The organism is Neisseria mucosa (genome assembly GCA_003028315.1).
GTDB classification, from domain to species: domain Bacteria; phylum Pseudomonadota; class Gammaproteobacteria; order Burkholderiales; family Neisseriaceae; genus Neisseria; species Neisseria mucosa.
In genome coordinates this window covers 57,672-115,342 of record CP028150.1, presented here as the reverse complement: position 1 = coordinate 115,342, position 57,671 = coordinate 57,672, and the positions used below count along the sequence as shown (strand labels likewise).

Sequence of the window (57,671 nt, the reverse complement as noted above, 5' to 3'; positions counted from 1 at the left end):
ACTGCCGCCGTCCGCGCGAAATACGGCTTTCGGGACGACGAAACCGTGTTCCTGTTCCCCTCGACCGGCCACAAGCGCAAAGGACTCGATTTGCTGGCGGACTTTTTCGAACACACCGACCTGCCCGTCAAACTCGCCGTCGCCGGTTCGCCGCTGCCGCGTCCCATGAAAAACGTCGTCGAACTGGGTTTCTGCAAAAACATGCCCGAACTCTACCGCGCCGCCGACTTCACCATCATGGCGTCCCTGTATGAGCCTTTCGGACTGGTCGGCGTCGAATCCGTCTTGTGCGGCACGCGCGTCGTCCTCTCCGACAACATGGCATGTACCGAAGTCATGAACGATGAAGCAGGCTTTTTCTTCTCGCGCAGCCGCCCCGAAACACTGGCCCAGGCCGTCGTCCAAGCGGCCGCCCTCAAACAACAAGGCAAACATAAACTTACCGACCCGATGCAGGCATTAAACTACAACCCGACATTAGAACACCACATCAGCCAAACCATAGATATGTTGGAGACCGTCCGAATAAACAAACCACCCGTTTTCAGACGACCTTAATATCTAAACCGACCCCAAACTTCTGACAGGAACATCCGTGAAACTCATCATCCTCGACCGCGACGGCGTCATCAACCAAGACCGCGACGACTTCGTCAAATCCGTAGACGAATGGATACCCATCGAAGGCAGTATGGACGCCATCGCCTTCCTGACGCAGGCAGGCTACAACATCGCCGTCGCCACCAACCAATCCGGCATCGGCCGCAAATACTTCACCGTCCAAGACCTGACCGAAATGCACGCCAAAATGCACCGCCTCGTCCGTCAGGCGGGCGGCGAAATCGACGGCATCTGGTTCTGCCCACACACTGCTGCCTACAACTGCGACTGCCGCAAACCCAAGCCCGGCATGATTTACGACATCCTCGAACGCTTCAAAGCCGACCCCGCCGAAACCTGGCTGGTCGGCGACAGCCTGCGCGATCTGCAAGCCATGCACGAGGCTGGAGGAAAAACCGCGCTCGTCATGACCGGCAAAGGCAAGAAAACCCTGTCGCAACAGGAAAAAGAATTACCCGAAAACACCCAAATCTTCGACAGCCTGCTCGCCTTCTCCCAATACATCATGCACGAGTCCGCACAAGACCTTACAGACGGACAGGCAAACCCGTAAATACACGAGGTCGTCTGAAACCCTGTTTCGCCCCGTTTCAAGCACAAACAAGATTTCAGACGACCCATCCGACAGGTAAAAACATGCTCCTCATCCGCAATCTGACCTACTGGTTCATCCTCAGCACCAGCCTGATTTTACTTTTCCCCTTCATGCTCCTCGCCCTGCCCGTCCAAGGCGGTGCGCACAAAATGGCGCAAATTTGGGTACGCATCCTCAACTGGTCGCTCAAACACATCATCGGACTCAAATACCGCCTCATCGGTGCCGAAAACATCCCCGACCGCCCCTCCATCATCTGCGCCAAACACCAAAGCGGCTGGGAAACCCTCGCCCTGCAAGAAATCTTCCCGCCGCAGGTTTACGTCGCCAAACGCGAATTGTTCAAAATCCCCTTTTTCGGCTGGGGACTGAAACTCGTCAAAACCATAGGCATAGACCGCAGCAACAGCCGCGAAGCCAACAAACAGCTGATGGAACAAGGCATGGCGCGTAAAAACGAAGGCTACTGGATTACTATCTTCCCCGAAGGCACACGCCTGCCGCCCGGCGAAAAAGGCCGCTACAAACTCGGCGGCGCGCGCATGGCGAAAATGTTTGAAATGGACATCGTCCCCGTCTCCCTCAACAGCGGCGAATTTTGGCCGAAAAATTCCTTTCTCAAACACCCCGGCACCATCACCGTCGTCATCAACCCCGTCATCCCACACAGCAGCGGCACGGAAGCCGAATTGATGGCGGAATGCGAAAAACGGATTGAAACGCAACAACCCCTTATCGAAGGAAAAGGACCGTTTGCCGCAAAAAATAAGAAAACAACAGCATCGCCATCATGATAAAAGGTCGTCTGAAAATCAGTTTTCAGACGACCTTTAGCTTACATGAGAGTGTAGGAAATCGTCGAATTGTTTACACCACAGATTGAGAGAAATAAGCCTGCAAGGCCTCAAACGGCGTATCGCCGTTCAAACTTCGATACGGCTTCACCGTGTTATAGAAATTATAGTGGATTAAATTTAAATCAGGACAAGGCGACGAAGCCGCAGACAGTACAGATAGTACGGCAAGGCGAGGCAACGCCGTACTGGTTTAAAGTTAATCCACTATACTGTAAACAACGCTACTAGTTTCTAAAGGTCAAAATTAGAAAAAGGTTGTCTGAAAAAACAAATTTTGTTTTTTCAGACAACCTTTTCACTTTAGAAACAGTTAGAAAACCACCTGCAACACCAAATAAGAGATCACAGACAAAACTGCGGCTGCGGGCAAGGTAATTACCCATGCCAAACCGATGGGTTTCATCAGTTTCCAGTTGGCATTGCGGTTAACCAAGCCGATCCCCAAAACCGCTCCGACCAGGATATGGGTACTCGATACAGGCAACCCCATGAATGATGCACCCATCACAACGGCGGCAGCGGAAAGTTCGGCCGCAAAACCCGAAGCGGGATGCATTTCCGCCAGACTGGTTCCGACGGTCTTGATAACCTCTTTACCGACAAACCATAACCCGACAATCAATGCGATACCAAAGGTCAACATAGCGATAGGAGGGACGGCATTTTGCGCGGTAATGCTGTTGGTACGCAATGCATCCATAATGGCGGCAAACGGTCCGATGGCATTGGCAATATCATTTGCTCCGTGGCTGAATGCAAAGCCGCATGCGGTAAAAACCTGCATCCAAGAAAACATTTGAAAGGTTGATTTGCCAAGGTCTTTGCGTTTGAGACTTTTGGCGAATACGAATGTCGCCATCCAAATCGCCGCGCCGACCATGAAGATAATCAGGAAACTGTTGACATTGCTCATGCCCAAATGCAAGTTGTTCAATCCTTTGAAAATCAGCATTGCAGCAATCATCATACCGCCTATCGAGCCGATAAAGGGAACCCAGGAATGAAGGGCTTTATAGGAATCGACATTGTTTTTCCGGTTATCCAATTCATACAGCCCGCGATAATAGTCAGACTGTAATTCGGAAGGTTCGAAATCGGGTTCGTCGTAAATTTGCGCATCGTGCGCTACTTTGGTTGCATATTCGACTTTTTCAGTTTCACTAAGGGCTTCAAAGAAAAGACGGTGCTGCTCTTTGTATGACTTCTTTTCCTGCTTGATGGTTTTAAGCGTTCCTTCTGCCCAGTCGTTGTAGTCTAATACGTTTTTCTTAATACGGGAGAAAACGAGGTAGGAAACCAACCCACCCAACATCGGGGATAATACCCATGAAAGGGCAATCTCTCCAAGCTTACCCCATTGGATAAGCGTACCCGCATCAATTTTGTGCATAAACGCCATACACAACGCACTGCCGACAATACCGCCGATAATGGCGTGGGTAGTCGACACCGGCAGCCCCTTACGCGAAGCAAACAAAAGCCATAATGCCGCTGCCAAAAGGGCTGACATCATAATGAAGACGAATTGCATGGGTTGCAAATCCAACCCGTTCAAATCGACAATACCTTTACGGATGGTATCTGTAACCTCGCCACCCGCTATAACGGCTCCGCTGACTTCAAATACAGCGGCAATCAAGAGTGCCTGCGGGATGGTCAACGTGCCGGAGCCGACACTGGTTCCGAACGAGTTGGCAATATCGTTGCCACCGACATTAAATGCCATAAATACGCCGAACATCGTGGCAATGATGAAAAGTATAGGATTGTTGTAATGGGTATATCCCAGACCCCAATAAATAAAATAGCCGACCATGCCCACCAGCATAGCGGCAAAAGCGGCGTTAATAAGCTTCAAGTTCGCACTCGGTTGAGTTTGAGCCATGGAAGTTTTCCTTTGGAAATACGAAAGTTGGCAGATTCGGAATCTCGACCTAATTGTAACCTTTTTACAATCTTTCTTGAAATATTTCTTTATCTTCTCCAATCCTGAATCCAAATAAAATCTGAAACAGCGTTACAATGTTTCTTTTTGCCTACTTCAAAATCACAATTTTATGAATATCCGAAACTATATCGGCATTATGTCCGGCACCAGCATGGACGGTGCGGACGCAGTTTTAATCCGCATGGAAGGCGATCAATGGCGTGAAGCTGTCTCCCACGCATTCATCCCCTATTCAGACGACCTTAGGCATGAATTGCTGGATTTGCAAAATATCGGCAATAACGAACTGCATCTCAGTATGCTGCTATCTCAAAAACTAAGCTGCCTTTACGCAGATACGGTTTCTTTACTGCTCAAACAAACCAACCTGCAAGCCCACGATATTGCCGCCGTTGGCTGCCACGGACAGACTGTCCGCCATGCCCCCGAAGCAGGATACAGCATACAACTCGCCGATCTACCGCTTTTGGCACATCTGACCGGTATCTTTACCATCGGCGATTTCCGCAGCAGGGATTTAGCGGCAGGCGGACAAGGCGCCCCTCTTGTCCCCGCATTCCATCAAGCCTTGTTCCAAAGCGACTCCGAGACACGCGTTGTTTTGAATATCGGCGGTATTTCCAACATCAGCGTCCTACCAAATTCCTCTCCGGCATTCGGCTTTGATACCGGCCCGGGCAATATGCTGTCTGACGCATGGATGCAAGCCATTTGGCAACGTCCTTATGACAAAGACGGCTTGATTGCGGCAACAGGAACCGTTTTACCCGATCTACTAACCCGCCTGCTCGACCACCCATATTTTTCCTCCACATACCCCAAAAGTACCGGGCGTGAATTATTTTCATTGGATTGGTTGAAAGGTCGTCTGAAAGGTGGTGAAAAACCGGAAGACATTTTGCGAACGCTACTCAGGTTTACTGCCCAAACGATTTATGATGCAACCATCTCTGCTGCTCCTGATGTTTGCAATCTTTATATTTGTGGAGGCGGTATCCGCAATCCCGTTTTAATGGAAGATTTGCACCAACTTTTTTCCTCTACCACGAAATTACATAGTACAGCAGCACTCAATCTTGATCCGCAATGGGTCGAAGCCGCTGCCTTCGGCTGGCTTGCGGCCTGTTGGATGAATAAAATTCCAAGCAGTCCGCACCATGCGACAGGGGCAGAAAAATCCTGTATTTTGGGTGCAGGACATTATCCCTAATATGTCTCACTAGTTTCATTAGTTACTTTGCGACCCATAGCAAACCATAAGCTGTTCCCTGTATTTCATACACATTTAAGATAAAGACAGAAATTAAATTGCTCTATGAAGACAGATGGCTTGACCATAAAAAAACGCACCTTATGAAAAGGTGCGTTTTAATTTCTACGGTTTAGAATTTAGCGCCGGATTGGTTGGCCATATAGTCAACCGCTGCTTTGACTTCGTCATCACTCAGGCTTGTGTTACCGCCTTTGGCAGGCATGGAGTTAAAGCCTTCGAGCGCGTGTTTGTGCAGGGTATCTTTACCTTGCTTGATGCGCGGGGCCCACTCGTCTTTCTTGCCTATGCCTGGAGCACCAGGGATGGTACCGCCGTGACACATTTTACAGTTAGCTTCAAAAACGGCTTTACCGTCCACTTTGGCAGAAGAAGCATCTGCTTTTTCCACCGGCTTGGCTTCGGCAGGAGCGGCCGCTTTTGCATCAGCTGCTGAAGCTGCTTTTTCAGCTTGTGCAGGTGCGGACGCAGATGAAGCGTCAGCGGATGATGCAGCAGCAGAAGCAGGTGCCGGTGCGGGAGCAGGTTCGGCTTTTTTCACGGGCGCTTTGCCGTCTTTGTTGGACAGACCCCATACATACGCAGTCATAATGTGGAGTTTGTCTTTATCCAAGAAACGACCCCAAGCCGGCATTTGACTGTGTCGGCCGTTGGTGATGGTTTCGATAATCGATTTTTGAGTACCGCCCCACAACCATACGTTATCGGTCAGGTTCGGACCCAGTCCTTGGATACCTTGACCTTTGTCGCCGTGACAGGTAAAGCAGTTTGCCGGTGGACCACTGAACAATACTTTACCGCGTGCGGCACGTTCTTCATCGTATTGGTCTTTGGATTTGGATAAGGACATGACATAGTTTGCCACATCTTTTACCCGCTCTTCACCCAATGCAGGACCCCATGCCGCCATCGTCGCCGTACGGCCTTTTTCAATGGTCTCGTGGATTTTCTCAGGTTCGCCGCCCCACAACCAATCGTTGTCGGTCAAATTCGGGAAGCCTTTGGAACCTTTGGCATCAGAACCGTGACATTGGATACAGTAGGTATTGAAGAGGTTTTGACCGATGGCGCGTGCTTCAGGATTTTTTGCCACTTGCTCAATCGGCATATTGGCAAACTTGGCATAAACTTTGCCGTACTTCTGATCTGCTTTAGCCATTTCCTGATCATATTGTCCGTGGCTGCTCCATTTCCACTGTCCTTTATAATCGCCCAAACCCGGATACATGACCAGGTAGCCGATACCGAACAACCAAGTGCAGACATACAGCCAAAACCACCAGCGTGGCAACGGGTTGTTGTATTCTTCGATACCGTCCCATTGATGGCCTGTCGTTTTGACCTCTTCGCCCTTTTTAGGACGCTTCACAACGTTTTGGGAAAGCAGCAGCCATGCCAAGCCGATAAAGCTGAGCACGACGATGACTGCAATGTATATATTCCAGAAATTGCTGGTAAATTGGGTTGCTGTGTTCATTATTTTGCTCCGTGATCACGGACTAAACTGTTATCGCCCGTCTTTTTCAGACGACTCTTTATCCTCATCATTTTCGAAAATACTGTTGGCGGCATCATCGTAGTTCTTTTTATTGCGTCGGTTGAAAACGATATAAAGCACTAAGATAAAGCTGATAAAAACCCAAACAGTAAAGAGCGAGCGGGCCCAGTTTACGTCCATGATGTTACCTTACGTTTTTCAATGCCAAGCCTAAGCCTTGCAGGTATGCAATCACCGCATCCAGCTCCGATTTGTTTTCCAAGGCTTCAGGTGCTTTGGCAATCTCTTCATCGCTGTAAGGCGTACCGACTTTACGCAGGGCTTTCATATGCGCCACGGTTGCTTCGGCATCGACTTTGTTGCGGGCAAGCCATGGGAAAGCGGGCATATTGGACTCCGGCACAACGTCGCGCGGATTCAGCAGGTGGATACGGTGCCATTCGTCGGAATAGCGGCCGCCGACACGTGCCAAGTCCGGACCGGTACGTTTGGAACCCCATTGGAACGGATGGTCATAAACAGACTCGCCGGCAACGGAGTAGTGGCCGTAACGTTCGGTTTCCGCACGGAACGGACGGATCATTTGAGAGTGACAGTTGTAACAACCCTCGCGGATATAGATGTCGCGACCAGCCACTTGCAAAGCGTTATAAGGTTTCACACCTTCAATAGGCTGGGTGACTGCCTTAGTAAAGAACAGCGGCACGGCTTCAATCAACAGGCCTACGCTGACTACAAGCAGGGTAAATACAATCAGGACGCCGACTTTTTCTTCAGCTAATTGTTGTAATTTCATTTTGGTAGCCTTTTCTTATGTTTTTAGTGGTGCTGGGTTTGAGACACCGCGGGAATCTCGGCATCAACCGCTTTGCCACTGATGGCCGTACGGTAAACGTTGTATGCCATGATACACATACCGCTCAGGTACAGCAGGCCGCCGGTGAAACGAATCATGTAGAAAGGCATGGTGCGTTTAACTGACTCTACAAACGAGTAGGTCAAAGTACCGTCCGCATTCAAAGAACCCCACATCAGACCTTGCAATACCCCTGCAATCCACATGGAGGCGATATACAGAACCACGCCGATGGTCGCAATCCAGAAATGCGCTTCCACCAATTTGGTGCTGTACATTTCATTTTTACCGAACAGGCGGGGAATCATGTAGTACACGGAACCAATGGTCACGAAGCCCACCCAGCCCAATGCGCCGGCATGAACGTGTGCAACGGTCCAGTCAGTGTAGTGGCTCAAAGCGTTGACGGATTTGATGGACATCATCGGACCTTCGAAGGTGGACATACCGTAGAAGGACAGAGAAACGATCAAGAATTTCAAGATAGGGTCGGTACGCAGTTTGTCCCATGCGCCGGACAAGGTCATGATACCGTTAATCATACCGCCCCAAGAAGGTGCGAACAGAATCAGGGACAACACCATACCCAAGGACTGAGTCCAGTCAGGCAGCGCGGTATAGTGCAAGTGGTGGGAACCTGCCCACATGTAGGTGAAAATCAAAGCCCAGAAGTGGACGACGGACAGGCGGTAAGAGTAAACAGGACGACCTGCCTGTTTCGGCACGAAGTAGTACATCATGCCCAAGAAGCCTGCGGTCAGGAAGAAACCTACGGCATTGTGGCCATACCACCATTGAACCATAGCATCGATTGCGCCCGCATAAACCGGATAGGATTTCATGAAGCCCGCAGGAATGCTCAGGTTATTGACGATGTGCAACAGGGCAACGGCCAAAATGAAACCGCCGTAGAACCAGTTGGCAACGTAGATATGTTTGATTTTACGTTTGGCAATCGTACCGAAGAATACGATGGCGTAAGCAATCCAAACCAAAGCGATCAGGATGTCGATAGGCCATTCCAATTCGGCATACTCTTTAGCTTGGGTATAACCCAAAGGCAGGCTGACGATTGCCGCAACGATAACTGCCTGCCAGCCCCAGAAGGTAAATGCCGGCAGCCAACCGCCGAACAGGCGTGCATTACAGGTACGTTGAACAACGTAGTATGATGTACCCATCAGACCGCAACCGCCGAACGCAAAAATCACCGCATTGGTGTGCAACGGACGCAGGCGGCCGAAGTGGAACCAAGGGCCGACATCTGATAAATCAAGGGACGGGGCAAACAATTGGGCGGCAACGATGACACCGACCAACATGCCCACAATACCCCAAACTACGGTCATGATGGCGAACTGACGCACCACTTTGTAGTTATAAGTTTGTGTGTCCATGAGAGTCTCCATGAATTATGGGAATAAAAATTTTTTATCTCACTTTGCCGTATGCGTTTTGAACAAACGCAATAAGGGCTAGGTTTAAATTTTTCTAAATTTAACATATAAGACAAGCCTAGCCAAGCGGAATTACATTTCACTCCATCTGGCGACTTTATCGATTTTTTATATTTTTTACTTTATAATCATATTATTATTTAACAACCTCCCCTACAGCGCCACTTTATTTTTTCAAGCCTCCCTTTTGAAGGGGACTTTATCGATATAAATCAAACTGCATAATTCGACCTTTTTATTCATAAAATTTAACAAATGTATTAATAGTCATGATTAATTACGAAATCACCCCCAACCCGATCGCCCACGAGTGGCATATCCGCCTAACCTTCCGACAAGAACATGATTTGGAAACAGAAATCAGCCTGCCGAACTGGGTTCCCGGCAGCTATCTGATACGCGATTTCTCGCGCCACATCACCACCATCCGCGCCTTTTGCAATGGAGAATATGCCCATCTGACCCAAGTCAAAAAAAACCGGTGGCGCACTGCCCCGCAGTCCGGCGAGTGGGAAATTTACTACACCGTTTACGCCTACGACCTGTCCGTCCGCGGCTCGTTTCTGACTGCCGAACGCGGATTCTTTGACGGCGCGTGCCTGTTTTTGCAGGTAAACGGACAAGAAAACAGCGCGCACCAAATCGAATTCCCCATCCTGCCGAAAACATGGCGGATTGCCACCACCCTGCCCCAAACCGACGTCCACAGCTTTCAGACGACCTCCTACCACGACTTAATCGACCACCCTGTCGAACTGGGCAACATCGAATTTCTCGATTTCGAAGCCGGCGGCATCCCGCACCGCATCGCCTTGAGCGGCCACTACCCCGATTTCGACCGCGACCGCCTCGTGTCAGACATCCGCACAATCTGCGAAACCGAACTGGCCATGTTCCCCTCCCCTGCACCGTTCACCCATTACCTCTTCCTGCTCCACGTCGGCGACAACATCTATGGAGGACTGGAACACATCAGCAGCACCGCCCTGCTCGCCGACCGCCACAGCCTGCCGCCGCACGGCATGACCGACGCCAACGATGCCTACACCCAACTACTCGGACTGTTCTCACACGAATACTTCCACGCCTGGAACGTCAAATCCATCAAACCCGCCGCCTTCACCCCCTACGACCTCGACCGCGAAAACTACACCGAGCAGCTTTGGGCATTTGAAGGCATCACCTCATACTACGACGACCTTTTCCTCGCCCGAAGCCGTACCATCGCCCCCGAAGCCTACCTGCGCCTGCTCGCCCAAAGCATCACCCGCGTGCAGCAAACCAAAGGTCGTCTGAAACAAAGCCTTGCCGAATCCAGCTTCACCGCTTGGAACAAATTCTACAAACAAGACGAAAACAGCCCCAACGCCATCGTCAGCTACTACCAAAAAGGCGCACTCGCCGCCCTCTGCCTCGACCTCGCCATCCGCAGCAAAAGCAGCGGACGACACACCCTCGACAGCGTCATGCAGCAACACTACCGCGATTGGCTGGAGACCCGGCAAGGCATCCCAGAAAAACAATGGCAAGCCCGTTGCCAAGCGTTTACCGGTCTAGACCTCGAAGACTTTTTTCAGACAACCCTCTACTCCACCGCCGACCTGCCCCTTGCCGAACTCCTCGCCACCATAGGCATCGGACTGCAATGGCAGGCACAGCCGCGCAGCCACGGCGGCGCATTCCTGTCCGAACCGCCAACCGAAACGCCCGCTCCCGCGTCCGACTTCGGCGCAAGGTTCAAACAAAGCAGCGACCACGCCACCTTGACCCACGTCTTCAACGGCGGCAGCGCAGAAAACGCCGCCCTCTGCCCGCAGGACAAAATCATCGCCATCGACGGCTACGCCTGCACCGACCTTGCCGCACAGTGGGCGCAACTCCCCATCGGCACCACCGCCCGCCTCCACTACTTCCGTACCGGCATCCTGTACGTCGCCGACATTACCGTCCAAGCCGCCGAAGCCGATACCGCCGTCCTCTACATTACCGACCGCGAATTATTTGAAAACTGGCTTTATAATGACCGAGCCTAATTTTCAGACGACCTCAAGTGCCGGATCGAGGTCGTCTGAAAACCACTTACAGAAAGGAAAACCCATGTCTATCCAAAAACTTGCCGACAACCTCTACATCGCCCCGCAACTGACCGAAGCAGACGTACAAGAAGCCGCCAAACTCGGCATCCAAACCGTCATCTGCAACCGTCCCGACGGCGAAGAAGAAAACCAAGTTACGTTCAAACAAGTCAAAAGCTGGCTTGAAGCCGCAGGCATCCGCGAACACCACCATCAGCCCGTCGTCGCACCCGCCATCAACGCCGCCGATGTCGCCGCTTTCCAAAACCTGCTTAAAAGCGTTCCCCAACCCGTTCTCGCCTACTGCCGCACCGGCACCCGCTGCTCCCTGCTTTGGGGCTATCATCAAGTGCAAAACGGCGCAAGCGTCGCCGACGTCGTCGCTGCCGCACAACAAGCAGGCGTCAATCTAAGCAACTTCGAAGCCCGCCTGCAAGACGCGCAACAAAACGGTCTGGCATAACACATTCTCCGTTTACCCAAACGCAAAGGTCGTCTGAAAATACCGTTTCAACGAATGGAAACCGTTTTCAGACGACCTTTTTTATAGTGGATTAAATTTAAATCAGGACAAGACGACGAAGCCGCAGACAGTACAGATAGTACGGAACCGACTCACTTGGTGCTTCAGCACCTTAGAGAATCGTTCTCTTTGAGCTAAGAGCGTGTTCATAGTCTTCGTAGCAGGACTCCCAAGAAAGCCAAAGCTACCATTTGCAGACTGGTACTCAACTTACGCTCGCAGTTTTTCCAAAGCCGCCTGTTCTTTTCCAACCAGGAAAAGCTGCGCTCTACTACCCATCGCTTCGGCAATACTGCAAAACGGTGCAATTCGTCTCGTTTGGCAATCTCTACCTCCGCACCAATCAACTCCTGTACCGACGAAGCAAATGCCTTACCCGTGTAACCACCGTCAGCAAGGATTTTTTGTATCGCACCAAGATTATCCCGCCCACGTTCCAATGCCACCAGGCAGCCTTTTCTATCCGTAACATCCGCCGTCGTTACCGCAAGGGCATGCGGCAAACCTTGCGTGTCAACCGCTATATGCCGCTTGATACCGCTAACCTTCTTGCCCGCATCGTAGCCTTTTTCCATGGCGGTATCCGTGTTCTTCACACTCTGCGCATCAATAATCAGGAAAGTAGTTGCTTCATGGCGCCCCTGCTTGCGGCGCTCCGCAACTACCTGATTTTTTTAATGCTTCCTCAAGGATGCTGATGCCACTCTCGCGTGGTTCGGTCCATCTCTGGAAGTAGGAATGCACGGTGCGCCATTTGGGGAAGTCGCCCGGCAAAGCGCGCCAGGAGCAGCCAGTGCGTTGCAGGTAGAGAATGGCACAAAAGACATCGTACAAGTCCACCTGGCGTGGCGCTGTGCGTTTACGGGCACTTTCCAGCAGGGGAAGGAGAGGCGCAAATTGCTCGCGACTGATATCGCTTGGGTAGGTTTTTCTGTTCATGCCGATAGTTTACAGCAGAGGCTGAGACAATGAACACGTTCTAAGGCGAGGCAACGCCGTACTGGTTTAAAGGTAATCCACTATACTGTTCCATCAAACACATTCATGCCTATTCTACAAGCCCGAATCACGTTTTAATCATCTTCACAACAACCTGTGCTTCAAAGCGGGCAGTCTGGTGCGTACACTTTGCAGCCTCGCAGCGTCCAAATCGGCGATGACGATGCCCTCGCCTTCGGGCAATACGTCCAAGATTTCGCCCCACGGGTCGATAATCATGCTATGACCGAACGTGCGCCTGCCGCTTTCGTGTTCGCCGCCTTGCGCCGAGGCGATGACGTAGCATTGGTTTTCCACCGCGCGGGCGCGCAGCAGCAATTCCCAATGCGCTTTGCCTGTCGTGTAAGTGAAGGCGGCGGGCAGCAGCAAAACGTCAAACGGCTGCTGGGCGCGAAAAAACTCGGGAAAGCGCAAGTCGTAGCACACGCCCGCGGCAAGCGGCACGCCGTCGGCAGCCAATTTCGGCACATCGCCGCCTGCGCTGATGGTGTCCGCCTCGGCATAGCGTTCGCCCAAGCCTGAAAAACCGAACAGGTGCATTTTGTGATACAGCCCGATTTGCGTGCCGTCGCGGTCGTACACCAACATAGTGTTCATCACTTTGCCCGCATCGGGGCTTTGCAGCGGAATCGTGCCGCCGAACAGCACCACGCCGCATTCCGCCGCCGTCTCGCTCAAGGTCGTCTGAAAACGAGCGTAGCGAGTTTCGCCAAAACGAGCGCAGCGGGTTTCGCCAAAACCAGTGTGGCAGGTTTCGCTAAAATTACTACCGACTAAAGGTTCGGCAAAAGCCAGTTTGTCAGTATCCTTGCACCCCATCAGCGGCCAATATTCGGGCAACAGCACCCAATCCGCGCCTTGCTCGGCAGCTTGGCGAACGAGGCATTTCATGGTGTCGATATTGGCATCGGGATCGGTGGACGAAATCATTTGTACGGCGGCTGCGCGGATGTTTTTTTGCATGTCAGTCCCTATTTGTGTGTTCAGACGGCCTGCCGACAGGTCGTCTGAACAAAGATTCACGGTATGTCCAAAGAAAAATACCTGTACCAATTTATCTCTGTAATTTGAAACAACGGCATAGGCTTTTTTGATACGGCACACATCATCAGCCGTCATTTCCGTCCACACGCAATACGCCGATAAATAAACCGTATCGAAAACAGGACAAAGGTCGTCTGAAAATCAGTTTTCAGACGACCTTTATTCATTGCTTGCAACGGCGCGGCGTTATTTGCTAGCAGCTTTAATTCAAGCCGCCGGCAGCCATCCGCGTATGCGTTTTTCCATTGCGTCGGCACTCAAGCCCAAATCGTCCAAAAGTTTTTTCGGATCGCCGTGTTCAGTTACGGTATCGGCAACGCCCAAAAGCAAAACGGGTTTGCAGATGCCGTGTTTCGCCAACACTTCCAGCACCGCGCTGCCTGCGCCGCCTTGTTCGGCGTTTTCTTCGGCGGTAACGATGTAGTCGTGGCTTTGGGCGAGGCGGACGATGAGTTCCTCGTCTATCGGTTTGACGAAGCGCATATCGGCGACGGTGGTGTTCAATTTTTCGGCAACAGCCAATGCGGGGGCGACCATGCTGCCGAAGGCGATGAATGCGGTTTTCTCGCCTTGGCGGCGGACGATGCCTTTGCCGATGGCTACGGTTTCAAGGTCGTCTGAAACATGCGCGCCTGTTCCCGTGCCACGCGGGTAGCGGACGGCGGCGGGGGCATCTGCCTGATAGCAGGTCGAAAGCAGCAGGCGGCATTCGTTTTCATCGCTCGGTGCGGCAACAATCATGTTCGGCACGCAACGCAAGAAGCTCAAATCGTACAAACCGGCATGAGTCGGACCGTCCGCGCCGACGATGCCCGCGCGGTCGACGGCAAACAAAACGGGCAGGTTTTGCAGGGCGATATCGTGCACCAGTTGGTCGTAGGCGCGCTGGAGGAAGGTGGAATAAATGGCGACGACGGGCTTCATGCCTTCGCAAGCCAAACCGCCGGCAAAGGTAACGGCGTGCTGCTCGGCGATGCCGACATCGAAATAGCGGTCGGGAAATTGTTGTTCGAATTCGACCAGTCCGCTGCCCTCGCGCATGGCGGGAGTAATCGCTGCCAATCGGGAATCTGCCGCCGCCTGGTCGCACAGCCATTTGCCGAACACTTGCGTATAGGTCGGTTTGGCGGCGGGTTTGTTTTCTTTTTCAGACGACGTTGCGGTTTTGAGGTCGTCTGAAACGTCTTTGGGCAGGTTGGCGACGGCGTGATATTTGACGGGGTCGTTTTCGGCGAGTTTGTAGCCGTTGCCCTTTTTGGTGATGACGTGCAGCAGTTGCGGGCCTTTGCGGCCGCGCAAGTCTTTCAATACGTCAACCAGATGCTCGACGTTGTGACCGTCCACGGGGCCGGTGTAGCGGAAACCGAAGTTTTCAAACAAAGACAGCGACTGCTTGGCGTGTTCGGCTTCGCCCGCCAGCGTTTTGATTTTGTGCTCGACTTTTTGGGCAAGCTCCATCGCACCGGGCAGCTTGTCCAAAACCTTGCTCGATTGCGCCTTGATGGTGCTCAACACGCCGCGCATATCGCGCACGACGTTGCTGGCGAGGTATTTCGGCAGCGCACCGACGTTTGGGGAAATCGACATTTCGTTGTCGTTGAGGATGACCAGCAGGTTCACGTCCATATCGCCCGCGCAGTTCAAGGCTTCAAACGCCTGACCCGCCGTCATCGCACCGTCGCCGATAATGGCGACGCTGCGACGGTCGCTGCCCAAGAGCTTGTCTGCCGCCGCCATGCCCAAAGCCGCGCCGATAGAGGTGGACGAATGCCCTACGCCAAACGCGTCGTATTCGGATTCGCTGCGCTTGGGGAAACCCGCCAAGCCGCCGTAGCGGCGCATGGTGTGCATCCGGTTTTTGCGGCCGGTGAGGATTTTGTGCGGATAGCTTTGATGGCCGACATCCCAAACCAAATGGTCTTCGGGCGTGTGATAAACGTAGTGCAGAGCCACGGTAAGCTCGACCGCGCCTAAATTGCTGGCGAAATGACCACCGGTTTGACCGACGGATTCGAGTAGGAATGCCCGCAATTCGGCGGCAACCTGCGGCAGCAAGCCTTTATCCAGCCTGCGCAAATCCTGCGGCAGATGGATGGTGTCTAATAACGGAGTGTGGCTCATGGTGTGTCTTTGCGGGCTTATTGTGTCTATCGGGCAATTATAGCAAGAGTTGTCCTGTTCGGATAAAGGGTTTTGATGAAGCTTTGTTTTCAGACGACCTGATTTAACTATCTATTTATATAAAGGTCGTCTGAAACTGCCTCTTTCAAACCTAAAATCATTCTACTGCCGCTCCAGCCATTCATCGCGGGTTTGTTTGGCAGCGGCAAAATAGCGGTAAAGGGCGGCGCGGTCTTCTTCGGACAGGATGCGTTCGAGTTCGGATAACTGGGTACGCAGGCCGCCAATCAAATCCAACAGGCTGTTTTTGTTGGCAAGGCAGATGTCCGTCCATACGGCGGGATGACTGGATGCGATGCGCGTAAAATCACGAAAGCCCGTCGCGGCAAATTCAAGATAATGCCGACCGTCGGGATGATCGGCGATTTGGTGGACGTAGGCGAAGGCGGCAAGATGCGGCATATGGGAAACGGCGGCAAAAACGGCATCGTGTTCTTCCGCGCTCATGCGGAAAGTTTTCGCCCCGACTGCCAGCCACAGGTTTTCAACCAGGCTGACCGCCTGTTCATCTTCGTCCCCGTGCGGCGTGATCACCAGTTTCCTGTCCTGAAACAACCCGAACTGTGCGGAAAGCGCGCCGCTCCTGTCAGATCCTGCAATCGGATGGGCGGCGATGCAACGGGACAAATGTTTGGGTAGGACGCTGCGGAAAGCCTGAACGGCAGATTGTTTGGTACTGCCCACATCGGTAACCACGGTATGCGCGTTCAAATAAGGTCGGACGGTGCGGCAAATGTCTGGAAATGTGGAAACAGGCGTAGCGATAACGGCCAAATCCGCTTCGTGCATACTCAAAGCGTCGATTTGCGTATAGGCGCGATCGATGACGCGCCGTTCAAGCGCACGGTCAAGGTTGTCGCGATCCAAATCGATGCCGGTTACCGTATCGACCAATCCGAGCCGTTTCAAGTCCAACACGAACGAGCCGCCGATCAACCCGACACCAATGAGGACGATATGTTTGAGTGTATTCATGGCAGGTGCGCGGGACAAAGGTCGTCTGAAAACGGTACGCCCGCTATTCTAGGGATTAATTGTCCACATTCTATCGTATCCGAAAGGCAAGCGCATATCGTGCAGCGATACTGCCTCGAACACCATCCTTCCGACCATAAAAAGGCAGTTCGCCATTGTGCCGTTTCGTTTTACAATAGGCAGACCGAAATCCATCCGCCGAAAGCAAACTATGTCCCTGGCCCAACCGAAACGTATTTTAGTCATCAAGCTGCGCCACCACGGCGACGTCCTGTTAGCCACGCCCGTCGTCCACGCCCTCAAGACCCGCTTTCCCGATTGCGAAATCGACATGCTGGTTTACCGGGAAACCGCCGACATCATCAGCGACAATCCTGAAATTGCCGAAATCTTCACCATAGACCGCTCCTGGAAAAAGCAGGGGTTGAAAACCCAGCTATGCGAAGAGAAAAAGCTGTTCTCGCGCCTGAAAAAGCGCAGGTACGACTGGGCGTTCAACCTGTCCGACCAATGGCGCTCGGCAATACTCGCCAAATTCTGCGCACAATGCAGCGTCGGCATCAGCCATATCAAACGCGACCACTTTTTCTGGCGTTGGTGCCACGACTTCCTCAACCCCGAAGCCGGACGCGGCTGCCACATTACCGAATATCATATGAACGTTTTGCCGCCGCTTATCCGGCCTGAGGAAACACCGCCGGCAAAAGTGATGATGGCAATCGGCGAAGATGCCTGCTCGAATTTGCAAAGCAAGCTGAACAAACAAGGCTGGAACGGGGAGGATTATGTCTTATTCCACCCGGGCGCGCGTTGGGAATTCAAATGCTGGGAAGACGGCAAAAACGCCGCCATCGTCCAATTACTGCTCAACCACGGTCAAAACGTCGTTTTAACCGCCGCACCCTCAGCAACCGAACAACAAATGATCGATGCAGTTTTAGAACGCGTCAAAATTCCCGAAGGCGGTAAATTATGGACACTGTCGGGCAACCTCAACCTGCGCGAACTGGCTGCCGCCATCGACGGTTGCAAACTCTTCATCGGCGTAGATTCCGCCCCCATGCACATCGCCGCCGCACTGGACAAACCGCAAATCGCCCTGTTCGGCCCCTCATGGCTGGACAGATGGCATCCCTACTCCGACAATGCCGAGGTTATTTGGGCGGGTGATTTCGGCGACCTACCCCACCCCGACAGCATCAACACATCCGGCAACACACGCCTGCTCAAAGCCATTCCGCTGGAAGCCGTGTGGAACAAAATCGCTGAAAAGCTAGGTTTAAACAAAGAAACTTAAACAAAACGGCAAAGGTCGTCTGAAAACCCCAAAATCGGTTTTCAGATGACCTTTTCATTACACGAACGACAAAAAATTCAATATTTCCCAAACTGCCCTGCCGCATCGTCTCCCATATTGCCCGAATGGGGGGAAGGACTATGCCAAACCGTGCGCGACAGGCTGCGCGAACCTACCGGCGTATCCTGTTCTGCCTGAAACAACACATTATTCCCACTACCGATAGGTAGCGAGCCGCGCAAACCGATATAACTGCCTGAATCATATATGCCGCTATGTGATACCGAACTGTCTCTCGATTTGATGTGCGACGCTTCAACGCCGCTTTTGATTTCGCCATAAAGGCGGACTTCTGCTGTCGCCAACACAGGCAAAGCCGTCAAAGCAGCAACCAAAATATACAAGGGTTTCATCCTGTCCGTTCCTTTCAAATATTTCTTACACAACCGAATAGCGATAACCAATTTGACCAACCAGTATATGCCCCTCTTGCGTAAACAAACCATAAATCGTGAAAACGTCGTCTGAAAAGACACATCGCAACCCATATCCGTTTCATATTGATTTCACTATAATCCCGGTTTCACCGCCTCAACAGCATAATCATGACTTCCGCTTCACAAACCACCCGCATCCTGGGCATAGACCCCGGCAGCCGCGTAACCGGCTTCGGCATCATCGACGTCCGCGGCCGAGAGCATTTCTACATCGCATCCGGCTGCATCAAAACTCCTCCTGACGCACCGCTGTCGGAACGCATCGCCGTCATCGTACGCCATATCGATGAAATCGTCCGAACTTACCAGCCGCAACAGGCCGCCGTGGAGCAGGTATTCGTCAACGTCAATCCTGCCTCCACACTCATGCTCGGACAGGCGCGCGGCGCGGCATTGGCAGCATTGGTCATGCATGGCTTGCCCGTATCCGAATACACCGCCCTGCAAGTCAAACAGGCCGTCGTGGGTAAAGGCAAAGCAGCGAAAGAGCAAGTACAGCACATGGTCGTACAAATGCTCTCCCTTTCCGGCACGCCCCAATCCGATGCCGCCGACGGCCTCGCCGTCGCCCTGACCCATGCCCTGCGCAACCACGGACTTGCCGCACAGTTGAACCCGAAAGCAATGAAAGTCAAACGGGGACGCTTCCAATGGTGAAAAGGTCGTCTGAAAAAGAGCATAGCAGGTTTAGCCAAAACAAGTTTACTCAGACTCCTACTCTCTGACTAGACAACAGACCTTTCCGTTATAATTCCCTTTTTCCCGCCCCATTCCTCAATAGACGACATGAAAGCCGCCTTTTTCCTCCTCTACCTCATCCAGCTCCTGCCCTTCAAAGCCATACACAAAATCGCCGACGCAGTGGGCATCCTCGCCTATTACGCCGTCAAACCGCGTCGCAAAGTCGGCGAGACCAACCTTAGAAAATGCTTTCCCGAATGGAGCGAAGACAAGCGCGAAGCCGTGCTCAAACGCCATTTTCAGCACATGGCAAAGCTGATGCTCGAATACGGCCTGTATTGGTACGCACCCGCAGACAGACTGCGCAAGTTTGTGCATTATCAAGACAAACACCATCTTGACGACGCACTCGCGGCGGGAGAAAAAGTCATCCTGCTTTATCCGCATTTCACCGCATTTGAAATGGCGGTTTACACCCTCAATCAGGACGTGCCGCTGACCAGCATGTATTCGCACCAAAAAAACAAAGCGTTGGACGAACAAATCCTCAAAGGCCGCCACCGCTACAACAACGTCTTCCTCATCGGCCGCACCGAAGGCCTGCGCGCGATTATCAAGCAACTGCGCAAAAGCGACGCCCCCTTCCTTTACCTGCCCGACCAAGATTTCGGCCGCAACGACTCCATTTTCGTCAACTTCTTCGGCATCCCCACCGCCACGATTACAGGCTTAAGCCGCATCGCCGGCATGACGAAAGCCAAAGTCATCCCCGCCATCCCCACGCGCAATGCCGACAACACCGTTACGCTGCGCTTTTATCCGGCATGGGAAAACTTCCCTTCAGACGACGTTGCAGCCGACACCCAACGCATGAACGACTTTATCGAAGCGCGGGCAAGGGAAAATCCCGAACAATATTTCTGGCTACACAAACGCTTCAAAACCCGTCCCGAAGGCGAACAGGGATTTTATTGAATTACATACAGTTACAACAAAAAGCAAAGCCCGTCATATTCGGGCTTTTATCATTTCTATTAAATCAAAAATTAACGACGATAGTAACAAATTTTCAATTGAGAATTTTTCACATTAACTCTTTGGATAAAATAGAGATTTAACCCTAATTAACCTAAAGTGCAGTCGAATCCCCAAGCCATATCCTCAAAACGTAAAGATAATATAACTTTTTAATTAATATATTAAATTTAATTTCATTTAAAATCAAAAAGTTATAAAATAACATTTTATCCAAATTAATATCATTAACCACACAATCAAGAATATAATTCCAAAGTTATGAAAATATGATTCTTATTTTTATATAAATATTAATTTAATAGCATATAATTTTAAATAATTTAGATTTTTTGAAATATTGCAAATACAAAAACAGCATAAAAAAATCATATCCCCCTCTTGGCAAACCTGAAAATTTAGCGTAAATTTCACTACATCGAATTACAGCCCTACTGGCAAATACGATACTCTGGTTTCCCGTAGCAAGCTCCTTAGTTTGCAGCGGATGTTCCGAGCCTCACTCCCTCGGAGCAAAAGTTTACCCGCACGGAGTTGAGCCGTGCAGGTAAAGCCGCAGGCGAAAGCCTGTATTGTTTGTGAAGCGTAAATCTCTGATTTGAGGTATTGGGGCAATCCTGTGGGGGATTGCCTCCTTTTTTTGTTTCCTACATTTCCACCATTTCATTATTGCCTCCGACCTCAAATTGTCTTGAGGTATTCGGACATCCGGCCCGCATTACTTCCATATAAAAGGTCGTCTGAAACCTGATTTTGTTTCAGACGACCTTTAAACTTTATCTGCAGACGGATAGCTTATTACATTTGTTGTTGCGCTGCTTTGATGGCGTTTTGATCGGGATTGATCAAAATCTCAACGCGGCGGTTTTGGGCGCGGCCTTCGGCTGTGGCGTTAGATGCAATCGGGTGGCGTGAGCCGTAGCCGGCGGTGGTCAGGCGCGAGCCGTTCACTCCGCGGGATTGCAGGTAATCGGCAACGGCAAGTGCGCGGTTGCGGGACAGCGGTTCGTTGATGGCGTCATTGCCGGTGTTGTCGGTATGACCGTTAATCGTCAAGGTCGTGTCGGGGTATTGCACCAGCGTTTCGGAGGCGGTCGCCAAAGCGTTACGCGCCTGATCGCTCAATGCCGCGCTGCCTGTGGCGAAGGTGACGTTTTCAGGCATCACCAGCTTGATTTGGTTGCCTTGGCGTTCCACTTCGATGTTGGTGTTTTTCAGGTTTTCGCGCAGTTTTTTCTCTTGGTAGTCCATGTAGCCGCCTACGCCCGCACCAATCGCACCACATGCCAACGCGGAATTGCGCGCGCCTTTGCCGCCGTGGGTCAGTGCACCGACGATGCCGCACACTGCCGCGCCGCCTAAGCCGTACATGGCGGTTTTGCTGGCATTGCGTTGTCCGCTTACAGGATCGGTTACACAGCCGGTCAGTGCCAAAGGGATTGCTAACGCGGCAACGGTCAGAGGTTTCAAGAATTTCATTGAGATGTCCTTTCAAAAAATACCGCTCCGACACAGAAGGTCGCCTGAAAAGCGGCTTGATGTATTTCAACGATGTTTCGGCGGGCTGCAAACCCTTCCAAACAGATTGAAGCAGCATGATAGCCAAGATTGCGGCGTAGTAAATCTCGCTTAACCCGATATTACCTAACTGACCGCAAACTGACATTTCGGTTTTCTATTCTGCGTATTCAGTAAGATTACCGTAATGAAGTTTGGTTCCTCAAGGCGTTTGCAACACCTATTTTTTCCCATAACGGCCGCGGACATACCTTATCAACATATATTTCAGCCTCAAACGCACATCGTAATCGACCGATCCCGCGCCCAACACAAACAACACCAGCGCGACCGGCAAGGCAAAATGGTGTCCTATCTGATGATAGCCCCATGCACCAATCACACCACCTAACAAAAACGACCACATCAATCCGCCCAAAAGCCACATCTTCGGCTTATTGACACGCACATGCGGCAGGCGCGGATGATGTTTTTTCGAATAATACAGCGCGCGCGAAAGCTCGATGCCCAAGTCGGTTGCCGTGCCGGTCATGTGCGTCGAACGGATGGCACCGCCGGATAAAAGCGTCATCACCGTATTGTGCATTCCCATGATGAAACACATTAAAAACAAAGCCAACGACGGGAAAACCAAATTCCCATCCCCGATGTTCCACTTCGATGCCGTCAGACCGAACAAGCCGAATATCAACAGATAAACCGCTTCCAGCCACATGGAAAAACCGAAGCTGCCGCGAAACCGTTTCTGCTGCGTCCATAAAACCACCCAGCCCGAATGCGCCGCACCGACCACAAAACACAACACGCTGATTAAAGCCACCGCCGCCGTTACCCATTCGCGCAGATAAACAGCGTCCGCCAGCAGCGACATCGAGCCGGTAACGTGCGACGTATAACGTGAAAACGCAAAGAAACCGCCCGCATTGATCGCACCCGCCAACATCGCCATGATGTAACCCAACCTGCGGAAGCGCGCATCGGAAATATGGTGTTCGTGCAGATACGGCCTGTCTGCCTGCCAAAACGGCGGGGCATGCCGCCGCTTGTCATGCAGCCTGATCTGCTTATCGCGTCGTAGGTGTATTTGCGGTTCTTCCATATAACGTTATCCCTTTTGCAATAATGGATGCAAGGCAAGTAAACACCTTTCCGATTAAAATTAATCCATCATCCGAACAGTATGTTCAGACGACCCCGCCATCAAAAATCTACAATATTAAGGTGTTGTACCTACCACCGATGAAAAATGACGGCAGGCAGGAATTTTTCTATTTCCATTAGCCATAAAAAAGGTTGTCTGAAAAGCATTTTATCCTTTTCAGACAACCTTTCCACCGATTGCATCAATACAAAATCAAATCAGCACACTTCAACCAACCAGCCATGTTTGTCTTCCGCCAAACCGTATTGGATGTCGGTTAAGGCTTTACGCAAAGCGTAGCCGCGTTCTTGGCTCTTCACTTCGATTTCTTTGCCGTCGATAACGAAAGAAGTAACGGGCGAGATAACGGCGGCTGTACCGGTCAAAATCGCTTCCGCGCCCTCTTCGACTGCGGCTTTGAGTTCGTCCACGGTGAAATTGCGTTCGCTAATGGTGTAGCCCAAGTCTTTGGCTACGGTCAGCACGGAATCGCGGGTTACGCCGTGGAGGAATTCGTCGGTCAACGGCTTCGTGATGATTTCGTTGCCTTTAATCAAGATAAAGTTGGACGCACCGGTTTCCTGTACGTCGCCGTTCGGGCAGAACAGGACTTGATTTGCACCATGTTCAGCTTTTGCCTTCAGTACCCAAGGCATGGCAGAAGCGTAGTTGCCGCCGCATTTGACGCGGCCCATGTGCGGTGCGCAGCGGATGTGTTCGGTTTCAACCAAAATTTTCACGGGCGAACCGGCTTTGAAATAGTCGCCGACCGGAGAAGCGAGGATATAGAGTAGCGCAGTTTCGGACGGTGAACCGGCTTTGCCGATAACAGGGTCGGTACCGATGAGCGTCGGGCGCAGATACAGCGCTGCAGGCGCATCGGGAATTTCATCGGCGGCGCGTTTGACCAATTCGATCAGTGCATTCAGATAGGCTTCGGTTTCGGGTCGCGGCAGGTGCAAAATGTCTGCGCTTTGCTGCATACGGGCGATGTTTGCCGTCGGACGGAACAAGACGATTTTGCCGTTTGCCTGACGGAAGGCTTTTAAGCCTTCAAAGCATTCGCTGCCGTAATGCAGGGCGTGTGCGCCGGGTGCGAGGGTGAGGTCTGAGGAAGTTTGCCATTCGGTCGGCTGCCATTTGCCGTCCTTGTGGGCGATAACGGGCATTTGGGCGTGGAAGACGCTGCCGAACACGGCGGGTACGGTTCTGCTCATGGTGATTGCCTTTCTTATTCTGTTTGGTTCTGTTTAGATATTAAAAGTTGAAAGATACGCCTGTACGGATGGTTTTGACAAGTCCGAATACTTGTTTCGCAAACAGCTTTCGCCCAAGCCCTTGCCTGATAACGAAATACGGAAAACCATCCATTCCGATACGCATACGAATTGTCAGCAATCATGCCTACCGTGTACTACATATATATAATGAAGCCTAAGGTCGTCTGAAAACTGCCGCACATCCTATCCGAAACAATCCAAATCGTTTAAACTAAGTCGCATCTGCGGCAAACGGATTCGGAAACGGAATCCCTATCGACCGCCTATTGAATTTTCAGACGACCTTTTCAAAACTTTCCGACAGGCATACCGCCGGAGACATCCATGAAACTGATTTACACCATTATCAAAGTCATCATTTTATTATTGTTTTTACTGCTCGCCGTCATCAATACCGATAGCGTCGCCTTCCACTACCTGCCCGGTCAGAAAGCCGATTTACCGCTGATTGTCGTCCTCTTCGGTGCGTTTGTCATCGGCATCGTGTTCGGCATGTTCGCCCTGTTCGGCAGACTTTTGGCGCTGCGCAGCGAAAACAACCGCCTGCGTGCCGAAGTCAAAAAACACGCGCATTTGAGCGAAAAAGACCTTGCCGCCCCCGTACCGCAGCAACCCGCACCGCAAACGACTGCCCCTGCCAAACAACCCGTACAAACGCCCAAGCCTTAAAAAAGGAATCACATGGACAACGAATTGTGGGTCATCCTCCTGCCCATTACCCTTTTGCCCGTCTTCTTCGCCATGGGCTGGTTTGCCGCCCGTATCGACATGAAAACCGTGTTGAAACAGGCGAAAAGCGTGCCTGCCGGCTTTTACAAAAGTCTGGACGCATTGGTTGACCGCAACAGCGGCCGTGCCGCCCGCGAACTGGCGGAAGTCATTGACCAGCAGCCACAGTCTTACGACCTCAACCTGACCTTGGGCAAACTCTACCGTCAGCGCGGCGAAAACGACAAAGCCATCAATATGCACCAAGCCCTGCTCGACTCGCCCGATACCGTCAACGAAAAACGCGCGCGGGTATTGTTCGAACTCGCGCAAAACTACCAAAGCGCAGGCTTGGTTGACCGTGCCGAACAAATCTTCATCGGCTTGCAGGAAGGCAACATGGCGCGCGAAGCCCGTCAACACCTGCTCAGCATCTACCAGCAAGACCGCGACTGGGAAAAAGCTATCGAAACCGCGCAGCTCCTCAGCCACGACGAGCAGACCTACCAATTTGAAATTGCACAGTTTTATTGCGAACTTGCCCAAACCGCGCTGTTCAAATCCAATCTTGACGCCGCCCGTTACAACGTCCAGAAAGCCTTGGACGCCAACAAAAAATGCGCCCGCGCCAACATGATTTTGGGCGACATCGAAACCAAACAGGGCAATTTCCCCGCCGCTGTCGAGGCATACGGCGCCATCGAACAGCAAAACCATGCCTACCTGAGCATGGTCGGCGAAAAACTCTACGAAGCCTACGCCGCCCAAGGCAAACAGGAAGAAGGGTTGAATCGGCTCATCGGCTACATGCAGACTTTCCCCGATTTAGACCTCATCAACGTCATCTACGAAAAAGCCCTTCTGCTCAAAGGCGAAAGCGAAGCCGCCCAACTTGCCATCGACCTCGTACGTCAAAAACCCGACCTCAACGGCGTATACCGCCTGCTCGGTTTGAAAATCAGCGACATGAATCCCGCATGGAAAGCCGACGCCGACATGATGCGCTCCGTCATCGGCCGCCAACTCCAACGCAGCGTCATGTACCGCTGCCGCAACTGCCACTTCAAATCCCAAGTCTTCTTCTGGCACTGCCCCGCCTGCAACAAATGGGAAACCTTCACGCCCAATAAAATCGAAGTGTGAAGCAAACCAACAAAAAGGTCGTCTGAAAAAAGTTGAACTGCACCCCAAAAGTTGGACATCCCCTCCAACTCACAAGGTGCAGTTTTTTTATGAGCAAATATACATTACACTTCAAATACCAAGCCGTACTCCACTACCTGCATATACGCAGCCAACAGCGTACCGCAGACCACTACGGCATTTCCCGAACCCACCTGAGACGATGGATACGCGCCTATCAAGAAGGCGGTATCGGCGCACTCGAACATCCCCAATCCAAAACCATGCCCCAACACCGCAAAAACCCCTTCATCGCAGATAAACCCGACCAAGAAAAAACACAGGCAGAGCTTATTGAAGAGTTGTGCTATATGCGCGCAGAGGTCGCCTACCTAAAGGAGTTAAAAGCCCTCAGCCAAAAGCGGACCGCAAAGGACAAAGCCAAACCGTCCAAACACTGAGGGCGCAACACCCGCTCAAATACCTGCTGCACATTGCAAACCTGCCCAAAAGCAGCTTTTACTACCACCACCAAGACCGACCCGACCCCGACGCAGCCGACAAAGCCCTCCTTGTCGAAACCTACCGGCGGCATAAAGGACGCTACGGGCAAAGGCGCATTGCCGCAGCATTGGGTTGGAACCGCAAAAAAGTGGCGCGGTTGATGAAGCAGTTGGAACTGAAAGCCCTCATACGGGCGAAAAAAGCCTACCGCCATCCCGCCATGGGCGAGATATCGGAACACCTCCTCAAACGCCGGTTCAAAGCCCGAAAGCCCAACGAAAAATGGCTGACCGATGTTACCGAACTCAAAGGGAAGGACGGCAAACTGTACCTCTCGCCAATCTTGGACTTGTTCAACCGCGAGATCGTCGCCTACGCCATGAGCCGCAGAGCCGACAGCGAAATGGTGAAGGAAATGCTCGAAAAAGCCGCACCCCGTCTGACTGATAAGGGAACAATGCTGCATTCCGACCAAGGTGTGCTGTACCGTACGGCGGGGTATAGGGAATTGCTTGCGGAGCATTCCATGGTTCAAAGCATGTCGCGAAAGGCGAACTGTTGGGACAATGCGCCGATGGAGAGCTTCTTTGCGGTGTTAAAGACGGAGTGTTTCTATAACGCAGGTGAATTGACAGTAGATGAATTGATGAAGCAGATAGATGACTATATGGATTACTACAACCGGGAGCGTTGCAGTTTGAAATTGAAAAAGCTGAGTCCTGTCGCATACAGAACCCAGCTTGCACAGAGCGCCTGAATAGGCTTTTATGAGTGTCCAAGATTTGGGGGCCAGTTCAAGTTTCAGACGACCTTTTTTCACAAACAAACGGTAGTTTATCTTGCCAAGCGGTACAAAAAACAACAGTTTTTTCGAAAAAATCTACTTTCTCAAATTAATTACTAAATATAATTTGTAATATTTTCAATATATTAAATTTCCAACCCAAATATTTCATTATGAACTTATCATTTTCTTATTTGTCATGCTAGAATTACTCTCAATTACTCATTTCGAATATTAGCTCACTTCCCCAGTCAAAAAGGAACATTTATTCTGGTTACAGTGAACTAATAAACAATCTCGCAATCTTACTTAATCTAGGTTAAATTACCTAAATAACCCAAAATACAGTACAGATAACGTGAATGAATGAAATGATAAGAGGTTCGACCGTCTAGATATGCAACAAACAATCAAAACGGCCGGAGTCCGAACCATAAAAGGTTTTCCTTATTCTCTAAGGCAACACACCATCAGAAAAACGAATAGATACGGCCCGCCCGATTGAAGATAACAACCTTTAAATCGGTTTTTAGTCGAAAACTTCTGCCGCAAGCAGTATTTTTCTTACACAGGGAAACTCCTCTATTTGATAAAAGGAACACCATATCGTTACATTGCTACGGGTATGAATCCGTAATGTTCAAACATGGGAAATACAAATTATGTCAAAACAAACTCTGTCTGCACTCGCTAATCATGGGCAAACTACCATCCACACATCTCCTGCGATCTCAAACACAACAGGACAAGGGCAAACGACTTCTTCTACACTAAACGCTTTGATTTTCGAACACTCAATGGGTGGAATAAATATCGCTACCGCCCTACCGAAGCAAACTTATGGCGAAACCAACATTACCGATACCTCAAATATGCAGCCAACCAAGTTTTCTATGAATAAAGCCAAACTGACGCCTTTCGAAACCCAGTTGCTTGCCCAAGCCAAAGCTGCTGCCGAGAAAAAAGCAGAACAAGAAAGAGCTGAAGCAGCACATAAAGCAGCCATAGCCGCAGCCGAGAAAAAAGCCGCAGCCGAAAAAAAAGCCGCTCAGGAAAGAGCCGAAATTGCGCATAAGATTGCCATGGCCGAAGCCGAGAAAAAAGCCGCGGCCGAGAAAAAAGCCGCTCAGGAAAGAGCCGAAATTGCGCATAAGATTGCCATGGCCGAAGCCGAGAAAAAAGCCGCGGCCGAGAAAAAAGCTGCTCAGGAAAGAGCCGAAATTGCGCACAAGATTGCCATGGCCGCAGCCGAGAAAAAAGCCGCAGCCGAGAAAAAAGCCGCTCAGGAAAGAGCCGAAATTGCGCATAAGATTGCCATGGCCGCAGCCGAGAAAAAAGCCGCCGCCGAGAAAAAGGCCGCTCAGGAAAGAGCTGAAGCCGAGCGCAAAGCAGCCCGAGAAAAAGCTGAAGCCGAACGTGTAGCTTTGGAACAAAAACGAGAAATCGATCGTAAAGCAGCCATCATCAGTGCTCGCGAAAAGGCAGAAGCGGCCCGTAAAGCTGCTGATGCTGCTGCAAAAGCCGAGCTGGCAGAAAAAAACCGTGCAGAACAAATCAAACATTCGGAAAATAAACTGGGCAATCATTCTTCAAACGAAGAAGAAATGAGCAAACCTGCAAAAAATACCGGCTCTAAAACAGACAACCCATCATCCGATAAATCCCATGTCGGCAAGAGTACGCTGCCGGCACAAGACAACACCGGCAAAGTAACCGACCTTTCCGATGACAATAATAATGCAACACAACACCAAAACAACAAAAATGTTTCTCCTACGCAACCTGCTGCTGAAAAAGGAACGACTGCGACTGCCCATATCCATAATCCTGCCGAAGGCAAACAATCGGAATCCGGCGACTATAAAGTATATGAATCCAAACAATATGGTCGCTACATTAATGTAAATGATTTCGGTGCGGATCCTACAGGTAAAAAAGACAGTCTGACTGCCATCAAAGCTGCACTCGAAGCCGCCCACAAAGAAAAAGCCATGCTGTTTATGGACGGTACTTATTACATTTCTGATCAAATCGTTATCGACAATAATACCTCCGGCGTTAAAGGCATCTTCGGTTCGGGTATGGGTAAAACCCAGATTAACTTCGACAAAGCCCAAGTCGGCATATTCAATTCCAACACCAACCACGACGATGTTCGTGCCTTTGCAGGTATCTTGGTGGATGGTCAAAATGGTAAAACGATTGCCGACCTATCGGTTCGATATACCAATGCTGACTTCTACCGGAAAGATTTAAGCTACTTCGGTAAAGTAAACGGTATTTTAGTCAACGATGCAGACAACACCCTGATCAGCAAAGTGGAAGTATCCGGTGCAAACCGTGCAGGCGTAACCTTTACCTCTACCGCCGCACTCATGCGTGAAGCCGGCTATAAACTGTCTTATAAAGATCGCGTTGCCAACGGTTCCATCGACGACAAATACGATTCACTGCCTTTAGGTGAAAACAACCGTATTATTGATTCCAAGCTGCACCACAACCGCGTTGCCGGTGCTCTGGTTTCCTATCAGAAGAATTTCCTTGGAGAAGGCAATCTCTTATCTTGGAACGGACACCAAGATGATGGCGGTACCGGCTATGGTATGGCTGCCGCTGCAGGTAGCTACAACTACGGGATTACCTACCGTAAAAACACAACAGATCACAACTATCGGAAAGGTTTGGATGTACATGATGGCACAAACGTCTTGATTGAAAACAACACATTAAATGGCGACCGCCTGTACGGGATTGCCGTCTATAACCGCCAATTCTCGCTGGACAACGTCAAAATATCCGGTAATGTCATTACACAGGACACTTCGTTCCGTCTTGCCGTCGATGACACCCCGGGATACGACTACCATATGTATTCAGGTATCCAAGTACAGACCAATACGCAACGCCGGGACTTACACAGTAAAGATAAAGGCTATTTTGACATCAGCAACAACACAATCAATAACTTGGAGGTCTATAAAGACAATATCCAAACCTACGGTATCGAATTCCGTAACCATGAACAAAAAATGGATTACACACTAAACATTACCGGTAACAAAATCAGTGGCGAATCCACCAAATACCTGATGGCGGTTATCAATGATACCTACGCCCCGCAAACTCATGAAAAAGGTATCGGTACCAGCACCATCAACATCAGTGATAATGTTGCTGATATTGGCAAAATAAAGAGCGGAGCTGTTCCTTTCTATATTGAAGAACATCACTCCGACGTACCGATGCATGGCTCGGTTACGCTAAACAACAACGCCGTTACCGTTCGTGAAGAATCCGGCGGTTATGCTGAATTTGCCTTTATGCGTACAAATGCCAAGGAATATAACGTTACCAATAATACCCTGTCGCTACACGGACACCTGGATAACGGTATCGTTGAAGTCCGCAGTACCGGGGATGGTAAGGTTAATGCTAATTTAAATATGGCAAATAATACCTTGGTAACCGACATCAAAGGCCAAATCTACAAAACCTGGCTGCGTTATGAATCGGATATTGATGTTTATGCCAACTCCAACACCCATAACGGCGATACGCTTGATAATGTCAATACCAAAGGCAGCAACGTCAGCATGTCTGATGTATTAGTCAGCGTCAGCAAAAACATCAACACCATCCAAGATGCCGTCTATTCCTACCAGCATAAAACCTTACCAGTAACAGAAGACCACGTGCACACCAACGGCATCCTATAAACCCGCCGTAATCAAAAGGTCGTCTGAAATTTCAGACGACCTTTTAGCTATTTTCCATCCTACACTGCCACGGCGGCCTTGATGTGCGGATGCGGGTCGTAGCCTTCCAACTCGAAATCTTCAAACTTAAATGCAAACAAGTTTTTGACTTCCGGATTGATTTTCAACACCGGCAGCGTACGGGTGCCGCGGCTCAATTGCAGTTTTGCCTGTTCGAAATGGTTGCTGTACAGATGCGCATCGCCGAAGGTATGAATAAATTCTCCTGCTTCCAACCCGCAGACTTGGGCGACCATCATGGTCAACAGCGCGTAACTGGCAATGTTGAACGGTACGCCGAGGAAAATGTCCGCACTGCGTTGGTAAAGCTGGCAGGACAATTTGCCGTTGGCAACGTAAAACTGAAACAGCGCATGACAAGGCGGCAATGCCATTTCGTCTACCAACGCGGGATTCCATGCCGACACAATCAGACGGCGGGAATCAGGGTTTTTCTTGATTTGTTCCACCACATTGGCAATTTGGTCGATATGGCGACCGTCGGGGGCAGGCCAACTGCGCCATTGGTAGCCGTACACAGGCCCCAAGTCGCCATTTTCGTCCGCCCATTCGTCCCAAATGGAAACATTATTATCTTTCAAATATTTGATGTTGGTATCGCCTTTGAGAAACCAAAGCAGCTCATGGATAATCGAGCGCAAGTGCAGCTTTTTGGTAGTCAGCAGCGGAAAGCCTTGACTCAAATCGAAGCGCATTTGATAACCAAACACCGAACGAGTGCCTGTACCGGTACGGTCGGATTTATCGGTACCGTTTTCGAGAACATGACGCATTAAATCAAGGTAGGCTTTCATTGGTGTCCTTTAAGGATGTATGTTATTCGAGAGATTATAGGGTGTATTGTATAGGATTCAACGGAACAGGAATACCAAGGTGTAAGAAATCACCGCGTTGTTTATACAACATTTAGGGGATTTCCCATGAGCACCTTCTTCCAACAAACCGCACAAGCCATGATCGCCAAACACATCGACCGCTTCCCATTATTGAAGTTGGATCAGGTGATTGATTGGCAACCGATCAAACAGTACCTGAATCGTCAAAGAACCCGTTACCTTAGAGACCACCGAGGGCGTCCCGCCTATCCCCTGTTGTCCATGTTCAAAGCCGTCCTGCTCGGATAATGGCACAGCCTCTCCGATCCCGAACTCGAACACAGCCTCATCACCCGCATCGATTTCAACCTGTTTTGCCGTTTTGACGAACTGAGCATCCCCGATTACAGCACCTTATGCCGCTACCGCAACTGACTGGCGCAAGACGACACCCTGTCCGAATTGCTGGAACTGATTAACCGACAACTGGCCGAAAAAAACCTAAAAGTAGAGAAAGCATCCGCCGCCGTCATTGACGCCACCATTATTCAGACTGCCGGCAGCAAACAGCGTCAGGCCATAGAAGTCGACAAGGAAGGACAAGTCAGCGGCCAAACCACACCGAGTAAGGACAAAGATGCCCGTTGGACAAAGAAAAACGGCCTCTACAAACTCGGTTACAAACAACATACCCGTACCGATGAGGAAGGCTATATCGAGAAACTGCACATCACTCCTGCCAATACCCATGAGTGCAACCATCTATCCCCTTTGTTGGAAGGCATTGCCGAAGGTACGACCGTCTATGCCGACAAAGGCTACGACAGTAAGGAAAACCGGCAACATCTGGAAGACCATCAGTTGTTAGACGGCACTATGCGCAAAGCCTGCCGCAACCGTCCGCTGACGGAAGCGCAAACCAAACGCAACCGATATTTGTCGAAGACCCGTTATGTGATCGAACAAAGCTTCGGTACGCTGCACCGTTAATCAAGACTGTCTGAAAACCCAAAATCAGTTTTCAGACGACCTTTCTGGTTTACAAGGCAGCCTATTTTTTACGCAAAACCCATTTTACGTCCTGCCCGATCAGCTCTACCGAACGACTTTCCCACTCGCCTTCCGAAGTCAAAACGGCGGGGTTAGCAGGGAGGGTAAGCAGGCTTCTGCCTTCGCCTAAGATTTTCGGCGCTTGGTACAACACGATTTCGTCTGCCAAGCCTGATTCGATAAAGGCGGAGGTCAGCGTCGCACCCGCTTCGACCATAATTTCGCCGTAGCCCAGTTCTGCCAACCGGGGCAGCAGTGCGGCAAGGTCTATACGTCCGTCAGCGTTTTCAGACGACCTCAAGATGCGGATATGACTGAACGCGCGGTATGGTTTGAGGCGTTCTTCATCATCAACGGTGGTTACGATGACGGTGGGGCTGAGGTCGTCTGAAATTATGTGGCTGCCCAACGGCGTTTGCAGTTTGCTGTCCAACACGATACGCGCAGGTTGGCGCAGGGTCGGGAAGGCGCGGACGTTGAGGCGCGGGTTGTCGGCAAGCACCGTGCCGATGCCGGTCAGGACAGCGCAGCTTTCCGCGCGCAAGGTTTGTACGTCCGCCCTTGCGGTTTCGCCGGTAATCCAGTAGCTGCGTCCGTCGGCGAGCGCGGTTTTGCCGTCCAGGCTGGCGGCGCATTTGATACGGACAAACGGGCGGCCGCGTTCGATACGGGAGAGGAAACCGCGGTTGAGTTCGCGCGCTTCGGTTTCCAGCAAACCGCTTTCGGTGCGGATGCCTGCGGCTTCGAGCATTGCCAAACCTTTGCCTGCCACCAAAGGATTGGGGTCGGTCATGGCAGCGACCACACGCGACACGCCCGAGCCGATTAGGGCTTCGGCGCAGGGCGGCGTACGGCCGTAATGGCTGCACGGTTCGAGCGTCACATAAGCCGTCGCCCCGCGCGCCATTTCGCCCGCCTGCCGCAGTGCATGCACTTCGGCGTGCGGTTCGCCCGCTTTGACATGAAACCCCTGCCCGACGATTTGGCTGCTGTGTGCAATCACGCAGCCGACGCGCGGGTTGGGGGAAGTGGAAAAACGCCCGAGCCGCGCAAGGGCAAGGGCGTTTTGCATCATTTGGGTATCAATACAATCAAACATAACTTAGGTTTCTTAAAGTTTTCCGTTTTCAGACGACCTTTTCTTTCGCCGTATTCCGTTCGTCAAAGCATTAACGCGACAAGCTCAATTCTTTCAATACTTCCGACAATTCCTTCTGACTTGCATGATGGCTGTACGCGCAAACGGTATAAATATTGGCCTCGTGAATGGCGATGCAGTATTGGTTGAACGTACCTTGCCGGTCTTCGCGGTCGGTTTGGTAATTCATGCGGTTGTCGGTGGCGATGCCGACGCGGACATTTTGAGTCTCGTCCGATTGCAGGGCGGTTTTGAGTTCGGCGAAATAGGTTTTGGCATCCGTTTGCGCCGGGCCGTTGTTCGCCGCATAAATGGTAATGCGCGCTTCAGGGTCGTGTTGGAGCAGAATCAGGTTGGAAGCGGGAACGTTTTTCGGATGGCGGGCGGAATCGGCGATGATGTCGGTGAAGTGGCTGTTGTGAACAGAGATGGAAATTTTGCCGTCCATGCTCGTCAGCGTTTGAACCGTATCGGAGGCGGCTTTCGACACCGCATCGCCCTGTTCGGGGCTGCAGGCGGCAAGGCAGAATAGTGCGGCGGCTACGGATAAAACTCTTTTCATAAACATCCTCTTCATCATCAACACACCGCTTTCAGACGACCTATTTCCCGTCAGTCTGCACCAGCGTGGCGATTGCCTGAGTAAACTCGGACACGTCGTTGAAACTTTTATACACGGAAGCAAAACGGACATAGGCGACCTGATCGATTTTTGCCAACTCCTCCATCGCCATTTCCCCCACCATGCGCGACGGCACTTCCTTGTTGCCCGACTGATACAGACGCTGCTCAATCAGCGCGACCGTTTCATCGATTTTTTCCTGGGCGATCGGGCGTTTGTGCAAAGCCCGTTCCAAACTGGTTCTCAGCTTGTGCGGATTAAACGCCACGCGCGTACCGTTGGATTTAATCACCTGAGGCATCCGCATTTCGACCGTTTCAAACGTACTGAACCGCTGTCCGCACTCCACGCAACGGCGGCGGCGGCGGATGCTGTTCGTCTCTTCCAAGAGCCGCGAATCAGTGACTTGAGTATTGGGATGCTGACAAAACGGACATTTCATAAGTTTTTGAATTTATTTGTTTGTGAAACGGAATTGTAGCCGATTGAGCTATTCCCGTATAGTCGGTGGGTTTATTAACAGCTCATAAAGTACAAAACTTTTGTAAAGCCACTTTCAATCCCAAAAATCCCCCAGCAGAAATCTTTGAAATAACATGAATTATCAGCATTTATGCTCAATACCGTTTTCAAAATGAAGAGTCTGAGACCTTTGCAAAAAAGCCTTTCCCCCGACAGCCGAAACTTAAACACAGGTTTTCGTCTATTTCCGCCCCTAATTGCTCCTGATTTTACCCAAATACCCCCTTAATCCTCCCCGGATACCCCATAATCAGGCATCCGGGCCGCCTTTTAGGCGGCAACAGGCACACTTAGCCTGTTAGCCGCTTTCAACAGGTTCAAACACATCGCCTTCAGATGGCTTTGCGCACTCACTTTGAGCAGACCAAAATAGGCTGCCCGGGCGTAGCGGAATTTACGGTGCAGCGTACCGAAGCTTTGTTCGACCACATAACGGGTCTTCGACAAATATCGGTTGCGTTTGGTTTGCACTTCCGTCAGCGGACGGTTGCGGTGGGCTTTGCGCATAATGCCGTCTAACAACTGATGCTTTTTCAGATGTTGCCGGTTTTCCTTACTGTCGTAGCCTTTGTCGGCATAGACGGTCGTGCCTTCGGCAATGCCTTCCAACAAAGGGGACAGATGGTTGCACTCATGGGTATTGGCAGGAGTGATGTGCAGTTTCTCGATATAGCCTTCCTCATCGGTACGGGTATGCTGTTTGTAACCGAGTTTGTAGAGGCCGTTTTTCTTTGTCCAACGGGCATCTTTGTCCTTACTCGGTGTGGTTTGGCCGCTGACTTGTCCTTCCTCGTCGACTTCTATGGCCTGACGCTGTTTGCTGCCGGCGGTCTGAATAATAGTGGCGTCAACGACGGCGGCGGATGCCTTCTCTAATTTTAGGTTTTTTTCGGTCAGTTGTCGGTTAATCAGTTCCAGCAATTCGGACAGGGTGTCGTCTTGCGCCAGCCAGTTACGGTAGCGGCATAAGGTGCTGTAATCGGGGATGCTCAGTTCGTCAAAACGGCAAAACAGGTTGAAATCGATGCGGGTGATGAGGCTGTGTTCGAGTTCGGGATCGGAGAGGCTGTGCCATTGTCCGAGCAGGACGGCTTTGAACATGGACAACAGGGGATAGGAGGGACGGCCGCGGTGGTCTCTAAGGTAACGGGTTCTTTGACGATTCAGGTACTGTTCGATCGGTTGCCAATCAATCACCTTATCCAACTTCAATAGTGGGAAGCGGTCGATGTGTTTGGCAATCATGGCTTGTGCGGTTTGCCGGAAGAAGGTGCTCATGAAAAATCCCCTAAGTGTCTTGGTGGGAATTTAGGGGATTTTGGGGAATTTTGCAAAGGTCTCAATCCGTGTTTCGATTTCGGTTGTTAGATGAAACAATGAAGAGGGATATTTTGAAAAGGTCCCACTCTGTTCCACGGTAACAAGATTATTTCAACAAACAAAAACGCCCGCTCCCTTCCGGGATTGGACGTTTTTTAGTTTGGCCATTGTATTCACCTACAATTTCACGAATACGTGGATAGGTTTATTTTTTAGATAATGGGACGGCGTTTTTAGCTTTTGTGTTTGCAGGTGCGGGCGCGACGGTTGCTTCGGCCTTCAGTTTGGAGAAGATACCCTCGCCGATGCCTTTAACGTTTTTGAGCTCTTCCACTGATTTGAAGGCACCGTGCTGCTGGCGGTAGTCCACAATGGCTTTCGCTTTGGCCGGACCGATGCCGGGCAGGGCTTCCAATTCGGAAGAAGAGGCGGTATTGATGTTGACGGCGGCCAGCGACAGCGAGGCAGTCAAAACGGAGAGTGCGGCAAAGAGGAATTTTTTCATAAGGGCGTTTTCCTATCATTTCATTAATATGGACGGCACCGCCGTGGAGGCGTTACCACTAAATATTTTATTATCATATGCTTCTCATCATTTTAATTCAAACAATTTTAAATATTTCCAACTTCACTATCCCCAAATGTATTTATTCTGCAACATTCTCCAACTTACTTCAATTCCGGAGCGGCCTCCTCCCACATCAATAAAGCCCATCCTTCTGCAACCGGATCATCCGGAATATTACCCCACTCCACCGCCGCCATACAGGGTAATGATATTCGCCAAACCGAAACAATACAAAGTAAAAGCCCCCGACATCTGTCGGGGGCTTAGGATAGGTGTTTGGCAGTGACCTACTTTCGCATGGAAGAACCACACTATCATCGGCGCTGAGTCGTTTCACGGTCCTGTTCGGGATGGGAAGGCGTGGGACCAACTCGCTATGGCCGCCAAACTTAAACTGTACAAATCGGCAAAGCCTTAATCAATATATTCGGTGATGACTGGATCAGTCAGTAAGCTTTTTATTTGAAGTTCTTCAAATGATAGAGTCAAGCCTCACGAGCAATTAGTATGGGTTAGCTTCACGCGTTACCGCGCTTCCACACCCCACCTATCAACGTCCTGGTCTCGAACGACTCTTTAGTGCGGTTAAACCGCAAGGGAAGTCTCATCTTCAGGCGAGTTTCGCGCTTAGATGCTTTCAGCGCTTATCTCTTCCGAACTTAGCTACCCGGCTATGCAACTGGCGTTACAACCGGTACACCAGAGGTTCGTCCACTCCGGTCCTCTCGTACTAGGAGCAGCCCCCGTCAAACTTCCAACGCCCACTGCAGATAGGGACCAAACTGTCTCACGACGTTTTAAACCCAGCTCACGTACCACTTTAAATGGCGAACAGCCATACCCTTGGGACCGACTACAGCCCCAGGATGTGATGAGCCGACATCGAGGTGCCAAACTCCGCCGTCGATATGAACTCTTGGGCGGAATCAGCCTGTTATCCCCGGAGTACCTTTTATCCGTTGAGCGATGGCCCTTCCATACAGAACCACCGGATCACTATGTCCTGCTTTCGCACCTGCTCGACTTGTCGGTCTCGCAGTTAAGCTACCTTTTGCCATTGCACTATCAGTCCGATTTCCGACCGGACCTAGGTAACCTTCGAACTCCTCCGTTACTCTTTGGGAGGAGACCGCCCCAGTCAAACTGCCTACCATGCACGGTCCCCGACCCGGATTACGGGTCTGGGTTAGAACCTCAAAGACACCAGGGTGGTATTTCAAGGACGGCTCCACAGAGACTGGCGTCTCTGCTTCAAAGCCTCCCACCTATCCTACACAAGTGACTTCAAAGTCCAATGCAAAGCTACAGTAAAGGTTCACGGGGTCTTTCCGTCTAGCAGCGGGTAGATTGCATCTTCACAACCACTTCAACTTCGCTGAGTCTCGGGAGGAGACAGTGTGGCCATCGTTACGCCATTCGTGCGGGTCGGAACTTACCCGACAAGGAATTTCGCTACCTTAGGACCGTTATAGTTACGGCCGCCGTTTACTGGGGCTTCGATCCGATGCTCTCACATCTTCAATTAACCTTCCAGCACCGGGCAGGCGTCACACCCTATACGTCCACTTTCGTGTTAGCAGAGTGCTGTGTTTTTAATAAACAGTCGCAGCCACCTATTCTCTGCGACCCTCCGAGGCTTACGGAGCAAGTCCTTAACCTTAGAGGGCATACCTTCTCCCGAAGTTACGGTATCAATTTGCCGAGTTCCTTCTCCCGAGTTCTCTCAAGCGCCTTAGAATTCTCATCCTGCCCACCTGTGTCGGTTTGCGGTACGGTTCGATTCAAACTGAAGCTTAGTGGCTTTTCCTGGAAGCGTGGTATCGGTTACTTCATGTCCGTAGACACTCGTCGTCACTTCTCGGTGTTAAGAAGACCCGGATTTGCCTAAGTCTTCCACCTACCGGCTTAAACAAGCTATTCCAACAGCTTGCTAACCTAACCTTCTCCGTCCCCACATCGCATTTGAATCAAGTACAGGAATATTAACCTGTTTCCCATCGACTACGCATTTCTGCCTCGCCTTAGGGGCCGACTCACCCTACGCCGATGAACGTTGCGTAGGAAACCTTGGGCTTTCGGCGAGCGGGCTTTTCACCCGCTTTATCGCTACTCATGTCAACATTCGCACTTCTGATACCTCCAGCACACTTTACAATGCACCTTCATCGGCCTACAGAACGCTCCCCTACCATGCCAGTAAACTGGCATCCGCAGCTTCGGTTATAGATTTGAGCCCCGTTACATCTTCCGCGCAGGACGACTCGACCAGTGAGCTATTACGCTTTCTTTAAATGATGGCTGCTTCTAAGCCAACATCCTGGCTGTCTGGGCCTTCCCACTTCGTTTACCACTTAATCTATCATTTGGGACCTTAGCTGGCGGTCTGGGTTGTTTCCCTCTTGACAACGGACGTTAGCACCCGCTGTCTGTCTCCCGAGGAACCACTTGATGGTATTCTTAGTTTGCCATGGGTTGGTAAGTTGCAATAACCCCCTAGCCATAACAGTGCTTTACCCCCATCAGTGTCTTGCTCGAGGCACTACCTAAATAGTTTTCGGGGAGAACCAGCTATCTCCGAGTTTGTTTAGCCTTTCACCCCTATCCACAGCTCATCCCCGCATTTTGCAACATGCGTGGGTTCGGTCCTCCAGTACCTGTTACGGCACCTTCAACCTGGCCATGGATAGATCACTCGGTTTCGGGTCTACACCCAGCAACTGTTCGCCCTATTAAGACTCGGTTTCCCTACGCCTCCCCTATTCGGTTAAGCTCGCTACTGAATGTAAGTCGTTGACCCATTATACAAAAGGTACGCAGTCACACCACATGGGTGCTCCCACTGTTTGTATGCATCAGGTTTCAGGTTCTATTTCACTCCCCTCCCGGGGTTCTTTTCGCCTTTCCCTCACGGTACTGGTTCACTATCGGTCGATGATGAGTATTTAGCCTTGGAGGATGGTCCCCCCATATTCAGACAGGATTTCACGTGTCCCGCCCTACTTTTCGTACGCTTAGTACCACCGTTGAGATTTCGAATACGGGACTATCACCCACTATGGTCAAGCTTCCCAGCTTGTTCTTCTATCTCGACAGTTATTACGTACAGGCTCCTCCGCGTTCGCTCGCCACTACTTGCGGAATCTCGGTTGATTTCTTTTCCTCCGGGTACTTAGATGGTTCAGTTCTCCGGGTTCGCTTCTCTAAGTCTATGTATTCAACTTAGGATACTGCACAGAATGCAGTGGGTTTCCCCATTCGGACATCGCGGGATCATAGCTTTATTGCCAGCTCCCCCACGCTTTTCGCAGGCTTACACGTCCTTCGTCGCCTATCATCGCCAAGGCATCCACCTGATGCACTTATTCACTTGACTCTATCATTTCAAGAACTTCTCTGACTTTGCCTGACATTCCGTTGACTAGAATATCAAACTTGAATTTCCTACTCTGATAAAGCTTACTGCTTGTTGTGTCTTAATCCCGCCTTTTGTCTTTCGGGATTAAGTCGATACAATCATCACCCAAATACTGTACCTGTTTTTCTTTTCCTGTTCAGGAGACAACTGACCGTTTGCAATCGGTCAATCATCAAAAACAGACACATTGTCTTTGTTTGTTGATTTCGGCTTTCCAATTTGTTAAAGATCGATGCGTTCAATATTGCTATTTACTTCGCAAATCAAAATGAGCTGATTATTATAGCAGCCTTTCTTTTTCCGTCAAACTAATTCGTCAGCAGACTTCTCTTTAGAAAAAAAGAAAGCAGTCACACTGCCTTTTTAACTCGCTTTGATTTGGAAAGTATTGGTGGAGGCAAACGGGATCGAACCGATGACCCCCTGCTTGCAAAGCAGGTGCTCTACCAACTGAGCTATGCCCCCGTTCTTGGTGGGTCTGGGAGGACTTGAACCTCCGACCCCACGCTTATCAAGCGTGTGCTCTAACCAGCTGAGCTACAAACCCGGATTCTCTTCTTAAGCGAACCTTGTCTTCACTCAAGCATTTTTCCGCATCTTCTACAGTTTACCGATAAGTGTGAATGCGACAACCTCTTCTTTCTCTAGAAAGGAGGTGATCCAGCCGCAGGTTCCCCTACGGCTACCTTGTTACGACTTCACCCCAGTCATGAAGCATACCGTGGTAAGCGGGCTCCTTGCGGTTACCCTACCTACTTCTGGTATCCCCCACTCCCATGGTGTGACGGGCGGTGTGTACAAGACCCGGGAACGTATTCACCGCAGTATGCTGACCTGCGATTACTAGCGATTCCGACTTCATGCACTCGAGTTGCAGAGTGCAATCCGGACTACGATCGGTTTTGTGAGATTGGCTCCACCTCGCGGCTTGGCTACCCTCTGTACCGACCATTGTATGACGTGTGAAGCCCTGGTCATAAGGGCCATGAGGACTTGACGTCATCCCCACCTTCCTCCGGCTTGTCACCGGCAGTCTCATTAGAGTGCCCAACTTAATGATGGCAACTAATGACAAGGGTTGCGCTCGTTGCGGGACTTAACCCAACATCTCACGACACGAGCTGACGACAGCCATGCAGCACCTGTGTTACGGCTCCCGAAGGCACTCCTCCGTCTCTGGAGGATTCCGTACATGTCAAGACCAGGTAAGGTTCTTCGCGTTGCATCGAATTAATCCACATCATCCACCGCTTGTGCGGGTCCCCGTCAATTCCTTTGAGTTTTAATCTTGCGACCGTACTCCCCAGGCGGTCGATTTCACGCGTTAGCTTCGCTACTAAGCAGTCATGCTGCCCAACAGCTAATCGACATCGTTTAGGGCGTGGACTACCAGGGTATCTAATCCTGTTTGCTACCCACGCTTTCGGGCATGAACGTCAGTGTTATCCCAGGAGGCTGCCTTCGCCATCGGTATTCCTCCACATCTCTACGCATTTCACTGCTACACGTGGAATTCTACCTCCCTCTGACACACTCTAGTCACCCAGTTCAGAACGCAGTTCCCAGGTTGAGCCCGGGGATTTCACATCCTGCTTAAGTAACCGTCTGCGCCCGCTTTACGCCCAGTAATTCCGATTAACGCTCGCACCCTACGTATTACCGCGGCTGCTGGCACGTAGTTAGCCGGTGCTTATTCTTCAGGTACCGTCATCAGACAGGGGTATTAACCCCGCCCTTTTCTTCCCTGACAAAAGTCCTTTACAACCCGAAGGCCTTCTTCAGACACGCGGCATGGCTGGATCAGGCTTGCGCCCATTGTCCAAAATTCCCCACTGCTGCCTCCCGTAGGAGTCTGGGCCGTGTCTCAGTCCCAGTGTGGCGGATCATCCTCTCAGACCCGCTACTGATCGTCGCCTTGGTAGGCCTTTACCCCACCAACTAGCTAATCAGATATCGGCCGCTCAAACAGCGCAAGGCCAAATGGTCCCCTGCTTTCTTCCTCAGAATATATGCGGTATTAGCTAATCTTTCGATTAGTTATCCCCCACTGCTCGGTACGTTCCGATATGTTACTCACCCGTTCGCCACTCGCCACCCAAGAAGCAAGCTTCTCTGTGCTGCCGTCCGACTTGCATGTGTAAAGCATGCCGCCAGCGTTCAATCTGAGCCAGGATCAAACTCTTATGTTCAATCTCTAACTTTTTAACTTCTGGTCTGCTTCAAAGAAACCAACAGGACAATGTCTAAAACATCATCTTGTCTGTCTTTCAAACAGTGTGAGGCTGTCGCACTCACACTTATCGGTAATCTGTTTTGTTAAAGAGCAAAAACGAATTATAAAGCATTTCATCTCGTTGTCAATCAAAACTTTTCTCAAAACCTCGAAAAATCAGACCAACTGTGATATACTTACCTGTTCGTTCAATCACCGCCGAAGCAGCGAAGAACCGAACTATACCCCTCCCCTCAAAAACCGTCAACTCCTAAACCGCAAAAAATTCCACAAAACTAAACAACAACCTGAAATACAAAGACTTTTATTTCAAATCAAAAACAGCAAAGGTCGTCTGAAACCTCTTTCAGACGACCTTATGAGACCTTTGCAAAAAAGCCTTCCCCCCAACAGCAGAAACCCAAACACAGGTTTTCGTCTATTTCCACCCCTAATTGCTCCTGATTTTACCCAAATGCCCCCTTAATCCTCCCCGGATACCTGATAATCAGGCATCCGGGCCGCCTTTTAGGCAGCAACAGGCACACTTAGCCTGTTAGCCGCTTTCAACAGGTTCAAACACATCGCCTTCAGATGGCTTTGCGCACTCACTTTACACAGACCAAAATAAGCTGCCCGGGCGTAGCGGAATTTACGGTGCAGCGTACCGAAGCTTTGTTCGACCACATAACGGGTCTTCGACAAATATCGGTTACGTTTGGTTTGCACTTCTGTCAGCGGACGGTTGCGGTGGGCTTTGCGCATAATGCCGTCTAACAACCGATGCTCTTCCAGATGTTGCCGGTTTTCCTTACTGTCGTAGCCTTTGTCGGCATAGACGGTTGTGTCTTTGGCTATTCCTTCCAGCAAAGGCAACAGGTGGTTGCACTCATGGGTATTGGCGGGGGTGATGTGCAGTTTCTCGATATAGCCTTCCTCATCGGTACGGGTATGTTGTTTGTAACCGAGTTTGTAGAGGCCGTTTTTCTTTGTCCAACGGGCATCTTTGTCCTTACTCGGTGTGGTTTGGCCGCTGACTTGTCCTTCCTTGTCGACTTCTATGGCCTGACGCTGTTTGCTGCCGGCAGTCTGAATAATGGTGGCGTCAATGACGGCGGCGGATGCTTTCTCTACTTTTAGGTTTTTTTCGGCCAGTTGTCGGTTAATCAGTTCCAGCAATTCGGACAGGGTGTCGTCTTGCGCCAGCCAGTTGCGGTAGCGGCATAAGGTGCTGTAATCGGGGATGCTCAGTTCGTCAAAACGGCAAAACAGGTTGAAATCGATGCGGGTGATGAGGCTGTGTTCGAGTTCGGGATCGGAGAGGCTGTGCCATTGTTCGAGCAGGACGGCTTTGAACATGGACAACAGGGGATAGGCGGGACGGCCGCGGTGGTCTCGGACGTAACGGGTTCTTTGACGATTCAGGTACTGCTCGATCGGTTGCCAATCAATCACCTTATCCAACTTCAATAGTGGGAAGCGGTCAATGTGTTTGGCGATCATGGCTTGTGCGGTTTGCTGGAAGAAGGTGCTCATGGAAAATCCCCTAAATGTCTTGGTGGGAATTTAGGGGATTTTGGGGAATTTTGCAAAGGTCTCCTTATGTTATTCAATTTCGCATCATGTTTTACCAATCTTGCTCATTCAGAAAATATTTACCCTCCTGAATATTACATCACCTCGTTGACATATATGGATCTTCCTCAAAATTGCTTGTTTATTCTTTATCCATGTTAGTATAAACATATTTTGAACACGTATTTTAATCATGAGTAAACATATTCTGCTGGGTATTAGTGGCGGCATTGCCGCTTATAAGTCTTGCGAGTTGGTACGCTTGTTGAAAAAACAGGGGCATTCAGTCAGTGTGGTAATGAGCAAAGCATCAACCGAATTTATTTCACCACTGACTTTTCAGGCCTTAAGCGGAAATCCTGTTCTAACAGATACGCATGAAAATAGCTTAGGAAATGGCATGGCTCATATTAATTTAACACGTGAGGCAGATGCGTTGGTCATTGCACCGGCAACAGCCAATACGATTGCCAAAATTTCCCATGGCATTGCGGATAACCTCCTGGCTAATCTTGTTGCCGCACGGAAATGTCCTTTAGCAGTTGCTCCCGCCATGAATGTAGAGATGTGGAACAATCCTGCCAATCTACGCAATATCGAACAACTACGTTCAGACGGTATTACTGTCTTTCAGCCGGCATATGGCGAACAGGCCTGTGGGGAAATTGGACTTGGTCGAATGCTTGAAGCAGCTGATTTGGCTGATTTAATTTCCGACTTATGGACACCTAAAATCTTATTAGGCAAACGTATTTTAATCACAGCCGGAGCAACGTTTGAAGCCATTGACCCTGTACGCGGTATTACAAACATCTCTAGCGGACAGATGGGTACGGCTTTAGCACGGACATGCAGGGCTGCAGGGGCTAAAGTAACTCTGATTTATGGGCAACTCCAAACTACTATTCCAACCGGGCTTTTTCATACAGAACAAGCCGTAAGTGCTGAAGAAATGTTCCGTGCTGTTCACAATCATATTACCAACCAAGATGTATTTATCTCCGTTGCAGCTGTTGCTGACTATAAGGTGAAAAATAGCAGTTCCCAAAAAATGAAAAAAGATGGTTCCGGTAAAGTTCCTATTATCGAATTAACGGAAAACCCTGATATTCTCGCTTCCATTGCTTCTTTACCTACCCCTCCCTTCTGTGTCGGGTTTGCCGCTGAAAGCGAACGCGTTCTAGAATATGCCAGAATCAAAAGAATCAGGAAAAATATCCCTATGCTGGTTGCAAATCAAATTTCCCAGTCAATGGGAAAAACGACTAATCAAATTACCATTATTGATGACGAAAATGAGATTTCATTCCCAGAAACAGATAAACGTCAAGCAGCAGATAACATTGTCCAACATCTTGCAGCTCGTCTGAATCGTTGATCATGAACAATATAGCAAAATAATTCTCAAAATAAGCAAGAACAATGCTATTTTTTTGAAAAGTCCAAAGGTCGTCTGAAAATTTTAACGAAACCCGTTTCCCTGTTTTCAGACGACCTTCATCTTTAATCTAAACAAAAAAAGGAAGAAAATGAGGTTTCTTCCTTCTTCGTTTAAGGTTAAATTTTAACCGCCGAAGTCATCCAAGAGGATGTTTTCATCTTCCACGCCCAAGTCTTTAAGCATTTTGATGACGGACTGGTTCATGATCGGCGGGCCGCACATGTAGAATTCGCAGTCTTCCGGTGCTTCATGGTTTTTCAGGTGGTTTTCGTAAACCACGTTGTGGATGAAGCCTGTGTAACCGTCCCAGTTGTCTTCAGGCAATGGGTCGGACAGGGCAACGTGCCATGTGAAGTTCGGGTACTCTGCCGCGAGTTGGTCGAAGTCTTCAACATAGAACATTTCACGTTTAGAACGGGCACCATACCAGAAGGTAATCTTACGTTTGGAGTTCAAACGTTTCAGCTGGTCGAAAATGTGGGAGCGCATCGGTGCCATACCTGCACCGCCGCCGATAAATACCATTTCCGCATCGGTGTCTTTGGCGAAGAATTCGCCGAACGGGCCGGAGATGGTTACTTTGTCGCCGGGTTTGAGCGACCAGATGTAAGACGACATTTGTCCCGGAGGCGCATCGGGTACGCGCGGAGGCGGCGTGGCGATACGCACGTTCAGCATGATGATGCCTTTTTCTTCTGGATATGAAGCCATGGAGTAGGCGCGCAAAATCGGCTCGTCCACTTTGGAAACGTATTGCCACAGATTGTATTTGTCCCAGTCTTCGTGATATTCCTTAGGAATGTCGAAGTCTTTGTAGGCAACGGTGTGCGGCGGGGCTTCGATTTGGATGTAGCCACCGGCACGGAAGGGGACTTCTTCGCCTTCGGGAATGGCAAGCTTGAGTTCTTTAATGAACGTGGCTTTGTTGTCGTTGGAGATGACGGTGCATTCCCATTTTTTCACGCCGAACACTTCTTCCGGCACTTCGATGTCCATGTCGGTTTTGACGTTGACCTGACAAGACAGTCGACAGCCTTCGCGTGCTTCGCGTTTGCTAATGTGGGATAACTCGGTCGGCAGAATGTCGCCGCCGCCGCTTTTCACGACAACGCGGCATTGTCCGCACGAACCGCCGCCGCCGCAGGCGGAGGGGACAAAGATGCCTTGGCTGGCAAGCGCGCCCAACAGTTTGCCGCCGGCGGGCATAGTCAGCTCTTTTTCATCATTGACTTTAATGGTGATGTCGCCTTCGCTCACCAACTTGGATTTGGCAAACAGAATCATCAGTGCCAAAGCCAAGACGATGACGGTGAACATCACGATACCTAAAATAATTTCCATGCCGAATCCTTTCTTATAACTGGATGCCGGAGAACGACATAAACGCCATCGCCATCAGGCCGGCGGAGATGAAGGTGATGCCCAGTCCTTTGAGGCCTTTGGGGGCATCCGAATATTTCATTTTTTCGGTAATGCCCGCCAAAGCGACAATCGCCAACATCCAGCCTAAACCCGCGCCGAAGCCGTACACGACGGATTCGCCGAAGTTGTATTCGCGTTGCGCCATAAACGAAACAGCACCAAAAATCGCGCAGTTTACGGTAATCAGCGGCAGGTAGATGCCCAGCGCGTTATAGAGGGCGGGAACGAATTTGTCCAAGAACATTTCCAAAATCTGCACCAAAGCCGCAATCACGCCGATGAAGGTGATGAATTTCAGGAAAGTCAAATCCACGCCTTTTACAATCGCGCCGTCTTTGAGCAGCGAGTAAACGAGCTGGTTGGCAGGGACGGACAGGCCGAGTACGAAGGTAACGGCAACGCCCAAGCCGAATGCGGTGGATACTTTTTTCGATACCGCCAGAAAAGTACACATGCCCAAGAAGAAGGACAGCGCCATGTTTTCAATGAAGACGGATTTCACAAAAAGGCTTAAATAATGTTCCATGTCTTATTCCTCCGCCTGTTCGGGTTTCCATGTACGCAAACCCCAAATTAAAAAGCCGATGATGAAGAACGCGCTCGGTGCCAGCAGGAAGAGGCCGTTGGTTTGATACCAGCCGCCGTCCTGCACGGTTTGGAAAACGGTGTAGCCCAAGAGTTTGCCAGAACCGATAAGCTCGCGGATGGTTGCGATGATAATCAACATCATGCCGTAACCTGCGCCGTTACCGATACCGTCCACCAGGCTTTCCAGCGGCGGCTCTTTCATGGCGAAGGCTTCGGCACGACCCATCACGATACAGTTGGTAATAATCAGGCCGACGAATACGGAGAGCTGTTTGGACAATTCGTAGGCATAGGCCTGCAACAATTGGTCAACCAGCGTAACCAGCGACGCGACAATCGCCATCTGCACAATAATGCGGATGCTGTTGGGGATGTAGTTGCGCACCAGCGAGATGAAGAAGCTGGAAAAACCGGTTACCAAACTGACAGAAATACCCATCACGATGGCCGTCTGAAGTTTGGTGGTAACCGCCAGCGCCGAACAAATACCCAAAACCTGCAAGGCAATCGGGTTGTTGTCGATAAAGGGTGAAAACATCAAATGTTTCAAGCGTTTCATATCAGCCATTATTGTGCTCCTGCTGATTTCAATTTGTTCAGGTAGGGTATATAGCCGTTTTCGCCGAACCAGTAGGCAAACGAGCCTTGTACGCCTTTGGAAGTCAGCGATGCGCCAGAAAGGGCATCTACGCCATACTCTTTGTCCGAGCTTCCGCCTTTGGAAACATGCAGGGCGAGTTTGCCTTGTTCGTCAAAGAGTTTTTTGCCGACGAATTTTTGTTGCCACAACGGATTGCCGATTTCGCCGCCCAAGCCCGGAGTCTCGCCTTGGTCGTAGTAGGTAATACCGTTGATGGTATTGCCGTCGGGTTGGATGGCGACAAAACCGTACATCACTGACCACAAACCGTTTCCATGCATAGGCAGGATGATTTGGCTGACTTTGCCGTCATCGCCTTTTACCAAATAAACTTCGGTGTATTTGGCGCGGCTCTTGATGCCTGCCAAATCGTCTTCAGGTTTGATTTGGATGCTTTGCGCGGGGTCTTTGGCGGCAACGCGCGCGCTAAAGTCTTTCGGTGCGTCTTTCACATATTCGCCGGTCGCCAAATCGACCACGCGCTGTTCGATGCGGTCGGCAAAGGTTTTACTGATGTCGGTATTTTTATCGAGCAAACCGGCAACGCTCAGGATATAGCTTTGTTTATCCTGAACCTTTTGTTTTTCCTGAACTGGTTTCAAGCCGACAACCGCGCCCGCCACGATGACCGAGCAAATCAGGCTGACTGCCAACACCACAATCAGCGTGCCGCTGAAGCTGTCTTTATCGAATTTCTTAGCCATTGCTGCGCGCCTTTCTGCGTTTGATGTTCGCTTGTGCGACGAAATAGTCGAAAATCGGGGCAAACAGGTTGGCAAACAAAATCGCCAACATCATGCCTTCAGGGTAAGCCGGATTGACCACGCGGATTAACACGCACATCACACCGATTAGCGCGCCGTACCACCATTTGCCGACATTGGTAAAGGAAGCGGAAACAGGGTCGGTCGCCATAAACAGCATACCGATGGCGAAGCCGCCGACGACCAGATGCCAGTACCAAGGCATGCTGAACATCGGATTGGTGTCCGAACCGATAACATTAAACAGCGAAGACATCGCAATCATACCGATCATCACGCCGGCAATAATGCGCCAAGAAGCGATGCGGGCAAACACGATAAACGCGCCGCCGATTAAAAGCGCCAAAGTGGATACTTCGCCGATAGAACCGGGCAGGTTGCCGATAAACGCATCCATCCAAGTGATGGATTTACCGGTAACGGCATTTTTCAGGCCGTCTGAACCGTGTGCCGCCCACTGAGCCAACGCGGTTGCGCCGGAATAGCCGTCAACCGCCGTCCAAACGGTGTCGCCGGTAATATTGGCGGGATAAGCGAAGAACAAGAAGGCACGACCTGCCAGTGCAGGGTTCATAAAGTTTTTACCCGTACCGCCGAATACCTCTTTCGCAACCACCACGCCGAAGGTAATACCTAAGGCAGCCTGCCACAGCGGCAGCGTAGGCGGAACGATTAAGGCAAACAGAATCGAAGTCACGAAGAAACCTTCGTTGATTTCGTGTTTGCGTACGGTGGCAAACAAAACTTCCCAGAAACCGCCGACGATAAATACGGTTGCGTAAATCGGCAGGAAGTAAATCGCACCGAACAGCATTTTGCCCAACACGCCCGCTTCAGACGACATATTGATGCCCAAAGCGTTGGCAAAGGCGTAATGCCAGTCGTTGGCGATGCTTTGTTGCAGCAAATCGGGCGTTAACGCACCGAATGCCTGAGCGCCGACGTTGTACATACCGTAGAACATGGCGGGGAACAAAGCCAGCCACACCAAAATCATCATGCGTTTGGAGTCGAGCGCGTCGCGGACGTGTGCCGCTTTGCGCGTTACCGCGCCGGATGTGTAGAAAATCGTCGCCGCAGCTTCATAGAGGGCATACCATTTTTCATGTTTGCCGCCCGGCAGGAAGTGCGGTTCGATTTTTTCCAGAAAATGTTTCAAGCCCATAATCAGCCTTCCTTCTCAATGGTTTCCAGCACCTTGCGCAACAGCGGGCCGTATTCGTATTTGCCCGGGCAAACGAAACTGCACAAAGCGAGGTCTTCTTCGTCCAATTCCAAGCAACCCAAAGCCTGCGCGCTGTCGGTATCGCCGACGATTAAATCGCGCAAAAGCAAGGTAGGCAGGATGTCCAGCGGCATCACGCGCTCGTAAGTACCGATCGGCACCATGGCGCGGTCGCCGCCGTTGACGGCTGTCGTGAACTTGAAGAGTTTGTTTTTCAGGAAATGACCGAGGGTCGTACGCGTAATCGAGTATTTGTCCGGCTGCGGCGCAACCCAACCGAACAGCTCTTTACTGCGGCCTTCTTCGATAACGGAAATCTGATTGTGGTAGCGTCCCAAATAATCATGCGCGCCTTGTGCAATCGCGCCGTTCAATACCGAACCGGAAATCACGCGGTTGTCCGCATCAACCAATTCGCCGGCGGTAATTTGCGACACCTTCGCACCCAAAACGGTACGCAAGAGGCGCGGTTTATTGACTTGCGGGCCGCCCAAAGCAACTACGCGCTCGGGATTCAGACGACCTGTTACGAACAAACGTCCGATCGCAATTACATCTTGATAATTGATGGTCCACACGGTTTTATTCGCGCCGACAGGCTCGATGAAATGAATGTGCGTGCCGCTCAAACCCGCAGGATGAGGGCCGCCGAATTCGTGTGTTTCAATGTTGGCGGCGTTTTCAGACGGCACGTCCGCACCGGCTGCTTTACAAACATGGATTTTGCGTTCGGTCAGTCGGCTCAACACCAGCAAACCTCGTCTGAAATCCTCGGCGGCTTCTTTGATCACGACCACAGGGTCTGCCGCCAGTGGATTGGTGTCCATCGCATTGACGAAAATGGCGAACGGCTCGGCATCAACGGCGGGGATTTTGCTGAACGGACGGGTACGCAGCGCAGTCCACAAACCGGATTGAATCAGATTGCGGCGCACTTCTTCGCCGCTTAAGTTTGCCAACGCATCGGGCGCGTAGCGTTCGAACTCGATTTCGTCATCGCCCTCAACGGCAATCACGACCGACTGAAGCACGCGCTTTTCGCCGCGGTGAATCGCAGCGATTTTGCCGGAAGCCGGCGCAGTAAACACCACGCCCGGATTTTTCTTGTCTTCAAACAGCACTTGGCCTTTTTTGACGGCATCGCCTTCCTTGACTTTCATCGAGGGGCGCATACCGACATATTCTTCGCCAAGCAACGCGACTTCGGTAATGGCCGGACCGTCGTAAACGGCTTGCTCCGGTCTGCCCGCGATGGGCAGGTCTAGGCCTTTTTTGATTTTAATCATAGATTTGCATTACTTGTGATGAGTTAAACAGAATAAAATGTTCCAACTTTTCAGACGACGTTTGAAATGGCAAAGCATGGGGAAGGTCGTCTGAAAGTAAAGCCTTACTTACGGAAAACAACAATTAAATGAAAACTGTAAAACGTTTGATTTTAGCAGGAACAGCCCGCCTTATGTCAGATTTACGCAGATTTTTTCCAGCTTCCTGCCCCGAATCCCACGCAAAGCAGCCCTCCAATAAAATTACAAGATATTGATGCCCCAAATTAATCCCTGGCAGAATGCAAAAGGTCGTCTGAAAACCGAATCAATAAGAATCAGGTTTTCAGACGACCTTTTGAAGTTTAGGAATCAGAACAACTGCCAAACGAAGAAGATCAGTGTGTGTAGTATAAACAGCGGAATCAATACCCCTACCGACCACATCATATAACCGAAGAAAGTCGGCATCGGCACGCCGCGCTGCTCGGCAATCGCTTTAACCATAAAGTTCGGCGCATTGCCGATATAAGTGAGCGCGCCCATAAACACCGAACCCATGGATACTGCCAACAGCGAATGGAACAGATGCCCCGTCATCAGCACCTGAGCATCACCGCCCGCCATATTGAAGAACACCAGATAAGTCGGCGCATTATCCAAAAATGCGGACAACAAACCGCTCATCCAGAAATACATCGTATTAATCGGATTGCCCGAAGCGTCATGCACCAACGACACCACCGCGCCCAGCGCACCCGCCTCGCCTGCCTTCAAAATCGCCAAAACAGGGGAAATCGTAATGAAAATACCCAAAAACAGTTTGCCCACTTCGGCAATCGGGTCGAAATTGAATTCATTGCCCGCCCTGACCTGTTTGGGCGTAATCAGCAGCGAAACCATGGTCAGTACCAGCAAAATCACATCGCGCACCAAGTTTTGCAACGCATAGTGGCTGCCTAAAATCTCAAACCCCGGATGATCGGGCTTCCACAAGCCGGACAGCAAAACCGCACCAACCACGCCCGCCAGCAGCAGGAAATTCCATTTGCCGGCAATGCGCAAATCTTCATCGACCTCCTCTTCCTGACGAATCTGTTCCACATTGGCTTCACGCGCGTAATAACGGCTGTCGATAATATAAAACACCAGCAACAGCACCACCGTACTGATCAATACGGGCATCAACATGTGTTTCACCGTCCACATGAAATCCACGCCCTTCAAGAAGCCTAAAAACAGCGGAGGATCGCCCAACGGCGTCAGGCCGCCGCCGATATTTGCCACCAAAAAAATAAAGAATATAACGACATGCACCTTATTCTTGCGGTAATGGTTTGCCTTAAGCAGCGGACGAATCATCAGCATTGCCGCACCGGTCGTCCCCATAAAGGAAGCCATCACCGTCCCCGCCGCCAGCAGCCCGGTATTCAGCGCAGGCGTACCATTGAGCTTACCCCAAACCAAAATTCCGCCCGAAATCGTGTATAAAGCCAAAAGCAGCAGGATAAACGGGATATATTCCTCAACCAGCGCATGGGCAACCGTATGCACACCCGCCCCGAAACCGAACACAACGGCGAACGGAACCAAAAACAGCAGCGTCCAAAACGCTGTAATCTTGCCGAAATGGTGATGCCAGGTATGCGCGAAAAAGAGCGGCCCCAACGCGATAGACAAAAGAATCAACGCGAACGGCGCACCCCAAAACAGACTGAGCGTCGCGCCGTCAAAATCAGCGGCGTGAGACACAGCGGGAAGCAGGATGAGGGATAGAATTGGTAAGCGGCGCATTGTTTTTCCTTGTTTTTTTTTTAGTTTTTCTTATGAACGAAAAGCCTAAACAAACACATCCGCACAATGCCGTGAAATCAAACAAAAACGTCTGCAACCAACCTTGGCATCAAGCGGCGGAGTGTTGCCATATGTAAACCTTGTTTGATTGTAAGTGAAAACCCCGCCCCAAACCAGTCAAAATAACCGACCGCCCTACCCTGTTTCCCAATCTTCAAGCCCCTCTTCCGCCCTATCCGCTGAATCATATTTTCAAAATCCTTTTGAAAATAAAATGCTAGGCAAGCAGCAATGTAAACTATCGAAATATAACTTTAGATTTATTCTTTCAAAAATTTACACAATATGCCCTTACTCAAATAAAAAAGCTAAAGGTCGTCTGAAAAATTTCAGACGACCTTTTATTATTCAAACCAAACACAATCAGAACGTTTTACTGAACTCGACAAACATTCTGGTTTTGCCGTATTCATTATATTTGTCGTTACTCCATGTTTTGTGGTGGGCGACGGTCAGGCGCGGGGTGATGCCTTTGAAGTGAAAAGCGCGGTGCCACACGGCGAGCGAAATATCCGCTTCTTTATCGCGGCGGTTTTCCTGACCGCTCAAAAGGCTGGGCGTTTGATAACGGCGTTGCGCCGCACTCAGCCGCAACATGGTGGACAGCCCTTTGCCCCATTCCTGCCCCCATGCGGTACGGAGGCTGTAACGGTCGAAGCTGTCCGATTTGTCTTCTTTATTGCGTTCCTGATAGATGTCGAAACCGCCGACCCAGTATTGGCGGGCGTTTCGGTAATAGACGACGGAATTGCTCAACAGGCGGTTGTTGCTGTCGGAACGGGCGCGTCGGGTATTTTTTAGACGACCCATTTCAACGGCGCTCAAGGTTTGCAGCTTAGGCTGCCACCAGCGGTTGATGTGCAGGCGCGCACCGCTGGAGTAGGTATACGGGTCGTTGCCGTAGAAGCGGCGTTCGTGGAACGGGGTCAAGCCGATGTCGTTGCGCTGGTCGGCGTAGCCTGCGCCTACCGAAAAGCGGGTGGTTACGTCGTTATACTTGGTTTGTTCGGGATAAATTTTGCCGTAATTGTCCGCGCCTGCCGTAACGTACCAGCCTTTGGGCAGCGACCATTTTTTCTCTGCGCCGAGTTGGTAGTTGATGGCGGTAGCGTCGATAGGCTCAGGAAAGGTCCAGTTGCCGTATGTGCGGCGGCTGGGGGCCTGGTTGATGTTTTGTTCGCGGGTAACGCTCAAGCCGGCGTTGAATTTCCACGAATCGCGCTCGCGCAATGCTTTGCGGTAGGATTCGATGCCTTTGACGAGCTGCTCGGGCAGGTTGGCTTCTGCTTTGAGTTTGTCGAACTGGTCGGCGGCAGCTTCGTTTTGCTTGTCTTCAAACAAAGCGGTGGCAAGCTGCCAGCGGACGACGGGGGCATCGGGGTTTTCGGCGATAAATTGACGGTAATACCCGATGGCTTCTTTCATTTTGCCGTCGTCTTGAGCAACCAAGCCGTGCGCGTAGAGCGCCATGTTTTTATCGTGTCCCTGCCATTGTTCGTAAATCGGCAGGACAACCTTGATGCCCGCGATGTTGCGCGACACAACGGCAGAATACATGGCGCGGGAAAGTAATTGGGGATTGTCGAGCAGGGTTTTGGCATCGACGTTGACGACTTTTTCAGACGACGTTTCAGCAGCAGGTTTGGCCGCTTCTGCTTCGACGGGGTCAGGTTCTGCCGTTTTAACCTGCAACTCGGGGGCAGGCTGGTTTTGAGGCTCGGACGGCACGTCGGCGGCTTCCGCTGCGGACACGGCGAGCAGGGAGAGGAGTAAGAGTGTTTTTTTCATGATCTTTGCAATGTGTGAACGGTAGTATTGTAGTGATTGCGTCAATATTTTTTATTTGAGATCGGACAACACCATTTATTCTCTTCGGTACTGTTTTGTCTCAATATTATGTTGAGCGCGGATTTTACCGTGTTTTACAGTAAAACAAAATATTGCGGAGGCAAATAAAACGATACGGCATGATTCGGCTTTGTTCTGTTTCGGCGCAAATCCGCCCTGCCCTGTTGATTGAATGCCGTTTGCCCAATCCTATTGCAAAGGTCGTCTGAAAAGAGGTTTCAGACGACCCGTGTTTTCTTCCAAACGGTTTTTACGGATAAAACAAATGTTGTAAAAACCATAAACAATTGTTAACGCCGCCATGTAAAAAGGTCGTCTGAAACCTCTTTTCAGACGACCTTTCCAGTATTTCTTGATTTAGCGTTTGTCTAAGTCCAAATCAGCTTTGTATTCGATGCGGCCGTGTCCTTTGTTTTCGATGGATACGTCCAATTCTTGTCTGCCACGTTTGAATTTCAAATCGGCATCGTCGTGTTTGATTTCAGATTCGACCACTTGAAAACCTTTGCTGCGCGCGTGGGCGATGACTTTTTTCGCCAAAGACGGAATCGGGTTGCCGCGTGCGGGCAGCTCGGCTTCGTATTCGAATTCGCCGTTGCCCTGACGGTCGGCTTTAACCGTATGCGCGCCTGCGGGAAGGTAAATTTCGGCAGGAAGCGGGGCGGCGAAAGCGGTGGCGGAGAAAAGCGCCAAAATGCCGGTTGCCAATAAAGATTTTGTTTTAGCCATACTGTATCCTTTCGGGGAAGGCATATAAAAACGCCGCCATGTTATCGGCAAGGCAACACCCTATCAAGCAAATAAACCTTGTTTTACGTATGACAGTGTTTTTGCGCGCAGCGTTTACGCGGTTTTGCGATAACCCTGCAAAACCCTGCGTCTCGCCCTGTAATAAAAGGTTTTCAGACGACCTTTTGAAACACGGCTTTTGCGCTTTCGGGTAAAATAGCCGCTTTGTTTATTCAGGCAGCTTCACCAAATGTCTTCCTCCCTTTCCAAAAAAACCGTCTACCTGCTGATCGCGCTGACCGGCATCGCGCTTGACCAACTGACCAAATGGGAAATCCTCGCCCACTTCCAAGAAGGCGAGCGACTCAACATCATCCCTTCCTTATTCGACCTGACCCTTGCCTACAACCCCGGCGCGGCGTTCAGCTTTCTTGCCGACCAGGGCGGCTGGCAGAAATTCTTTTTCTTAGGGCTGGCACTCGTTATCAGCGCCTATCTCGCCCGCGCCATCCTGCGCGACGAGTTCCGCCTTTCGGGCAAAATCGGCGCAGCCATGATTATCGGCGGCGCGCTCGGTAACGTCATCGACCGACTGATTCACGGTCATGTGGTTGATTTCTTACTGTTTTACTGGAAGGATTGGTATTATCCCGCGTTTAACGTTGCCGACAGCTTTATCTGCGTCGGTGCCGTTTTATTGGTTTTGGACGGACTGTTCCACAAAAAACAACCCAAACCAACCGACGAACCAACAACCGACAACCCATAAGGTCGTCTGAAATCCGGACCATACACATGACCCCAAAAACCATCATCCTTGCCAACCCGCGCGGCTTCTGCGCCGGCGTTGACCGCGCCATCAGCATCGTCGAGCGCGCGCTGGAAGAATTCGGCGCACCGGTTTACGTCCGCCACGAAGTCGTCCACAACAAATTCGTCGTCGACAACCTGCGCGAAAAAGGCGCGGTATTCATCGAAGACCTCGCCGACGTACCCAAAGGCGCCATCCTGATTTACTCGGCACACGGCGTCTCCAAAGCCGTACAGCAGGAAGCCGCCGAACGCGGGTTCCGCGTATTCGATGCCACCTGCCCGCTCGTGACCAAAGTCCACAAAGAAGTCGCCCGCCTCGACGCGCAAGATTGCGAAATCATCATGATCGGACACAAAGGCCATGTCGAAGTCGAAGGCACCATGGGACAGCTTCCGCCCGGCAGGATGCTGCTGGTCGAAACCGTTGAAGACGTCGCCGGGCTGCAAGTCAAAAACCCCGACAAACTCGCCTACGTCAGCCAAACTACCCTGTCCGTCGATGAAACCAAAGACATCATCGCCGCGCTGAACGCCCGTTTCCCCAACATCCGCAATCCCCACAAAGAAGACATCTGCTACGCCACGACCAACCGCCAAACCGCC

General features: G+C 50.7%; 45 protein-coding genes, 2 tRNA genes, 3 rRNA genes and 10 pseudogenes (2 of these 60 cut by a window edge). 22 read left to right on the top strand and 38 right to left on the bottom strand.

All coding sequences use genetic code 11. From position 1 onward, the window contains the following. From NM96_00605 to NM96_00595, 3 genes are all read left to right on the top strand, one after another. On the top strand, positions 1 to 558 hold the 3' portion of the coding sequence (locus NM96_00605) for a glycosyl transferase family 1 (GenBank protein ID AVR78065.1). 528 nt of this gene lie to the left of the window's left edge; the window shows 558 of its 1,086 coding nt (coding positions 529-1,086); its start codon lies off the left edge, out of view; the stop codon is at positions 556 to 558. 37 nt (positions 559 to 595) lie between these two features. Further along, on the top strand, positions 596 to 1,174 hold the full coding sequence (locus tag NM96_00600) for a D-glycero-beta-D-manno-heptose-1,7-bisphosphate 7-phosphatase (GenBank protein ID AVR78064.1): 579 nt from the start codon (positions 596 to 598) through the stop codon (positions 1,172 to 1,174). A gap of 83 nt (positions 1,175 to 1,257) precedes the next feature. Then, complete coding sequence (locus tag NM96_00595; GenBank protein ID AVR78063.1) at positions 1,258 to 2,010, top strand: 1-acyl-sn-glycerol-3-phosphate acyltransferase; 753 nt, start codon at positions 1,258 to 1,260, stop codon at positions 2,008 to 2,010. 73 nt (positions 2,011 to 2,083) lie between these two features. On the opposite strand, the pseudogene NM96_00590 reads toward NM96_00595, so the two are convergent. Continuing rightward, positions 2,084 to 2,176, bottom strand: a pseudogene (locus NM96_00590) (IS481 family transposase). On the opposite strand from NM96_00590, the pseudogene NM96_00585 reads away from it, so the two are divergent. Then, positions 2,176 to 2,301: pseudogene (locus NM96_00585) on the top strand (transposase). The pseudogenes NM96_00590 and NM96_00585 overlap by 1 nt on opposite strands. 82 nt (positions 2,302 to 2,383) lie before the next feature. On the opposite strand, the gene NM96_00580 reads toward NM96_00585, so the two are convergent. Then, positions 2,384 to 3,958, bottom strand: coding sequence for an inorganic phosphate transporter (locus NM96_00580; protein ID AVR78062.1), 1,575 nt, complete (start codon positions 3,956 to 3,958; stop codon positions 2,384 to 2,386). 172 nt (positions 3,959 to 4,130) lie between these two features. On the opposite strand from NM96_00580, the gene NM96_00575 reads away from it, so the two are divergent. Continuing rightward, positions 4,131 to 5,231 carry an anhydro-N-acetylmuramic acid kinase gene (locus NM96_00575; protein ID AVR78061.1) on the top strand — a complete coding sequence of 367 codons (1,101 nt, stop codon included), beginning with the start codon at positions 4,131 to 4,133 and terminating at the stop codon, positions 5,229 to 5,231. Between the two features lie 172 nt (positions 5,232 to 5,403). On the opposite strand, the gene ccoP is transcribed toward NM96_00575, so the two are convergent. The 4 genes from ccoP to ccoN are packed head-to-tail and all read right to left on the bottom strand — an operon-like array spanning position 5,404 to position 9,054. Beyond that, positions 5,404 to 6,768, bottom strand: a complete 1,365-nt coding sequence (gene ccoP, locus NM96_00570) for a cytochrome-c oxidase, cbb3-type subunit III (GenBank protein ID AVR78060.1) — start codon at positions 6,766 to 6,768, stop codon at positions 5,404 to 5,406. A gap of 30 nt (positions 6,769 to 6,798) precedes the next feature. After that, complete coding sequence (locus NM96_00565) at positions 6,799 to 6,969, bottom strand: CcoQ/FixQ family Cbb3-type cytochrome c oxidase assembly chaperone (GenBank protein AVR78059.1); 171 nt, start codon at positions 6,967 to 6,969, stop codon at positions 6,799 to 6,801. A gap of 4 nt (positions 6,970 to 6,973) precedes the next feature. After that, positions 6,974 to 7,585: a cytochrome-c oxidase, cbb3-type subunit II gene (ccoO, locus tag NM96_00560; protein ID AVR78058.1), complete on the bottom strand. Its 612-nt coding sequence runs from the start codon at positions 7,583 to 7,585 to the stop codon at positions 6,974 to 6,976. Positions 7,586 to 7,608: 23 nt separating this feature from the next. Then, complete coding sequence (ccoN, locus tag NM96_00555; GenBank protein ID AVR78057.1) at positions 7,609 to 9,054, bottom strand: cytochrome-c oxidase, cbb3-type subunit I; 1,446 nt, start codon at positions 9,052 to 9,054, stop codon at positions 7,609 to 7,611. Between the two features lie 317 nt (positions 9,055 to 9,371). Here ccoN and NM96_00550 point away from each other — a divergent pair, with 317 nt between their 5' ends. Beyond that, the gene (locus tag NM96_00550) at positions 9,372 to 11,135 is read left to right on the top strand and encodes a peptidase (GenBank protein AVR78056.1); all 1,764 of its coding nucleotides are present in this window, start codon (positions 9,372 to 9,374) and stop codon (positions 11,133 to 11,135) included. 64 nt (positions 11,136 to 11,199) lie between these two features. After that, complete coding sequence (locus NM96_00545; protein AVR78055.1) at positions 11,200 to 11,640, top strand: TIGR01244 family phosphatase; 441 nt, start codon at positions 11,200 to 11,202, stop codon at positions 11,638 to 11,640. A 100-nt stretch (positions 11,641 to 11,740) separates the two neighbouring features. Here the strand turns inward: NM96_00545 and NM96_00540 are convergent. From NM96_00540 to NM96_00520, 5 genes and pseudogenes are all read right to left on the bottom strand, one after another. Continuing rightward, a pseudogene (locus NM96_00540) lies at positions 11,741 to 11,839 on the bottom strand (IS5/IS1182 family transposase). Positions 11,840 to 11,846: 7 nt separating this feature from the next. Further along, positions 11,847 to 12,639, bottom strand: a protein-coding gene (locus NM96_00535; GenBank protein ID AVR78054.1) for an IS5/IS1182 family transposase whose coding sequence is annotated in 2 segments (ribosomal slippage) — positions 11,847 to 12,375 and positions 12,374 to 12,639 — 795 coding nt in all. Because the reading frame shifts where the segments join, the coding sequence is not laid out codon by codon here. A gap of 144 nt (positions 12,640 to 12,783) precedes the next feature. Next, entirely contained in the window at positions 12,784 to 13,662 is an 879-nt protein-coding gene (locus tag NM96_00530) for a carbon-nitrogen hydrolase family protein (protein ID AVR80216.1), read from the bottom strand. A gap of 288 nt (positions 13,663 to 13,950) precedes the next feature. Then, positions 13,951 to 15,864, bottom strand: coding sequence for a 1-deoxy-D-xylulose-5-phosphate synthase (locus NM96_00525; protein ID AVR78053.1), 1,914 nt, complete (start codon positions 15,862 to 15,864; stop codon positions 13,951 to 13,953). A gap of 162 nt (positions 15,865 to 16,026) precedes the next feature. Next, a complete protein-coding gene (locus tag NM96_00520) occupies positions 16,027 to 16,899 on the bottom strand; it encodes a prephenate dehydrogenase/arogenate dehydrogenase family protein (GenBank protein AVR78052.1) in 873 nt (290 codons plus the stop codon). A gap of 211 nt (positions 16,900 to 17,110) precedes the next feature. On the opposite strand from NM96_00520, the gene rfaQ reads away from it, so the two are divergent. Further along, the gene (gene rfaQ / locus NM96_00515; GenBank protein AVR78051.1) at positions 17,111 to 18,196 is read left to right on the top strand and encodes a putative lipopolysaccharide heptosyltransferase III; all 1,086 of its coding nucleotides are present in this window, start codon (positions 17,111 to 17,113) and stop codon (positions 18,194 to 18,196) included. Between the two features lie 77 nt (positions 18,197 to 18,273). Here rfaQ and NM96_00510 read toward each other — a convergent pair whose 3' ends face one another. Further along, positions 18,274 to 18,609 carry a porin gene (locus NM96_00510; GenBank protein AVR80215.1) on the bottom strand — a complete coding sequence of 112 codons (336 nt, stop codon included), beginning with the start codon at positions 18,607 to 18,609 and terminating at the stop codon, positions 18,274 to 18,276. A gap of 192 nt (positions 18,610 to 18,801) precedes the next feature. On the opposite strand from NM96_00510, the gene NM96_00505 reads away from it, so the two are divergent. Together NM96_00505 and NM96_00500 are read left to right on the top strand one after the other, a co-directional pair. Continuing rightward, a complete protein-coding gene (locus NM96_00505) occupies positions 18,802 to 19,350 on the top strand; it encodes a crossover junction endodeoxyribonuclease RuvC (GenBank protein AVR78050.1) in 549 nt (182 codons plus the stop codon). A gap of 129 nt (positions 19,351 to 19,479) precedes the next feature. Further along, positions 19,480 to 20,349, top strand: a complete 870-nt coding sequence (locus NM96_00500) for a lipid A biosynthesis lauroyl acyltransferase (GenBank protein ID AVR78049.1) — start codon at positions 19,480 to 19,482, stop codon at positions 20,347 to 20,349. An 858-nt stretch (positions 20,350 to 21,207) separates the two neighbouring features. On the opposite strand, the gene NM96_00495 is transcribed toward NM96_00500, so the two are convergent. From NM96_00495 to NM96_00485, 3 genes are all read right to left on the bottom strand, one after another. Next, entirely contained in the window at positions 21,208 to 21,888 is a 681-nt protein-coding gene (locus tag NM96_00495; GenBank protein ID AVR78048.1) for a hypothetical protein, read from the bottom strand. Positions 21,889 to 22,147: 259 nt separating this feature from the next. Beyond that, positions 22,148 to 23,011: a DUF1275 domain-containing protein gene (locus NM96_00490; protein AVR80214.1), complete on the bottom strand. Its 864-nt coding sequence runs from the start codon at positions 23,009 to 23,011 to the stop codon at positions 22,148 to 22,150. Positions 23,012 to 23,286: 275 nt separating this feature from the next. Then, positions 23,287 to 24,285: a branched chain amino acid aminotransferase gene (locus NM96_00485; GenBank protein AVR78047.1), complete on the bottom strand. Its 999-nt coding sequence runs from the start codon at positions 24,283 to 24,285 to the stop codon at positions 23,287 to 23,289. A gap of 387 nt (positions 24,286 to 24,672) precedes the next feature. Between NM96_00485 and NM96_00480 the strand changes: the two genes are divergently transcribed. Both NM96_00480 and NM96_00475 read left to right on the top strand, forming a co-directional pair. After that, entirely contained in the window at positions 24,673 to 25,017 is a 345-nt protein-coding gene (locus NM96_00480) for a DUF1049 domain-containing protein (protein ID AVR78046.1), read from the top strand. A 12-nt stretch (positions 25,018 to 25,029) separates the two neighbouring features. Next, positions 25,030 to 26,199, top strand: coding sequence for a lipopolysaccharide assembly protein LapB (locus tag NM96_00475; GenBank protein ID AVR78045.1), 1,170 nt, complete (start codon positions 25,030 to 25,032; stop codon positions 26,197 to 26,199). 13 nt (positions 26,200 to 26,212) lie between these two features. Here NM96_00475 and NM96_00470 read toward each other — a convergent pair. Further along, positions 26,213 to 26,296, bottom strand: a pseudogene (locus tag NM96_00470) (bifunctional heptose 7-phosphate kinase/heptose 1-phosphate adenyltransferase). Here NM96_00470 and NM96_00465 point away from each other — a divergent pair. From NM96_00465 to NM96_00455, 3 genes and pseudogenes are all read left to right on the top strand, one after another. Further along, positions 26,289 to 26,574, top strand: a pseudogene (locus NM96_00465) (helix-turn-helix domain-containing protein). The pseudogenes NM96_00470 and NM96_00465 overlap by 8 nt on opposite strands. Next, positions 26,543 to 27,439 carry a hypothetical protein gene (locus tag NM96_00460; GenBank protein ID AVR78044.1) on the top strand — a complete coding sequence of 299 codons (897 nt, stop codon included), beginning with the start codon at positions 26,543 to 26,545 and terminating at the stop codon, positions 27,437 to 27,439. Before NM96_00465 ends, NM96_00460 begins: the two are co-directional and overlap by 32 nt. 824 nt (positions 27,440 to 28,263) lie before the next feature. Further along, on the top strand, positions 28,264 to 31,182 hold the full coding sequence (locus NM96_00455; protein AVR78043.1) for a hypothetical protein: 2,919 nt from the start codon (positions 28,264 to 28,266) through the stop codon (positions 31,180 to 31,182). Between the two features lie 59 nt (positions 31,183 to 31,241). On the opposite strand, the gene NM96_00450 is transcribed toward NM96_00455, so the two are convergent. After that, positions 31,242 to 32,036: a thymidylate synthase gene (locus NM96_00450; GenBank protein ID AVR78042.1), complete on the bottom strand. Its 795-nt coding sequence runs from the start codon at positions 32,034 to 32,036 to the stop codon at positions 31,242 to 31,244. A gap of 126 nt (positions 32,037 to 32,162) precedes the next feature. Between NM96_00450 and NM96_00445 the strand changes: the two are divergent. Further along, positions 32,163 to 33,047: pseudogene (locus NM96_00445) on the top strand (IS5 family transposase). 61 nt (positions 33,048 to 33,108) lie between these two features. Here the strand turns inward: NM96_00445 and ribD are convergent. The 3 genes from ribD to NM96_00430 form a co-directional block, all read right to left on the bottom strand. Continuing rightward, positions 33,109 to 34,206 (bottom strand): bifunctional diaminohydroxyphosphoribosylaminopyrimidine deaminase/5-amino-6-(5-phosphoribosylamino)uracil reductase RibD, encoded by a 1,098-nt coding sequence (ribD, locus tag NM96_00440; GenBank protein AVR78041.1) that lies wholly within the window; start codon positions 34,204 to 34,206, stop codon positions 33,109 to 33,111. A 70-nt stretch (positions 34,207 to 34,276) separates the two neighbouring features. After that, positions 34,277 to 34,825: a hypothetical protein gene (locus NM96_00435; GenBank protein ID AVR78040.1), complete on the bottom strand. Its 549-nt coding sequence runs from the start codon at positions 34,823 to 34,825 to the stop codon at positions 34,277 to 34,279. Positions 34,826 to 34,847: 22 nt separating this feature from the next. After that, positions 34,848 to 35,309 (bottom strand): transcriptional repressor NrdR, encoded by a 462-nt coding sequence (locus tag NM96_00430; GenBank protein AVR78039.1) that lies wholly within the window; start codon positions 35,307 to 35,309, stop codon positions 34,848 to 34,850. Between the two features lie 247 nt (positions 35,310 to 35,556). Between NM96_00430 and NM96_00425 the strand changes: the two are divergent. Further along, positions 35,557 to 35,691: pseudogene (locus tag NM96_00425) on the top strand (IS110 family transposase). Here the strand turns inward: NM96_00425 and NM96_00420 are convergent. The 7 genes from NM96_00420 to NM96_00390 all read right to left on the bottom strand — a co-directional run bounded on the left by NM96_00420 (position 35,660) and on the right by NM96_00390 (position 42,884). Then, positions 35,660 to 36,667, bottom strand: coding sequence for an IS5/IS1182 family transposase (locus NM96_00420; protein ID AVR78038.1), 1,008 nt, complete (start codon positions 36,665 to 36,667; stop codon positions 35,660 to 35,662). The pseudogene NM96_00425 and the gene NM96_00420 overlap by 32 nt on opposite strands. 247 nt (positions 36,668 to 36,914) lie before the next feature. Further along, entirely contained in the window at positions 36,915 to 37,214 is a 300-nt protein-coding gene (locus NM96_00415) for a topoisomerase (protein ID AVR78037.1), read from the bottom strand. Between the two features lie 337 nt (positions 37,215 to 37,551). Continuing rightward, positions 37,552 to 37,665 (bottom strand): 5S ribosomal RNA (gene rrf, locus NM96_00410). Between the two features lie 91 nt (positions 37,666 to 37,756). Further along, positions 37,757 to 40,654 (bottom strand): 23S ribosomal RNA (locus NM96_00405). A 427-nt stretch (positions 40,655 to 41,081) separates the two neighbouring features. After that, positions 41,082 to 41,157 (bottom strand) — tRNA-Ala (locus NM96_00400). A gap of 5 nt (positions 41,158 to 41,162) precedes the next feature. Further along, a tRNA-Ile gene (locus NM96_00395) sits at positions 41,163 to 41,239 on the bottom strand. A 99-nt stretch (positions 41,240 to 41,338) separates the two neighbouring features. Beyond that, positions 41,339 to 42,884 (bottom strand): 16S ribosomal RNA (locus NM96_00390). The 16S, 23S and 5S rRNA genes sit together here with 2 tRNA genes alongside, the layout of an rRNA operon. 84 nt (positions 42,885 to 42,968) lie before the next feature. Between NM96_00390 and NM96_00385 the strand changes: the two are divergent. Then, positions 42,969 to 43,238: pseudogene (locus tag NM96_00385) on the top strand (hypothetical protein). 194 nt (positions 43,239 to 43,432) lie between these two features. Here NM96_00385 and NM96_00380 read toward each other — a convergent pair. After that, a complete protein-coding gene (locus NM96_00380; protein AVR78036.1) occupies positions 43,433 to 44,440 on the bottom strand; it encodes an IS5/IS1182 family transposase in 1,008 nt (335 codons plus the stop codon). On the opposite strand from NM96_00380, the pseudogene NM96_00375 reads away from it, so the two are divergent. After that, positions 44,393 to 44,503: pseudogene (locus NM96_00375) on the top strand (NAD(P)H-flavin oxidoreductase). The gene NM96_00380 and the pseudogene NM96_00375 overlap by 48 nt on opposite strands. 169 nt (positions 44,504 to 44,672) lie before the next feature. Continuing rightward, on the top strand, positions 44,673 to 45,857 hold the full coding sequence (gene coaBC, locus NM96_00370) for a bifunctional phosphopantothenoylcysteine decarboxylase/phosphopantothenate--cysteine ligase CoaBC (GenBank protein ID AVR78035.1): 1,185 nt from the start codon (positions 44,673 to 44,675) through the stop codon (positions 45,855 to 45,857). A 186-nt stretch (positions 45,858 to 46,043) separates the two neighbouring features. Here coaBC and nqrF read toward each other — a convergent pair whose 3' ends face one another. The 10 genes and pseudogenes from nqrF to NM96_00320 form a co-directional block, all read right to left on the bottom strand. Further along, positions 46,044 to 47,261 carry an NADH:ubiquinone reductase (Na(+)-transporting) subunit F gene (nqrF, locus tag NM96_00365; GenBank protein ID AVR78034.1) on the bottom strand — a complete coding sequence of 406 codons (1,218 nt, stop codon included), beginning with the start codon at positions 47,259 to 47,261 and terminating at the stop codon, positions 46,044 to 46,046. 13 nt (positions 47,262 to 47,274) lie between these two features. Continuing rightward, positions 47,275 to 47,868 carry an NADH:ubiquinone reductase (Na(+)-transporting) subunit E gene (gene nqrE / locus NM96_00360; protein AVR78033.1) on the bottom strand — a complete coding sequence of 198 codons (594 nt, stop codon included), beginning with the start codon at positions 47,866 to 47,868 and terminating at the stop codon, positions 47,275 to 47,277. A gap of 3 nt (positions 47,869 to 47,871) precedes the next feature. Beyond that, positions 47,872 to 48,498 (bottom strand): NADH:ubiquinone reductase (Na(+)-transporting) subunit D, encoded by a 627-nt coding sequence (locus NM96_00355; protein AVR78032.1) that lies wholly within the window; start codon positions 48,496 to 48,498, stop codon positions 47,872 to 47,874. Then, entirely contained in the window at positions 48,498 to 49,274 is a 777-nt protein-coding gene (locus NM96_00350) for a Na(+)-translocating NADH-quinone reductase subunit C (protein AVR78031.1), read from the bottom strand. Before NM96_00350 ends, NM96_00355 begins: the two co-directional genes overlap by 1 nt. Then, positions 49,267 to 50,499 carry an NADH:ubiquinone reductase (Na(+)-transporting) subunit B gene (locus tag NM96_00345; GenBank protein AVR78030.1) on the bottom strand — a complete coding sequence of 411 codons (1,233 nt, stop codon included), beginning with the start codon at positions 50,497 to 50,499 and terminating at the stop codon, positions 49,267 to 49,269. Before NM96_00345 ends, NM96_00350 begins: the two co-directional genes overlap by 8 nt. 2 nt (positions 50,500 to 50,501) lie before the next feature. Beyond that, positions 50,502 to 51,845, bottom strand: coding sequence for a Na(+)-translocating NADH-quinone reductase subunit A (locus NM96_00340; GenBank protein AVR78029.1), 1,344 nt, complete (start codon positions 51,843 to 51,845; stop codon positions 50,502 to 50,504). Between the two features lie 351 nt (positions 51,846 to 52,196). After that, the gene (locus tag NM96_00335) at positions 52,197 to 53,618 is read right to left on the bottom strand and encodes a sodium:proton antiporter (protein AVR78028.1); all 1,422 of its coding nucleotides are present in this window, start codon (positions 53,616 to 53,618) and stop codon (positions 52,197 to 52,199) included. Positions 53,619 to 53,695: 77 nt separating this feature from the next. Continuing rightward, positions 53,696 to 53,954 (bottom strand): annotated as a pseudogene (locus NM96_00330) (coproporphyrinogen oxidase). Between the two features lie 87 nt (positions 53,955 to 54,041). Next, positions 54,042 to 55,430, bottom strand: coding sequence for a DUF560 domain-containing protein (locus NM96_00325; protein AVR80213.1), 1,389 nt, complete (start codon positions 55,428 to 55,430; stop codon positions 54,042 to 54,044). A 453-nt stretch (positions 55,431 to 55,883) separates the two neighbouring features. Further along, entirely contained in the window at positions 55,884 to 56,255 is a 372-nt protein-coding gene (locus NM96_00320; protein AVR78027.1) for a hypothetical protein, read from the bottom strand. A gap of 250 nt (positions 56,256 to 56,505) precedes the next feature. On the opposite strand from NM96_00320, the gene NM96_00315 reads away from it, so the two are divergent. Both NM96_00315 and NM96_00310 read left to right on the top strand, forming a co-directional pair. Then, complete coding sequence (locus NM96_00315; GenBank protein AVR78026.1) at positions 56,506 to 57,024, top strand: lipoprotein signal peptidase; 519 nt, start codon at positions 56,506 to 56,508, stop codon at positions 57,022 to 57,024. A 26-nt stretch (positions 57,025 to 57,050) separates the two neighbouring features. After that, a protein-coding gene (locus NM96_00310; GenBank protein AVR78025.1) for a 4-hydroxy-3-methylbut-2-enyl diphosphate reductase crosses the window boundary here: on the top strand, positions 57,051 to 57,671 show its 5' portion. It continues 348 nt past the right edge of the window; 621 of the gene's 969 nt are visible here — the first part of the coding sequence; it begins with the start codon at positions 57,051 to 57,053; its stop codon lies off the right edge, out of view.

What these genes read in the sequence shown, in the direction of transcription:
- NM96_00595 (AVR78063.1), top strand. Translation starts at nt 1,258, where the DNA reads ATGCTCCTCATCCGCAATCTGACCTACTGGTTCATCCTCAGCACCAGC.
- NM96_00580 (AVR78062.1), bottom strand. Translation starts at nt 3,958, where the DNA reads ATGGCTCAAACTCAACCGAGTGCGAACTTGAAGCTTATTAACGCCGCT.
- NM96_00575 (AVR78061.1), top strand. Translation starts at nt 4,131, where the DNA reads ATGAATATCCGAAACTATATCGGCATTATGTCCGGCACCAGCATGGAC.
- ccoP (AVR78060.1), bottom strand. Translation starts at nt 6,768, where the DNA reads ATGAACACAGCAACCCAATTTACCAGCAATTTCTGGAATATATACATT.
- NM96_00565 (AVR78059.1), bottom strand. Translation starts at nt 6,969, where the DNA reads ATGGACGTAAACTGGGCCCGCTCGCTCTTTACTGTTTGGGTTTTTATC.
- ccoO (AVR78058.1), bottom strand. Translation starts at nt 7,585, where the DNA reads ATGAAATTACAACAATTAGCTGAAGAAAAAGTCGGCGTCCTGATTGTA.
- ccoN (AVR78057.1), bottom strand. Translation starts at nt 9,054, where the DNA reads ATGGAGACTCTCATGGACACACAAACTTATAACTACAAAGTGGTGCGT.
- NM96_00550 (AVR78056.1), top strand. Translation starts at nt 9,372, where the DNA reads ATGATTAATTACGAAATCACCCCCAACCCGATCGCCCACGAGTGGCAT.
- NM96_00545 (AVR78055.1), top strand. Translation starts at nt 11,200, where the DNA reads ATGTCTATCCAAAAACTTGCCGACAACCTCTACATCGCCCCGCAACTG.
- NM96_00530 (AVR80216.1), bottom strand. Translation starts at nt 13,662, where the DNA reads ATGCAAAAAAACATCCGCGCAGCCGCCGTACAAATGATTTCGTCCACC.
- NM96_00525 (AVR78053.1), bottom strand. Translation starts at nt 15,864, where the DNA reads ATGAGCCACACTCCGTTATTAGACACCATCCATCTGCCGCAGGATTTG.
- NM96_00520 (AVR78052.1), bottom strand. Translation starts at nt 16,899, where the DNA reads ATGAATACACTCAAACATATCGTCCTCATTGGTGTCGGGTTGATCGGC.
- rfaQ (AVR78051.1), top strand. Translation starts at nt 17,111, where the DNA reads ATGTCCCTGGCCCAACCGAAACGTATTTTAGTCATCAAGCTGCGCCAC.
- NM96_00510 (AVR80215.1), bottom strand. Translation starts at nt 18,609, where the DNA reads ATGAAACCCTTGTATATTTTGGTTGCTGCTTTGACGGCTTTGCCTGTG.
- NM96_00505 (AVR78050.1), top strand. Translation starts at nt 18,802, where the DNA reads ATGACTTCCGCTTCACAAACCACCCGCATCCTGGGCATAGACCCCGGC.
- NM96_00500 (AVR78049.1), top strand. Translation starts at nt 19,480, where the DNA reads ATGAAAGCCGCCTTTTTCCTCCTCTACCTCATCCAGCTCCTGCCCTTC.
- NM96_00495 (AVR78048.1), bottom strand. Translation starts at nt 21,888, where the DNA reads ATGAAATTCTTGAAACCTCTGACCGTTGCCGCGTTAGCAATCCCTTTG.
- NM96_00485 (AVR78047.1), bottom strand. Translation starts at nt 24,285, where the DNA reads ATGAGCAGAACCGTACCCGCCGTGTTCGGCAGCGTCTTCCACGCCCAA.
- NM96_00480 (AVR78046.1), top strand. Translation starts at nt 24,673, where the DNA reads ATGAAACTGATTTACACCATTATCAAAGTCATCATTTTATTATTGTTT.
- NM96_00475 (AVR78045.1), top strand. Translation starts at nt 25,030, where the DNA reads ATGGACAACGAATTGTGGGTCATCCTCCTGCCCATTACCCTTTTGCCC.
- NM96_00455 (AVR78043.1), top strand. Translation starts at nt 28,264, where the DNA reads ATGGGTGGAATAAATATCGCTACCGCCCTACCGAAGCAAACTTATGGC.
- NM96_00450 (AVR78042.1), bottom strand. Translation starts at nt 32,036, where the DNA reads ATGAAAGCCTACCTTGATTTAATGCGTCATGTTCTCGAAAACGGTACC.
- ribD (AVR78041.1), bottom strand. Translation starts at nt 34,206, where the DNA reads ATGTTTGATTGTATTGATACCCAAATGATGCAAAACGCCCTTGCCCTT.
- NM96_00435 (AVR78040.1), bottom strand. Translation starts at nt 34,825, where the DNA reads ATGATGAAGAGGATGTTTATGAAAAGAGTTTTATCCGTAGCCGCCGCA.
- NM96_00430 (AVR78039.1), bottom strand. Translation starts at nt 35,309, where the DNA reads ATGAAATGTCCGTTTTGTCAGCATCCCAATACTCAAGTCACTGATTCG.
- NM96_00420 (AVR78038.1), bottom strand. Translation starts at nt 36,667, where the DNA reads ATGAGCACCTTCTTCCGGCAAACCGCACAAGCCATGATTGCCAAACAC.
- NM96_00415 (AVR78037.1), bottom strand. Translation starts at nt 37,214, where the DNA reads ATGAAAAAATTCCTCTTTGCCGCACTCTCCGTTTTGACTGCCTCGCTG.
- NM96_00380 (AVR78036.1), bottom strand. Translation starts at nt 44,440, where the DNA reads ATGAGCACCTTCTTCCAGCAAACCGCACAAGCCATGATCGCCAAACAC.
- coaBC (AVR78035.1), top strand. Translation starts at nt 44,673, where the DNA reads ATGAGTAAACATATTCTGCTGGGTATTAGTGGCGGCATTGCCGCTTAT.
- nqrF (AVR78034.1), bottom strand. Translation starts at nt 47,261, where the DNA reads ATGGAAATTATTTTAGGTATCGTGATGTTCACCGTCATCGTCTTGGCT.
- nqrE (AVR78033.1), bottom strand. Translation starts at nt 47,868, where the DNA reads ATGGAACATTATTTAAGCCTTTTTGTGAAATCCGTCTTCATTGAAAAC.
- NM96_00355 (AVR78032.1), bottom strand. Translation starts at nt 48,498, where the DNA reads ATGGCTGATATGAAACGCTTGAAACATTTGATGTTTTCACCCTTTATC.
- NM96_00350 (AVR78031.1), bottom strand. Translation starts at nt 49,274, where the DNA reads ATGGCTAAGAAATTCGATAAAGACAGCTTCAGCGGCACGCTGATTGTG.
- NM96_00345 (AVR78030.1), bottom strand. Translation starts at nt 50,499, where the DNA reads ATGGGCTTGAAACATTTTCTGGAAAAAATCGAACCGCACTTCCTGCCG.
- NM96_00340 (AVR78029.1), bottom strand. Translation starts at nt 51,845, where the DNA reads ATGATTAAAATCAAAAAAGGCCTAGACCTGCCCATCGCGGGCAGACCG.
- NM96_00335 (AVR78028.1), bottom strand. Translation starts at nt 53,618, where the DNA reads ATGCGCCGCTTACCAATTCTATCCCTCATCCTGCTTCCCGCTGTGTCT.
- NM96_00320 (AVR78027.1), bottom strand. Translation starts at nt 56,255, where the DNA reads ATGGCTAAAACAAAATCTTTATTGGCAACCGGCATTTTGGCGCTTTTC.
- NM96_00315 (AVR78026.1), top strand. Translation starts at nt 56,506, where the DNA reads ATGTCTTCCTCCCTTTCCAAAAAAACCGTCTACCTGCTGATCGCGCTG.